This window comes from Photorhabdus antumapuensis (assembly GCF_020387775.1).
Taxonomy (GTDB): Bacteria; Pseudomonadota; Gammaproteobacteria; order Enterobacterales; family Enterobacteriaceae; genus Photorhabdus; species Photorhabdus antumapuensis.
Map to the genome: position 1 here is coordinate 1 of NZ_JAHZMK010000034.1, position 57,671 is coordinate 57,671.

Consider the following 57,671-nt stretch of genomic DNA (forward strand, 5'->3'; position numbering starts at 1 on the left):
ACAGTGTTCTAAGCGATTCAATGACTTCCGAAGGATTAGAGACCGCTCCGACAATGGCCATCGCACTATCATAGAGTTCTGCTGGAATACCGGAGACAAAACCCGCAGCCAGATAGCCATCTTGTGTGCGACTAATCAAACCCCATTTAGCAAAAATCTGCACTTTTTTAAGGTAACCGGACTCGGCGGCAAGCTCTTTTTCCATTAATTCCCGTTGATGATGGGCCAGATAGTTATAACGGAAAGTGTTTTCTGCACTGCTCGCTCCGCTGTAAGCACCGTCTGCTTTACCGGTAAACACCGCGCCGGCAAAGCCGCCAAAAACACGGGCAATTTGCGCCTGCCGCTCCGATGTTCTCTGCCACTCTTCGGCTTTAATGAGATTATCTCCCATCATGACACCCGCCAGTTCCGCAGCCAAAGCGCCCGCCATTGCGCCTTTAACATTTCCTCTGCCAATTTCAGCGCTGACTCCTGCTACAACTGCGTGGCTTAACATTTTTCCCGGTATTCCCAATACCTGACCGTTGTCACCAATCAACCCGGCCCCTTCGGCGTTAATCTGGCTGCCAATATTAGCCAACAGAGCCGTCGTCAAATTATCTTTAAAACTGCCGCCGTTAATGGCGGTATTCAGGCTGGAACTAATAATAGATTGACCCGCTACCCGTTGGACGACTTTATTCCAGTCACCATTGCTGATTTGGGGTAATTTCGCTTTTGTCGGATCTAATTGAGTCCCATCAGCCGCTTTATCCCATCCCATGTAGGAATCAAATCCGGCCAATGCGCCACCTATCGCCATTGAGGTAATGGTTGATTTAACAGCATCACTGCTACCCAACACTTTTAGTGCTTTGGATATGTCCCCCTGATTATCCACAATAGCAACCGCCGCCTGTGCCGCCAGTGATGACATACCCGCGGTTAACGCCCCACCGGCAACGCTATTACCCGCATAAGATGCAACAGATGCCGCCAAAGAGCTGCCTGCGGTTGCTGCCGCTGCCGCAATCGCAATTACCGCAGAAACCACCGGGTTTAAATGCTGGCTCTTGTGATCCCAACTGTCATAAGCATCTTTGACTAAATTCCATTCAACATCTTTATTTTCTCGAAGTCCTTTCAACCAGGCGGTTTCCGGCGTATTTCCCAATACGGCCAATACATTTTGCAATGACTGACCATTTTTAGCTTTAATATCAGCACTAACACCGTTGGCTGCTTCCACTGTCAGCTTTCCACCAGTGAAAATCTGCGGTAATACCCATTGGGTTTCGGTATAACCTTTATCCCTTTGCTTAATATAAAAGCCTTTGGAATAGGTAATAGTCTGTTCAAAAGCGGTATTTTTTACCGCTTTAAAATTGACTTTACCGTGAGTGCTGGTCAGTCTGGCGTTTTTATTAGTGGCAATTTGACTGGCTTCGTAAGTGCTGTCATCCCGACTTAACAGATTAATATCACCACCCGCGGTAAATTCAGTGACTTTATTAGTGACATCATGACGGGTACGTTTAGTGGTTTTCTTCCTGCCATACCAATTACGACTTGTCTCTGTGTTCTCATAATGGTTAGATTCTTCCATCGCCTGAGCGTACAGATAACCGCCTTTCGCTGCGATATCCATTGCCCCTTTGGCCGTCAGTTTAGTCGCCTGAAAAAGAATACTGCCGTTTGAGATAACGGTTAATATGCCGCCGCTCGTCAATTCAGTACCTTGCTGAGTCACTGCTTCGGTGAATTCCCTGCCTTTTTCCCGGTAAGAGTGATTTTGCACTGATTCAAAACGCATATTGCCGCCGGAAGAAATCGTTGTATTTCCGCCTGAGCTCAATGTGGAGTCCTGAGTAATCAGCGTTCCATTAGCAGCCAGGGTAAGTTGTTTTCCACCATTAATTACAGCAACAATATGGCGATCATCTTTATTATTATCGTTTTTGTTATCAATAGCGGAATAACCCTGCGCTAATAAGTTAATATTCCGACCTGCTGATAATAATGTGTTACCTTTAGCGTTAATTTGAGCTGCCTTGCCATTAATATCTGCACCACTGATAATATTGATATTATTTCCTGCGGTTAACCGGCTACTTAACTCACCAGAACGGGATGAAGGAAATAATTTCCTCAATGAAGGTGATAATTCACGGGGAGTGAGATCAATGTTTTTTGCAGAGGTCAAATTGATATCTTTTACCGCTGAGATATTAACTCCCTTAACAGATAAATTTCCTCCAGCATTAATCACAACCGAACTTTTAGCATCAAGCTTACCTAGCTTAGATAACATCTGATTAAAGAGAGTTTGTTCTTTATTCTCAGCGGTAACGTCTCCCATTCGTTTATGTGTCAATAACTCACTATTATTATCAATGGTAATATCATTATTCGCAGATAAAGAAATATTATGACTTTTAGTTAAGAAAATATTGCGAAGAAGGATACTCTTACCTGCATGTAAAAGTAAATCACCCGTAGCTTCCAGGCTACTTATTTTACGCGTATTATCAGGATTAAAATACTCTGGATTACTACTACTCTGAAACTGAATATTTCCATTTCGGCTGATAATAGTTACATCCTTACCTTTTAACTCACCTTGCAAGGCATTAATATTATTAGCCGCTGTCATAGATAAGCTATTTGATGAAACCAAAGCGGCATTATTAAGATTAATATCATTCTCGGAAATAATATTTAACCCATCAGTAGCCTTTAGTTTATCAGTGATATTAATTTTTCCTGCGTGGAGAAAAATATTTTTTGCTGATAATGTGTCAGGTCGGGCATTGACAGTTATTTCTGACAAATTTTTTACATCATGCGGCAATAATGTATTGATATTAATGTTACTTTTAAAATCTGCCACCAAGTTTCTTTCCGATCTAATTGAAGATGATATATAACTTTCCTCTCCCCAAGTATATAACTCTCCTTGCTTGGTATACTCTGCGTCTTCATAAACATAAAATAAATCCCAATCACCAGGTGGTGCATCATCATCTTTGAATTCACTGCCAACCAGAGGGTTTGATGTAGTATAATGCCAAAATGTATTTTTCTTACCTAATTGACGGCTGATAACATCAATATTTTCCCCAGTGAGAATAAGGTCCTGCTTTGCATATATAGATGAAACATCATTTCGCAAATTAGTTGCATTAATATAAGCATTACCACCAGAAATAATATTTCCTGCTGGTCTTATCGCCTTTATTGAAAATCTATCCTGTTTAATGTTGATAAAGTTATTTTTTAATAAATCAATAATGCCAAACCATTTATCACGATTAAAATCTTTCAGTTTTACAGCCAATGTAATGACTGAATCAACACCTTGTCTAATACCATAAAAACTGCCGACCCATTTATTAATTGCTACTGAGTCAGCCGGGATAGTTTTCCATTCAGTTATGGTTTGATCTCTGACATTATCCAGTTTATTAGTGCGAACAACTAAATCCCCTTTCACCGTCTTTATTGTCGCAGATTTATTCTCAATCAGATCACTCTTATTTCCCTGAGCATCTTTCTGTAACCACATATTGTTATTAGCTTGCAGAAGTGCTTTATCACCGGCATTACGCAAAGTATCACTAAATATCCGTGCATCCCGGCCCGCAGTGACACTCCCTTTATTATTCAATTGAGTACTTGCCAAAGTAATATCCCGTTCTGCCTGTACCTTGATATTAGGGGCAATATGAGTTTCTCTGGCACTGAGGTTAAAATCCGTTTTGGCTTTGGTATTTCCCAGTTCAATTTTGCCATTAACATTTAAGGTAATATTACTCTGGTCACTGGTTAACTCTTTCAGATTAACGCCGACACCCTCTTCTGTGGCAATCAAGCGGATTTTATTAGCATACATACCCCCTAATGCTTTAGTATCAACCGCTAATTGAGGCTTAGCGCCTTCTCCGGTGATTTTTTTCACTGTGCCATCGTTAAAATCAATCCGGTTAGCCCCCTGCGTCAGGGACAAATTTTGTGCCTGGATTTTGCCATTAAGCTCAGTCGCCCGGCTGATAATATCGACATAATCCGTCGCCTTGCCATCCAGCCCTTTACCGCCAATAGTAATCTGGCCTTTTTTAACCTCCAGTGCTTCCAATGCACCCTGTTTATCAAATTGAGGCTTACCGGTAGTCAATGTTGCACTGCCGGTATTAATAAAACCACAGCCATCGCAGGTAATGCCATTGGGGTTAGCAATCATCACATTAGCTTTATGGCCAACTATCTCTAGTTTTCCTTGAAGATTAGATCGCCCATTGCCAGTAACTTCATTAATAATCAGCTCAGCCGATTTTCCATTCAAGTTAGGGTTAGCATTAAGTTGCCCGGCTAATTGTGATTTAACTGCCTGAGTGGCGTTATTTAATACGGCGCCCTGAGTGGCAACATTGAATTCTTTATAGGTGTTGTGGGATATTCCTGCACCATTAGGCGTAGCAATATTTACGATCGGCACATTACCCTGGTTTTGTACCTGTGTTCGGTTATTATCTGGCGTGATCCCGGCCGCAATAGCAGGGTGAAGGGGATATACGGCAGTAAGATAAATTAAAAGATAACAAGCGCCCCTTGCCATAGGGCTGTTACGTCTTTCCATCATTCTGTCCTTTTTTCTTAATTTAAATATAAGGTTATTGGTATAACTCCCTGTATTACATCGCTAAAAAATCAGTGATGCAGACCAGTAAACCACCCAGTTATCTGGTTTCAGATGATCAGGATGAGTCAATGGTGTTCCTAAAGTCATAGTCTGATTAAACCTGCGATTGGTCAGTGAGACGCCAAGCGCAGTGCCAGTAACATTACCGCCATAGATTTTATCGCCATCGATTTGCCCAGTTTTTCCCTGTAACCAACCAGTATCCAGTGCCCCCGTTAAGGTAAGTTCGCCTACAGGAAGAGCTGCGACCTGCCAGTTCAGCTCATTACGCCAATACCCACCGCGATTGCCAGTCAGGTATTGCTCTTTAAATCCCCGAACAGAATATTGTCCACCCAATGAAAGGCGTTCGCTGGCATAAAGGTTGTGTGATGTGGTTTGACCGTAAATAGATGAGAGATAATAAACGGAGTCCGTGACCGGGATAAAATAGCTAGCACTCAGATTGAATTTGCGGAATTGGCTACGTGGAGCATCCGGGAAATGCGGGTCATCTTTTGTTGCACCTAACACGGGTAAGCCATAACTCAATGCAGGATTGAAAGTGATATAGCCACCCGCCAGTACCGAACTGTAATTAAGACCAAGATTGGCAACACTTAATATCGGGCTGCTGATGGATAATTTCTTTCCTGCGAACAAATTAGTCGTCTGACGATGTGTTATTCCTGCATTCAGAGTCAGTTTCTGCTCACCATCACGATATAATGTCCGGTTTACTGTTAGCCGGTGAGTCTGGCTATCCCCTTCATAGTGATAAGTTTGTAAGCCGATCGGAATGTTCTGAAAAGAATCGTTCCACGCATATTGATAGCTGAACAACCAGTCACCATAAGGAATTGTCACATTGGAAGAGAAGCTTCGACTATGATGGTTATTACGGAAATCGCTGTTGCGGCTGGCAGACAATGACCATTGGTCAGCAAGATGTAATAGGTTATCTACATTCACACTGGCGTTGATTTGCCCGGTACCAGTACTTTTTTGACCACTATTATCTACCCCTAAACTGGCACCAACCGGTAAACGAGTCGATATTCGTTTTAAGATAACCGCAGAATAACCAGGCTGTTTTCCCGGCTGAATATCAATGGTTATCTGTTGGGAAGGAAGCCGGTTCAGTTGTTCCATCCCTTGTTCAATATCCCGAAGATTCAGTATGTTACCAATCATCCCCGGAAAGACCATTTTCAATGAAAGTGATGTCTCACCATCAAGTGTGATTGATTCAACTTTTCCTTCACTCACGGTAATAACGAGCATACCAGTGGATAAATCCTGTGCTCTGAGTCCAGCACGAGAAGTGACATAACCTCGCTCGATATAGGCATTCGATACTTTACGCACCAGTTCATTAATATCTGGCAAGGTTAAGCAACGGGATAAATAAGGCTGTATTAGCATTTCCCGCGCTGACTGGGAAAGGCTCTCAGTGCCTTCAAATTGAATATGGTGAACGGTATGACAAACAGATCGAGCGCCATCAGTTTCAGACTCTAAATCTGGAGATAAAGTGATGTTGTTACGTAACGCCTCCCGTTGCTGCTGAGCCTGCTGCAATAACGCTTTTTGTTGTTGAGTGATAACCTCTTGATCCGCTGGGCTAATAAACGATGAAGCATAAGCTTGCCCTGATATAGCGAATAGAACGGATACAACTAGTTTCCTAAGACAAACAGATATTCTTTCCATTGATAATTTTTATTTCACAATACGTTTAATTGTTAAAAGAATGAATAATGTCTTAGTTTAACTGGAAACTCAGATGAAAATAAAAGCATATCTCACTTAAGTGTGAGTAAAATCTTACTTTTTAAATACTTAATGGAATAAGTAACTTTTTACATTTAATGAAATACATAATTTAGAATAACGCAAAAATGCAATTGTAATTATTTGTTTACACTTAGTGTAACTGTAGTTTGACATAAATAAATTAATCCTTTAGCCTGCCTTTCTATAACGATTTCAATCAGTTCAGAAACTAGGGGAAAGCGTGAAGAATCGTACTCTTGGCAGTATTTTTATCATAGCGGGCACGACAATTGGCGCAGGAATGCTGGCTATGCCGCTGGCAGCGGCCGGTGTTGGTTTTGGAACAACCTTTGTGATGTTAGTCGCTCTTTGGGTTTTGATGAGCTATACCGCTTTGTTGCTGGTGGAAGTTTATCAATACAGCCCGGCCGATACAGGTCTGGGAACAGTGGCAAAACGTTATCTGGGACGTGGTGGTCAATGGCTTACCGGTTTCAGTATGTTATTCCTGATGTATGCCCTGACCACCGCTTATATCAGCGGTGCCGGTGAGTTGCTGTCAGGCAGCCTCTCTTCATGGCTAGATAAGCCTATTCCTGTCTCATTTGGCGTACTGATTTTCACCCTTGTCGCTGGCTGTGTTGTCACTATCGGTACTCAATCTGTCGATATGATTAACCGCCTGCTATTTACGGCAAAAATCATCTTTCTGGTTATTATGCTGACCGTCATGATGCCCCACATCAAAAGCACTAACCTGATGTCAATGCCTTTGGAACAAGGTTTGGTATTATCGGCTATTCCCGTGGTATTCACCTCTTTTGGTTTTCACGGCAGTGTGCCAAGTATCGTGAATTATATGGGGGGCGATACCCGCAAGTTACGCAAAATATTTGTTATCGGCAGTGCAATCCCACTGATTGCCTATATCTTATGGCAATTAGCCACTCTGGGCGCCATCTCTTCTCATACTTTTGTCGGGATCTTAGCGGAGCAATCAGGACTGAATGGGCTGTTAAAAGCCGTGAGAGAAGTTGTCGCAACGCCTCGTGTAGAGCTTGCTGTCCGCCTGTTTGCTGATTTGGCACTGGCAACCTCGTTTCTTGGGGTCTCCTTAGGTTTGTTTGACTATATGGCAGATCTGTTCAAACGCCGTAACAACGCGACAGGCCGCCTGCAAACCGGCATCATTACTTTTATTCCACCACTACTTTGCGCTTTGTACTATCCAAACTTCGTCATGGCGCTAACTTTCGCCGCAGTAGCACTGTCCATTCTCGCACTGTTACTGCCTTCCATGCTGGCATGGCGTAGCCGTCAAATTGAGCAAAGAGCCTATCGGGTAAAAGGCGGAAAACCCACGTTGATTCTGATATTTCTTTGTGGGATTGCTGTGATTGCCATCCAGATTGGTATTGTCAGTGGTTTACTACCAAAAGTGGGTTAATTAAAAGTTGAAACGGTCCGCATCAGAAATGGTGCGGACGGCATGCAAAAAGTAAATTAGAAATTCAAACCGGCACCGATATAAAATCCATCAGCCAATTTGTTATCCCTTTGCCCCTCTTTTCCTCTCATATTCATGATCCGATAACCTGCATCCACCGTCAGCGGTTTAAATACGGTAAAACGTAAGCCACCAGCAGCCTCAACATAAGAATCAATACCCGAAGTTAATCTGGATGGCGCACCGTAAGCTTCACCGTACAGAGATAAAGAGGGCATAACAGCCCAACTCAACCCCACACCCGTGGCTAATGCCTTACCATCTTTCCCATCTTTAGGGGATAAATAGAGAACCTTACCGCCAATGCTGGCAGTCAATGGACCGATAGGCAGACTGAATGCCGTTCCCAAACTTCCCAATTGCCCATTATGATCACTGCGTGCCCAGTTGCCATTAAAAGATAACCCGGCACTGTTATCACCAATTGCCGCATAAGTATTGGTGAAATGGCGGCCAGCCTGGACATTCACAGAAATGGCATTCGCTGACTCAGCAACGAACAATAAACTGGTTGCTACCGCAGCAAGATAAAGCTTCATTATATTTCCTCTTTATTTACTTAATGTTAAACATCTTACTTAAATACAATTAAACCGATTGACAACAAAAAGAAAGGAATCATCTATACTTACTAAATATGTGTGAATTCTTCATTTCATTGACTTAATAATTAACCATATAAATAATTTTATATTAAATAGTAAAAAATAAAATAATAAATAAATTATAAAAAAGCATAAATTTTGCATTTCACCATTTGACCGGAACATTTTTCTTAATCAGCGATTCCGCTGTTTTTTTTCATGTAAAACAGGAGAAGTGTGATGAAAAAGAGAGGACTTACAACGAATGCTGGCGCCCCTGTCGTTGACAACAATAATGTCATGACTGCGGGTCAACGTGGTCCTATGTTGTTACAAGATGTTTGGTTCTTAGAAAAGCTAGCCCATTTTGATCGTGAAGTGATCCCAGAGCGTCGTATGCATGCCAAAGGTTCTGGCGCTCATGGAGTCTTTGTCGTTACTCATGATATTACCAAGTACACCAGCGCTAAGATTTTTTCTGAAATAGGCAAAAAAACCGAGATGTTTGCCCGTTTCTCAACCGTCGCCGGTGAGCGCGGCGCAGCAGATGCTGAACGTGATATTCGTGGTTTTGCGCTTAAGTTCTACACTGAAGAAGGTAACTGGGATTTAGTCGGTAACAACACCCCGATATTCTATCTCCGTGATCCATTGAAGTTCCCAGATCTTAACCATGTTGTTAAACGCGATCCCCACACTAATTTACGTAATCCTGCCTATAAATGGGATTTTTTCTCTCATCAACCTGAATCACTGCACCAATTAACCATTGATTTCAGTGACCGTGGTGTACCTAAATCTTTCCGTCATATGCACGGTTTTGGTAGCCATGCTTTCAGCTTTATCAACGCAGATAATGAACGTTTCTGGGTGAAATTCCATTTCCGTTGTCAGCAAGGCATTAAAAGCCTGATGGACGAAGAGGCAGAAGCGCTGGTGGGTAAAGATCGTGAAAGTTCTCAGCGTGACTTGTTTACAGCAATTGAACAAGGCGATTATCCACGCTGGAAATTAAAAGTTCAAATTATGCCAGAGAAAGAAGCTAATCTGTTACCGTACAACCCATTTGATTTGACCAAAGTATGGCCTCACGGCGACTATCCGATGATTGATGTCGGTTATTTCGAGCTAAACCGTAACCCTGATAACTATTTTGCAGACGTTGAACAGGCTGCTTTCAACCCCGCTAATGTCGTACCAGGTGTCAGTTTCTCCCCTGATAAGATGTTACAAGGCCGTCTGTTCTCTTATGGTGATGCTCAACGTTACCGTCTTGGTGTTAACCACCATCAAATTCCGGTCAATACACCTCGTTGTCCGTTCCATAATTACCACCGCGATGGGGCAATGCGTGTCGATGGTAACAGCGGAAACACAGTGACTTATGAACCAAACAATGCAGGATTGTTCCAGGAACAACCTGAATTCAAACACCCATCATTGTCTTTAGAAGGAGATGCCGATCACTGGAACCATCGTCAAGATGAAGATTATTTCAGTCAGCCTCGCGCACTGTATAACTTAATCAGCAGTAAAGAGCATCAGCGTATGTTTGACCGTATCGCTAGTGAACTGTCACAAGCACATGAAGATACTCAACGCCGTCAGGTTGAGCTATTTAGAAAAGTTCACCCAGAATATGGTGCTGGTGTTGAAAACGCGCTGAAAAAAATCAAAGGCTAATGTCTAACAACACCGTCTTTTAACCCTCTCTGCCCATTATTACACAATAAATAATGGGCAGTACGAAATTCAACCTATTGATAGCAAATCAAAATAGCTCAAGAACAACCGGGTAAATCCAACACCCATTTTTTGATCTGCTGACGGGAAATTTTAATGCCGCTATTTTTAAGCTTTTGAGGTAACAGATAGTAAGCGACTGGGCGCTGAAAAGCAGCCAGTTTACCAATCAACCATTCAGGTAATATATCAATGACCTCAGATGAATTACTATCTATGACCGCGACAGGACGATAACCAAATTCAGGGTCGGGTACGGGAACAATAAAGTTTTGTGCGACCTGTGGATAGGTGTTAATCACCCGTTCAATATCTTCCGGCTGAATCCCTTCTCCACCGCTGAAAAATTGATTATCCATCCGGCCAAGTATCTGCAACTCACCATTTTGTATCACTCCTCGATCACGAGTATGAAACCAGCCATCACGATCAGCTAATGGTTGTAATTTTCCATCCAGCCAATATCCATTGGCAAGGCTGCCAGAACGAATCTGAATTTCCTCATTGATCAGCCGAATTTCTTTGCCCGGTAGGGGATTGCCGACACCGGGAAGATCGTCTGCCCGTTTAATGCATACTGTTGAAGCCAGTTCGGTCAAACCATAACTACACCAACAGCAAATGCCTTGCTGCTCCGCCCTTTGAGTTAATTCAATAGGGATCATTGCTCCACCCAAAAGCACTTGTTTCAAATTCAGTGTCTGATTTTGTGACTGTTCCAGTAACCGCCAAAGCTGAGTTGGAACCAATGACGCATGGGTACAATCTGCCAAAGCGTGATCTAACAGATGGGTATTTCTGAGTACCAAACAAGCCCCTTTAATTAGCCAGCGCCAAATAATCCCCTGACCCGATACATGAAACAACGGCAATGAGAGCAGCCAGCTATCTTGCTGCTGAAAATTGATTATTGAAAGGACATCTTGCGCACTGGCAAGATGAGCATGAATTGAGTGAACAGCCGCTTTAGGCAATCCGGAAGAGCCGGAGGTCAGTATCATACTGGCCGGGCGCATCGCATCCCATACTACTGAATTATCATCAGCATTTAGCGGTTCACTTTTCCAATCGAGAGATTTGGCATCCATCACAGGCAAGTTGTCACCACAAAAATCAGCCACAAAATCGATATTCAAATGTGGCAGTAATTTAGCCAAGAGCATTTCAGGCAGTTGAGGATTCAATGGCAATACCCGCGCACCACACTGTAGGGCTGCAAGATAGCAAAACAACATCTCTTCACTGTTCTTCCCTCGCAGCATTACACCACTGCCTTCAACTACCCCCTGTTGGCGAAAATTGGCTGCTATCGTATCCAAAGAGATAACTAACTGATGCCAGGTTAGGGCGCGATCATGCAACTTGACAGCAATATTTTCAGGACTAAGCAATGCCCAGTAGCGCCACGGCCACTGGGTAAATGAATTTAACTGCACCATGCGATTTCTAACTCGTCCAATCCTGTTACTGGCACCGTGCTACCCGGCCAACGGCGCACTAACTGAGACTGAATCAATTCCAGCGTATCCAACCCAGGAATAGTCGCTGGCGTCAGCCAATGAGCAATGCGGGCAAGTTGAGTCAGACCGAAGCTGGTTTCAATACTGGAGCTGATCACAGCCTCCAATCCAGCATTGTGCGCGGCTGAAATCAACTGACAGCAACGGGCAAGGCTTCCTATCAGAGTGGGCTTGATCACAATAGCAGCCACCCCTGCTTGTGCCTCTATGTTAAACCCCTCATCACGGACGCTTTCATCCCATGCAATGGCAATCCCTGTATCACGGGCAAAAGCGAGCGATTGTTCCGGGGTTTGACAAGGTTCTTCCAAAAAGGCAATTCGGTTGCGGTAATCTGGATTGACATACTTAGCGAAGCTGTCCGCTTTAGCTCGGCTCCAACTACGGTTAGCATCCAGCCGCAAAGATAAATCCGGTACCGCTTCCAGTAAAACATTCACTACCATGCCATCACGTACAGCTTCATACAGCCCGATTTTCACTTTGGCAACTTTTTGTCCACTCATGTCACTGAGACGAACAATCAGTTCATCAGGATCACCATTACACAATGGCGCTTTCCGGTAATCAGCGTCTTCCGGTAATTTACCCTGTAATTCAGCTAATGCGCAGCTAAGCCCGAATGCGACAGAAGGTAATTCACTTTCATCAGGTTCAGCACCAAGGTGCCACTGTTTAAGCCATGCCACCGCGGCTTCACCTGCCTGTTCAACGGTTTCTTTGCTGAATTCCGGCAATGGTGCAATTTCACCCCATCCCTGTTGACCATTTTCCTGTAAGTGAACCAAAAACCCATTACGAGTTTTAAGCCGCTGATACCGCAGGATAACACCTGCCTCCATTGGCAATCTGAACCGGTATAAAATTGCAGTACGCATTATGGGTTACGTTTGAATTTACTGAAATCAGGGTGGCGTTTCTCAACGAATGCATTACGTCCCTCCTGACCTTCTTCTGTCATATAGAAAAGCATGGTGGCGTTACCTGCCAGCTCCTGCAATCCAGACTGACCATCACAATCAGCATTTAGCGCGGCTTTCAGGCAGCGCAGAGCCATTGGGCTATTTTTCAGCATTTCACGACACCAGCGAACGGTCTCTTTTTCCAGATCCGCATAAGGCACAACAGTGTTAACCAGCCCCATCTCCAACGCTTGTTTAGCATCATACTGACGACACAGGAACCAGATTTCACGGGCTTTTTTCTGACCAACAATCCGTGCCATGTAAGATGCCCCCCAACCGCCGTCAAAAGAGCCCACTTTAGGCCCGGTCTGACCAAAAATAGCGTTATCAGCAGCAATGGTCAGGTCACACACCAAATGAAGTACATGACCACCACCAATCGCATATCCAGCAACCATGGCAACGACGGGTTTTGGACAAGTGCGAATCTGGCGCTGGAAATCCAATACATTCAGGTGATGCATGTCGTTGGCATCTTTATAACCACCATAATCACCCCGGATTTTCTGATCACCACCAGCACAAAAAGCTTTTTCACCCATACCCGTCAGGATAATCACCCCGATAGTGTCATCATAACGGGCATCATCCAACGCCTGCATCATCTCTTTAACCGTCAATGGCCGGAATGCGTTACGTACTTGTGGGCGATTGATGGTGATTTTAGCCATACCATCGGTGGATCTGTGATAAAGAATATCTTCAAATCCTTCGGAGCAGTCCTGCCATACAATTGGGGCATAAAGTTCTTCTTCACTCGGATAAATCATATTCGTATTCCTATACATTAAAGAGTGATAAAAAATGGTTTACTGCCGTAGCAAACGTCGCCGTGTTCGCTCGGTGAGCATTATGCCCAGCATGTGGAATAGTTTGCAGCGGCAAAGCGCAACGTTTTGCTAATTGTCCGAATTTTTTGTCATTTTCGCCGCATAGATAAGCAAAAGGCAACGTCAGTTGTTGCAATACAGGCACCAACCAAGGTTGATGTCCAAGTGAGGTATTTTCCAGCATATCAGCCACACTATCACCATTATTATGGCGGCGTATTTTGATCAGTTGTTGACGCTGTTCAGGTAATAGATCAGAAAAAATGGGCTGCTGATACCAATCAGATAAAACCTGTTCCATCGACTGAGAACGAAAACGTCTGGCCCAATTTCTATCGTGATCAAGACGATCATTCCGCTCCTGTTGGGAAAATAATCCAGGATTTCCGCCTTCAACCAGCAATCCGCATAATCCCTGGATATCACCATAACAGGCATGATACATAGCAATGCGTCCACCCAGGGAGTAACCAATCAACCAATATTGATCAATTTGCTGTTCTCTTAACGTTTCAGATAAAAGACGGCTCATCTCTGTAAAATCGTTTATCCGCACCCTTGAGGAATCACCGTGACCGGGTAGATCAACGACCAATGAAGGATGTTGAGCACACAGATTCACTAATGGCAACCATTCATCACCATAGCCCAATAATCCATGCAACCAAACCAACCACGGGCGGTCATTGTGACCGTTGAACTTACGACAAGCGAGACTCACAACATCGCCACCTGTTTTAACAGTTGTTGCAAACAATCAGCCCCTTCTCTATCCGGCACTTTTAGCTCAATCAGCGTGGTTTCATTTTGTTGCCATGCCTGCTCAATACCTTGTTGCAACGCCATCCAATTTTGTGGGCTGACATATTTCAAGCCAAACATTGCCGCAGCATGATCAAAATTAACGTATTGAGGCATACAGTAAAAACGCTGCCTTGCTTCTTCCGGGGTTGGTAGCAAAGAGAAAATCTGCCCACCGTTATTATTTACCACAATTAATACTATTGGAGCGGAAGGATGACGCAACAGAGCCAAGCTATTGAGATCATAAAGCGCCGATAAATCACCGATAACCGCCAAAGTGGGCTTTGCCGTTGCCCGTTGCACACCTGCCGCAGTGGAAATTAACCCATCAATGCCGCTAGCACCCCGGTTACTGTAAACCGGATATCCCGCCGGTAATTGCCCCAGTGCATCTATCAAACGAATAATCAAGCTGTTACCGACAAACAACTGCCCGCGTTCAGGCAGTAATTCACTCAATCGATAGGCCACAGTTGCTTCACCGAATTTCCCGGCTAATTTAGTTCTGACGCAGTTAACTGCTTTTTCTGACCAGACTATGAGCTCTTCTGCCCACGGTGTATGCGATTGTGCCCACGGCATACGCGACTGTGCGGGATGAGCCAGTAACCAGTCAGCAATATCACAGGTCAATTTTTTGCCACGATGATTAGCAGGATCAAGCCGGCCGGGTATCGGATCAATAATCCAAAACTCCTCCGGCTGGCATTTCGCCTGCCACTGTAACAAGCGTTTCCCTATCAGGCTGGAACCAAACTGCACTACCAATTGCGCTGGCGCTAAAATCTCCTGCACATGAGGATTATCCAACCATAAATCGGCACAAGGCAATGGCTGCCCAGTTTGTGAAAGCACATTGCCAATCAGCGGCCAGCCCAATGCCTTTGCCCATTTAGCAACATTAACCCCCTCTTCGGCACTCATTCGACCAGCCAATACAACGCCTTTTTTCTGTTGCCAACAGTCCCAATCTTGTACTTCTGCCACAACATTAGCTACTGGCTGGCTCAACCAAGGTGTTTTACTTTTCCACCAATCGCCTAATTGCTGCTGCCACTCATCATAAGCAGGCTCTTCATTACCATATAATGGTTCGGCAAATGGGCAATTAATATGCAAGGCCCCATGCCGCAAATTCGCCATACTATGATCTATGACAGAAACCAGCCAGCTTGCCGGTATATCTACGGTCGGTCTTGGCAAAGAAATTGTTTGGCATGGATGAGAAGCAAAAATACCATTTTGACGGATAGCTTGATTCGCACCACAATCCATCAATTCTGGCGGCCGATCAGCCGTAAGGAAAACCACTCGTTCACCCGTTAAACTGGCTTCAATTAATGAAGGATAGAGATTTGCCACTGCGGTTCCAGAAGTCACGATAACGGCAACCGGTTCTCTGCTTGCTTTGGATAATCCCAGTGCCAGATGCCCTAATCCACGTTCATCAAAATGGGTATGACAAATCAGTTTGTCATTTGCTGCGGCAGCTATTGTCAAAGGCGTGGAGCGTGAACCGGGCGCAATGCAAACATGACGTAATCCGTGGCGAGTAAGTGCTTCCAATAAAAGTTCCGCCCAGCGGCGGTTAAATGCGCTGTTTGACATATTTTACTCAAAGAATTTCTATAAAAGCTGGCTATTAGCCTAACGGCACAAATAATTATTTCTTTATCCTAGTTCAATGAATTACCACTTAATCGGAGATTGTTTTCATTAATTATAACTCTTCACCTTTCAGTAAAGTACGCAGCCCAGCAGCTTTATTTTCTATCTCTATCCACTCTTGCTGTGGATCAGAACCCATCACAATCCCCGCTCCGGCATACAGTGAAAGTAAATTGTTGTTAATTTGTGCGCAACGTAGCGAAACCGCAAACTCACTCTGTTCACAGGAAAGGTATCCTGCGGAACCTGCATACCAATCACGATTGAATAGCTCGCTATCACGAATAAAATCACGCGCCGCTTCACGAGGTAATCCAGCAACAGCGGCCGTTGGTTGTAAACGATGCAAGCAATCACTATCACTGGCACTCATTAGTTTTCCCTGAATTCGGCGGCGTAAATGCTGAACCTTTCGCAAACGGATCACATCTGGCGGAGCCACATCGACAGAAACTACAGCGCCTTGAAGACGCTGGCAAATATCATCAACAACGAGCAAGTTTTCATGCTGATTTTTTTTATCACCTAGCAACCATTGCCCCAATTTTTCAGCTTGCTGAACATCATCTGAATTGGTAACCGTCCCCGCCAGCGCTTCTGTATAAAGCTGAGTCTGCTTACGGTGGTAAAGCCGTTCTGGCGAAGACGCCAAAAATGCCTCATGCTGATTAAAAGCCAACATAAAATGATAACAACGGTGATTTATCTGGCGACTCGCTGCCATAAACTGTGCAGCCGCTAAAGATTCACTCAATTCTAGTTGCGTCTTACGCGCCATCACGACTTTCTCCATCTTACGATGGGTGATAGTGTCCAAAGCCTGCTCAATCAAATCACACCACCGGGCGCGTTCCGGCATATTCTCCGCGTTCACTACCACCGCCTGTAACGCAGAGAATTCCTGGTGCGGAACTAACTGTCGCAGAAATTCCTGTGCATTTCTCATATCCTGTCGGCCAGCTATATTCAAATACAACCAGCTTTCGTCACGGTAGCGACGTAATTCGATGCGGGGCAAAAACAGATAACCGGTTTCCCCTGCTTCGGATTGCGTAATACGGGCTGGTTGAATCCGATCCCAGGCATTCAGCCCCCAGATCCGCATCTGTGGAAACTGACTGTTTCTCTGCAAAAAATTTTCGGCTAAAGCGATATCACTGAAAAGATGAATTTGCCCACAAGCAGCGACTTCTTCATGGCCCTCTCTGTGATGCCAATAGAACTGCGGATAATGAGACTGCGCTGCCAGCCATTCCAGCCAGTAAGTGCTGCAACCTGCTGGCAAAGGAAATGAAATCTGTTGGATACCAACTTCGCTAACTTGTTCATTATTCAGTGTTTTGCATATATCAGCGACAACATTAGCAATTTGATTCACCACTTCTGCCCCAAAAGACATGATAAAAAGTAAGATTATACGGGGCATTAATAATAATTAAAGCCCTGATTATTTATGTAGTTATGCTTGTTCGATTCCGTTAGCGGCATGCTCTCCATTACTGAAACAGGCTAAATCAGAAGCTTTATCCTTCAGATAACGAATACTAAGTTTATTAACATGATCAATTTTCACGATGCAATTTATAAAAAAATAACTCTTTTAATTACTACGAAAAATTTACTAAATAAATACCGTTATTATAAACAACGGAATATACCCTTCATCTTTCAAGCTGCTGCTTTGTTGGCTGCTTTCACTCACCCCAGTCACATAGTTATCTATGCTCCTGGGGATTCGTTCACTTGCCGCCTCACTGCAACTCGAAATCTATTAGGTATAAATATTTATTCTTCTAAAAAAATCGCTCTATAAAACACAAATATTACTTTCACAATAGCTAAATATAATTATAAAAACATCCTTCTTATTTGTTAATTTTAACCATCATATGAACAATTAATACTTTAATTAAAATAGAGATCTAAAAATAACAAAAAATTTATTCAATGACATAAGGAAAATAGGATGCTATTACATCTATTTTTTAAACATACCATAAATGACAAAACAAAAAACATCTAATTTATTCTTTATAAAAAAAACATATTACCTATCTTTTAAATTAATAATATAGAAATCATATAATCGCCACATCACCAATCCAACATAACTAATTGTTTTAAAATACATTTAATAAAAATAACATTGAAAATATTTTATATTTACCATCTTAACATCAATTAAAAAATGAAATTTAAAACCATATAAACAAGAAAAACAAAAAATTGCTTTTACATTTAATTACTAAAATAATAAAAATTCATACTATTTAATTTCATATATTAGATATAAAAAAATCATAAATAATTTCGCTTAAGATCGATATAAATATAGACAATTATTTAATAAAACTCATGAATTAAACTATTTTTACAACAATTAATCATGCAAATACATGTATTTTTAATTCAGATTATTCAATAAAAAACACAACGTTAATTTAACAACATGAGTATTATGACGTTCGGTTGTGCCTTGATGTATTTAATAATTTTTCAATAAAGCAAGAACCAATAATGGAGAAATATATGTTATTAGCTCAACTTCCAGCGGAAAAGACACTGAACGAAACAGATATTCCCTCGGCTACCTTGCAATTACTGACTGGTAAACAAGAAGGTGTTGCACGCCCCGGAGGAATATTTACCAAAGAAGATCTGATTAATATCAAACTGTATGTTAAAAAAGGGCTATCACTCCCTTTTAATCTTGAGGAAGTGAAGAGCTACTTGGGTTACCAAAAGATCGATATCGCCGGATTAGAACCCGAAGATATTCACACGTTGTTTGAAGAAATTCGCACTCACTCGTTTAGCTGGAGCGATGTGGAAAACGATATTCTGCAACAGAGCATAGACCTGGAAGTTATTGGCACACAAATCACCGAAACGGGTGAAAACATCATTAGCATCATTAATGAAATGCCAATTATCACACGCATAAAAAGGAGATTAGGAGAAATATCGGATCGACAACTCGCCGAGATCACCTACACCCACGAAGACAGAGAAGTATCATCTGTTCTAGAGGAAATCCTTGACACCATGAAAAGTGATATTAGAAAACAGCGTGAGAAAACTGAAAAGGTCAAAACCAAAGTATCCGATTTCAAGCTAAAGCTGATTGGCGGCAGATTGTCAAACGGCAGCATTGCTCTAGGTTTACAACCACAAGTCGAAAATAAGCGAAAGCTGATGAAAGACAATAAGATGTCGGTCAGCATCGGAGATCTGGACGATAAAATCATTGAGAAAAAAGAAGAAATTATCCAACTCAAGAAAGACTACGATAAATTCGTAGGCTTAGCTTTCTCTGGTATCGCAGGGGGACTGATCGGCCTCGCTATTACTGGCGGCATTTTTGGTTCCAAGGCAGAGGAAGTGCGAAAACGGAAAAACATGCTGATCGAAGAAGTGCGCAGCCTGGAAGAGAGCATCAGAGGTAAACGCGCATTACAAAAATCTATTACTGGATTAGCCCTTGATTTTAGCGACATTGATACCCGTTTGCTGGATGCAGAAGTGGCTCTGAATCATTTGGATTACATGTGGCAATCCATGCTGACCCAGATCAATGCTTCTAAAGATAAATTCACTCAAATTAACGACGCACTGAACCTGACCTCTTTTATAACTAAATTCCAGCAAGTCATAAACCCTTGGAAAGAGGTGGAAGGTTCCGCTAAACAATTAGTCAAGGTTTTCGATGAAGCGTTGAAAGAATACAAACATCGCTATAACTAATCGTTCCCCGTATTACATAGGACTATAAAAAAAAGGAGTCTTAAAATGACTGAAGTCATTACTTTCCCGCAGAAAACTATCACTTATCCAGAAATTAGTGTAAAAACTTTGAGTCAAGCGGTGAAAAACATCTGGCGTTTAACGCACCAGCAAAAATCAGGCATTGAAATCATCCAAGAAAAAACTCTGCGGATAAGCTTATACAGTCGTGATATCGACGAAGCCGCTCGCGCCGCTGTACCTCTACTACAAACTGTCCTAAGGCAACTCCCACCTCAAGACTATTTCCAGACCATCATCGAAATTGATACTGCTCTGGAAAATCCAGAATTGGATGACGAGACACGAGATACCCTGTTGGAAGCACGTTCAGAACAGATCAGCAGTCTGGATAAAGATGTCAAAAATGTCATTTCCAACTTACACAACGAAGCTAACATAATGGCCAGCAAAATTGCCAATGTTCGTAATGTTGTTATTTTAGAACGTCTGGAAGAGCGCCTGAAAGAAGAACAGGAAAGAAAAGAAGAATTGCAGGCTGATATCACGCAGAAAGAGCAAAATAAGGCCAAGCTAATCCCAGATCGCGATAAGCTCATCGAAAGCCAAAATATCATCCGTCAATATAATCTTGCCGATATGTTTAAGGACTATATTCCCAATACCAGTGAACTGGACAAACTGAATCTGGATAGCCCTAAAAAAGAACTGATCAAACAGGCGATCAAACAAGGAGTTGAAATCGCTAAAAAGATTCTGAGCAATATCTCCACTGGGCTCAAGTATATTGAACTAGCTGATGCCAGAATCAAATTGGATAAACAAATCGCACAATTAACCGAGGATTGCGACGATTTAAAAACCCAGCTAAAAGACGTGGTACAACGGATTGCCGGGATAAATGATGTGCATCAAATCGACAAAGAACGAACTACCCTATTACTCCAGGCAACTAAACTGGAACAAGTATGGAGCATCTTTGCCGACCAACTACAGGAAACAATAGAGGATCGAACCAATCAGAAAAACCTGACTAAACTCATACACGATCAGTTAGATTACCTCGATAATCTGGAGTCGCAGTACAGTGGGCTTCTACTGAAATAAATATAACTTGCCCCTTGACCTTTATCAGGCAATACAAGTTATTAAGTACGCTAAGTGAATAGAAGTCGTATGAAGTAAAACTCAGGGGGAAAAGAGTATTATCAATGAGTTGCAATAACCCGGTAAGAATAATCTTACCGGGTTTTTATATTCCAAATAATTCGTAACAACCGACTGGCTATTTAGAGAATAATTTTCGCTTGCTGTATCACATCAATCAAAGGTTGAGGCCAGATACCTAGCGCTAATACCAATAATGCGGAAATCAGAACAACCATCCCGCCGGCAGTCGATGCCCAGTTCCTTGGTGTGTCACGATTAAGCGCTTTCGGCGCAGGCAAGTACAAACTGACCATGACCCGTAGATAGTAATACAGGCCAATAGCACTACCCACAACCACAGCACCCGTCAACCACCACAGCTCCGCTTGCACACCTAAGACAATGACGTAGAACTTACCAATAAAGCCAAACGTCATTGGAATCCCCGCCAGTGACAACATCATCACTGTCATCACCGCAGACAGGATAGGTTTATGCCAAAACAGGCCACGGTATGAGTAGAGGGAATCTGCATCCGGCCCTTTATATGGGCTGGACATGAGGCTAACAACGCCAAATGCACCGATACTGCTAAACAGATAACCTGCCAGATAGATACCGACCGTTTCTTCTGAAAGCTGGTGATTCTGTACCGCCACCAGCGCCACCAGCAGATAACCCAAGTGAGCAATAGAAGAGTAACCAAGCAGACGTTTGATATTTGTCTGGGTCAGCGCCATCAAGTTACCAAACAGCATAGAAGCAATCGCAATAACGGTTAATACCGTACGCAATGCTTCACTGTCCGCCATCGGCGCTTCAACGAATAGACGTATCACTACTGCGAAAATCGCTATCTTACTGGCTGTTGCCAAGAAGGTAGAGACCGGCGCGGGCGCTCCCTGATAAACATCCGGTGTCCAGAGATGGAAAGGGACCAATGATAATTTGAAGCCAAGGCCAACAACCAGCATACCCAAGCCTGACAGTATCAAAGGTTGATAGATATAGCTGTCAGACAAACGATGCCCCAATGCGGCAAAAGAGAGATCGCCTGATTCCGCATATAACAACGCTATACCAAACAGCATGAAAGAAGAGGCTGCCGCAGACAGCAGCATATACTTGATAGCCGCTTCCAGAGAGCGTTTCTGACGATATGCATAACCAATCAAACCAAACAGCGGCAAAGTTAATAACTCAATACCGATAAACAATGATGCCAAGTGGTTTGCACAAGCCAGAAGAATCCCGCCCACTGTCGCAATCAGCACCAGTAAATAAAACTCTTCTTTGTTATCTGGATAATTTTCTAGCCAGGAATAGGCGAACGTCGTAGTTGCCAGGCTTGCAACCAGCACGAGACCGATATAGAGCATAGCATAGCGATCCACATGAACCAGTGGAGTGACATCCATCGCTTCTTGCTGTCCGACAAAATAGAGAGACAGCAGAGCCAGATTCAAACCTATCACGGTCAGAGTGGTATTAATAAAATGATCGCGTCGCCACGCAATGGACAGCATCACAACTACTACCGTCAATCCGACGATCAACAGCGGTAACAGCGCGATCAGTTGTTGAGGAGTTATTGTCATGGCGAATTACGGCCTTGTAGTTGAAATTGAAGCTGAATACCAGGTCTGGATGTTATCCATCGCTGCCGCTGAAGTATCAAGGATAGGTTGTGGGTAGAAACCCATCACCACCAGTAATATCAACAGCACCATTACAATGGATACTTCTCGCATATCCATTCGTCTTAGTGGTTCATCTGATTTTGACTCACCATAGTAAGCACGCTGCATCATATACAGGGCATAGACAGACGCGAAGACCAGACCAAACACAGAAATCGTTATAATTAACGGAAATTCACTAAAACTACCAAACAGGATCATAAATTCACCGACGAAGTTACCGGTCCCCGGCATCCCCAGTGTCGCCACAGCAAAAGAGAGCGATAACGCAGGCAGGAACTGCACACGTTTCCACAAACCACCCATAAGATTCATATCACGGGTATGTAAGCGCTCATAAAGCTGCCCACAGAGAATAAACAGACCTGCGGCTGACAGACCATGAGCAATCATCTGAATAATTGCCCCTTGGTAAGCAAGCTGGCTGCCAGAATAGATCGCGATTAACACAAACCCCATATGAGAGATACTGGTATAAGCAATCAAGCGTTTGATATCTGTCTGGCTAAATGCCATCCATGCGCCATAGAAGATCCCAAGCACACCGAACCACATCGCAATCGGTGTGAACTCATGAGAAGCTTCCGGGAACAGTGGCAAAGCGAAACGCAACAGACCATAACCCGCCGTTTTCAGCAAAATACCTGCCAAGTCAACAGAACCCGCTGTTGGTGCCTGACTGTGCGCATCAGGTAACCACCCATGCAAGGGCACAACCGGCATTTTCACAGCAAACGCAATGAAGAAACCGAGCATCAGCAAGTATTGAACGGTATGTGACATTGGTGTATTCAGCAGTTTTTCATAGCTGAATGTCCACTCACCTGTCCCGTTATAGTGAACCAGTACCAGCGCCAGAATCGCAATCAGCATCACCAAGCCACTGGCCTGGGTGTAAATGAAAAACTTGGTCGCTGCGGTGATACGGGTTTTACCGCCTGAGCCTCGGTGCCCCCACAATGCAATCAGGAAGTACATCGGCACCAACATCATTTCCCAGAAGAAGAAGAATAGGAACATGTCGATAGCGAGGAACACCCCCATCACACCACCCAGGATCCACAGCAGGTTCAAGTGGAAGAAGCCCTGATACGGTTGATTTTCCGTCCATGAGCAGAGAATAGCCATCAGCCCCAGTAGCGCAGTCAACACCACCATCAGCAGCGATAAGCCATCCAAAGCCAGGTGAATACTGATACCAAAACGCGGGATCCACGGCATAAGAAATTCTAATTGCCATTGAGGGATCCCTTGCGGATTCGCCAAGGTGAAGCCCCCCTGCAACCACAGTTGCAGAGAGAGCACCAAAGTCAACCCCATCGAAATTAACGCGATCCAACGTGGTACACGGGTACCGAAGCGTTCAGCCTGCCAACTCAACAGACCACCGATGAAAGGCATAAGAATTAGCCAAGGTAATAGCCAAGGTAATAGCATGGCGCAATGTATCCCTTAAATTAAACCAGTAGCAGCAGAGCTAAAACCAGCACTGCACCCAACCCCATAGAGGCAACATACCAACGGACCTGTCCATTTTCACTCAGGCTAAGACCTTTGTTACTCCAGCGTGATAACACCGCAGGAATATTCATCAGTGAATTTAGCGGATCGTGTCGCAATAAATGTGTAATGTTCTTGAACGGCTTAACAAATATCCAGTCATAGAGAACATCAAAGCCCCAGGCATTAAACCACCACACGGAGAAGAAACGGCCCGGAGCACTTTGTGCCACACCATTCACTAACTGACGTTTACCCAAATACAGTGCCATTGCTAGCAAAATACCCGCTACCGCGATCACACCAGAAACCACTTCCAGGGTCATTTTTCCTGTGTGATCCGTTGAATGACTTCCCGGCAACACACCCGCCAATGGTGGCACAATTAGTGCGCCCACAAAGGTGGAAAGCACCAGCAATACCAGTAACGGCAGGTGATGGGTAATACCTTTAACAGGATGGGCTTTTGTTTTCGCCTCACCGTGGAATACGATGAAAATCATGCGGAAGGTATACAAGGAAGTCATAAATGCACCCGCCAGACCCGCCAGCATTAGGTTGATATGACCATGTGACATTGCTCCCCACAGAATTTCATCTTTACTGTAGAAACCGGCAGTGACGATTGGCAACGCTGATAACGCCGCGCCACCCACCAAAAAGCAGACATAAACCAATGGAATGGATTTACGCAATCCTCCCATTTTGAAAATATTCTGCTCGTGATGACAGGCCAGAATGACGGAACCCGATGCCAAGAACAACAGCGCCTTAAAGAAAGCGTGCGTCATCAGGTGGAAGATTGCCGCATCCCACGCCTGAACCCCCAATGCCAGGAACATGTAGCCAATCTGGCTCATGGTTGAGTAAGCCAATACACGCTTAATATCGGTTTGCACTAACGCAGCAAAACCAGCCAATACCAGCGTGACAGCACCGACAGTGCCAACCAGTTGCAGGATTTCTGGCGCCATCAAGAATAGACCGTGACTGCGGGCAACTAAGTAAACCCCAGCGGTTACCATCGTTGCAGCATGAATCAGCGCAGAAACCGGCGTTGGACCAGCCATCGCATCGGCCAACCAAGTTTGTAACGGCAATTGGGCTGATTTACCTACGGCTCCCCCCAACAACATCAGGGTTGCCCAAGTCATCACCGAAGAACCGGCTTCCAGATGCTGTGGAGCTAAAATCGCCAACTCGCGGAAGTTCAACGTTCCCAGATTGTCATACAGAATGAACATGCCGATAGCCAGGAAAACATCACCCACACGGGTAACAACAAAGGCTTTCATTGCCGCGGCACCATTCGCCGGATTGGTATAGTAAAAACCAATCAGCAAATAACTGCACAGCCCTACCCCTTCCCAACCGAGATACATCAGCATCATATTATCTGCCAAAACCAGTATCACCATGCTGGCAATAAACAGGTTGGTATAAGCGAAGAAGCGGGAATAACCCTCTTCACCACGCATATACCACGAGGCATACATATGGATCAGGAAACCGACACCGGTCACCACACTCAACATGGTAAGCGACAAACCATCAAGAACCAGAGTAAACGGGATACTGAAATTCCCAACTTCCATCCAGTTCCACAGGTTCTGACTGTAAACCAGATCACCCGTACCATTCTGACTGTTGAAATCGATAGCTACCCATAAGGTAACCAACGCAGCCAAACCAATAGAACTAATCCCAATGGTGGCTGATGTATTTTCAGACCAGCGGCCACGGGAAAATGCCAACAGCAAAAATCCCAGCAGTGGCAGCAGAATTGTTAAATAGAGTAAGTTCATCCGCGCATCTCACTGACTGTATCAATATTCAGATTCTGGCGACGACGATAGAGCTGCAATAACAGCGCCAAGCCAATACTCGCCTCTGCTGCCGCCAAGCTAATAGCCAAAATAAACATCACTTGACCATCCGGCTGGCCCCAATAGCTGCCTACCACAACAAAAGCCAGAGCTGCGGCATTAATCATCACTTCGAGCCCAATTAACATAAACAACAGATTACGGCGGATGATGAGCCCGGTCAGGCCCAACACAAATAGAATTGCCGCCAAAATCAGTCCATGTTGAAGAGGTATCATGGTTGTTCCTCCGCATTTCGGTTGCTGAGCACTTCACCTTGTTTATGCTCACGGCCTATGTGATACGCCACCACCATACCGGCAAGTAATAGCAAAGAAGCCAGTTCAACAGCCAATACATACGGACCAAATAAACTGATCCCCACTTCTTTAGCACTGATAACTTCACCCGTGATATTGTCAGCAATATCGCCATGAGAAACATTGATAATGCTATACACCAGTACAACAAGCAGCACGGCTGACAGTATCCCCGGACCAACCCAGGTCCTTGGTTTCAACCAGACACGCTCTTGTTCAACAACGGATTTGCCAAGGTTTAGCATCATCACCACGAAAACGAACAGCACCATAATGGCCCCAGCGTAAACGATGATCTCTAGCGCACCAGCAAAATAAGCACCAAGCGAAAAAAACACCGCTGAAAGTGCCAACAGAGAAACAATCAGATACAAAAGCGCGTGTATCGGATTGGTATGGGTAATCACCCTGATAGTTGCCAATATCGCAACCAGCCCGGCGGTATAAAACGTAAATTCCATGAATATCGCTCCTTACGGCAACAGGCTTTTAACGTCGATAGGTTTTGCTTCGTCGTCGGCTTCACCTTTTGATTTGCCGTCAATCGCCATACCTGTCTTACGGTAAAAGTTATAATCAGGATATTTACCTGGCCCTGAAATCGTCAGTTCCTCTTTTTCATACACCAGATCCTGGCGCTTAAACTCCCCCATTTCGAAATCCGGTGTTAACTGGATTGCGGTGGTCGGGCAAGCTTCTTCGCACAAGCCGCAGAAAATGCAGCGTGAGAAGTTAATGCGGAAAAACTCTGGATACCAGCGGCCATCTTTATGCTCGGCCTTTTGCAATGAAATACAACCAACCGGGCAAACTGCCGCACACAGGTTACAGGCAACACAACGCTCTTCACCGTCCGGATCGCGCGTCAACACAATACGGCCACGGTAACGGGGTGGCAGATAAACCGGTTCCTCTGGATACATTTGGGTTTCGCGCTTATGAAAGGCATGCAAGCCAATCATCCAAATACTGCGTACCTGGGTGGCAAAACCAACCACTAACTCTTTCAATGTCATGGTTCATTCCCCCCTTATTGAGCGTTGTACAAAATCACTGCCGCAGTCGCCAGCAGGTTAAGTAAGGTCAGCGGCAGACAGATTTTCCAGCCAAACACCATCACCTGGTCATAACGCGGACGTGGTAAAGAGGCACGTATCAGGATGAACATCACCATGAAGAATGCCGTTTTCAACGCAAACCAGACAAACGGCGGCAGGAACGGACCATGCCAACCACCAAAGAACATTGTCACAATCAGGGCAGAAACCGTGACAATACCGATATATTCACCAACGAAGAATAGACCGAATTTCATACCGGAATATTCAATATGATAGCCATCAGCCAGCTCCTGTTCTGCTTCCGGCTGGTCAAATGGATGACGGTGACACACCGCCACACCCGCGATAGCAAAAGTCAAGAAGCCAAAGAACTGAGGAATGACATTCCACATATGCTCTTGTGCATTGACGATATCCACCATATTGAAGGAATCTGCCTGCGCAACAACGCCCATAAAAGAGAGTCCAATAAACACTTCGTAACTTAGTGTCTGCGCAGAAGCACGCATCGCCCCCAGTAACGAGTATTTGTTGTTACTTGACCATCCAGCAAACAGCACCGCATAGACAGCCAAACCCGCCATCATCATGAAGAACAAAATACCGATGTCCAGATCAGCGGCCATCCAAGTCGGCGTGATCGGCACAATGGCGAATGCCAGCAGCAGAGAAACGAAACCAATCACTGGCGCTAAGGTAAAGATCATTCTGTCCGCAAAACGGGGGACCCAGTCCTCTTTGAAGAACATTTTGATCATGTCAGCGACGATCTGTAACGATCCGCCCCAACCTACGCGGTTTGGTCCATAACGGTTTTGAAACAGCCCTAGCAAACGACGTTCACCAAAGCTCATCAAGGCCCCACAAACAACCACCACTACTAAGATCACTACTGCCTTCAGAACAGCGATCAGCACATCAATAATTTCGGGGGTTAACCAACTCATTGTGCAACCTCCCGCAGATTATCCACGGAAACACCTGCCAATACCGGAGGAATACCCGGCATTCCCATTGGCAAACCAATCTGCCCTTGAGCAAGATTTTCACTCAGACGAACTGCCAGACGCAGTTGCTGACCAAAACAATCAAACTCCAAAACAGAACCCGTTTTCACCCCCAATTGATCCGCATCTTTGCTATTGAGCATCACATAAGGCTCCGGCATGCGTTCCTGAATCACATCGGAACGCTGAGTTAACTCTTCACTACCAAACAAGTGATGGTAAGGAGCCACTATCCATTGGTTATTTTGTGCAGTAAATGCTGTCGGAATTTGATCAAAATAGTTCAAACCACCGTCAGTTGTTTCAATCAGACGCACACCAGGATCGCCAAAGCGCAGATGACCACCGACCTCCGCCTGGAATTTGTTCCAAGCCTGTGGTGAGTTCCAGCCCGGTGCCCATGCAAATGGCACCTGCTGGCGATAGGCATTAGGGCTATTGTTACCTTCCATTGAGAAAGCAAATGGCGAATCAACATCCTGCGGCTGACGTTGCTCATGTACGCTGAGATTCGCCAACATAGCAGTACGACCGCTGTAACGGTGCGGTGAACGTGCCAGTTTCTGACCACGGATGCGGAATGTAGAATCAGGCGCTGCATCAACAATACCTTTGAGCTGTGGCATTGCTTCAACACAGGCATCAATTACATGGTCAAGTTGCGTCCAATCCAAATGGCGTTCAGAATAAGTTGTATGCAAGGAGTGCAACCAACGCCAGCTCTCCAGCATCACCACCGATTTGTCGTAGAAAGAGGGTTCGAAAACTTGGAAGTAACGCTGTGCCCGACCCTCCTGATTCACCAGCGTACCGTCACTTTCCGCAAAGCTCGAAGCTGGCAAAATCAAATGGGCTTTATCCATGATGGCAGTGCGCTGATGGTCAATCACAACCAGGTTTTTCAGATTGTTCAGTGCATCGTCCACCTTATCTGCTGCGGCATGCCGATAGAGATCATTTTCCATCACGATAACCGTATCAGATTTACCACTGCTTATCCGTTGCAGCGCAACATCCAGTGGCTGAGCTTCCATCATTCCCAATCCAATACTATTTGCATAGATTGCAACAAACGACAAACCGACATCTGAGCCTCGATCTTTCAGCGCCCAGGCAACATTGGCTGCCGCCTGAATAATCGCATCACTACCCACGTTACTGCCGCTGATAATCAGCGGTTTCTTCGCGCCAATCAGTGCCTGCGCAACCATTTCCACTTTGGCTTTCAGTTCATCAGGTAAATTTTCGACTGCCGGTGCCGTGTTATCCAATGCATGAGCGACTGCGAAACCAAAACGGGCCTGATCATCAACCGGCGCACGATAATTCCACGCGGCGATATCATCCAGACGAGTATCATCCACGTTGGTCACAAACAGAGGATATTTTGCACGCTGACCAATATTCATCACAGCGGCAATCTGCCAGTCAGCAACTTTCTGAGCAGCCGCCATTTCGCGGGCTTTGCCTTTCACAGCCTGACGAACAGACAGTGCCATCCGGGCACCAGTTTGCGTTAAATCTTCGCCTAAAATCAGTACCGCATCATAGCTTTCAATTTCACGCAGCGACGGTGTATAAACACCACCCTGTTGCAGAATTTCCAGCATCATATCAAGGCGTTGTTGTTCAGCCGCAGCAATCCCACTATAGAAGTTTTCCGCGCCCACCAGTTCACGCAGGGCAAAGTTACTTTCCAGACTGGCGCGGGGAGAACCGATACCAATGGCATTTTTGGCCTGACGCAAAATATCCGCCCCACCCTGCATGGCCTGTTCAGCGTTAAGCGATATCCAATGATCACCACGCAATTGCCGTGGCTGACGAGGGCGATCTTGACGGTTGACATAACCGTAACCGAAACGACCACGGTCACACATAAAGTAGTGGTTTACCGTCCCATTATAACGGTTCTCGATACGGCGTAATTCACCATAACGCTCCCCGGGGCTGGTGTTACAGCCAATACTGCACTGCTGGCAGATGCTTGGCGCAAACTGCATGTCCCATTTACGGTTATAACGTTCAGAATGGGTTTTGTCCGTGAATACCCCAGTCGGGCAGATTTCGACCAGATTACCGGAGAATTCACTTTCCAAAGTGCCGCTTTCAGTGCGACCGAAATAGATATTATCGTGAGCGCCATAGACACCAAAATCCGTGCCGTCAGCATAGTCGTTGTAGTAGCGCACACAACGATAACAGGCAATGCAGCGGTTCATTTCATGAGAAATAAATGGCCCCAATTCCTGATTGTTATGAGTACGTTTAGTAAAACGATATTTACGGAATGTATGACCCGTCATCACAGTCATATCCTGCAAGTGGCAGTTGCCCCCTTCTTCACACACCGGGCAATCATGCGGGTGGTTAGTCATTAACCACTCAACCACACTCTCACGGAACTGTTTAGCCTCTTCATCATCAATAGAGATAAAGGTGCCATCCATTGCCGGAGTCATACAGGACATAATCAGACGACCGCGCGTATCATCCGCATTTTGGTATTGCTTTACCGCACATTGGCGGCAAGCGCCAACGCTTCCCAGCGCTGGATGCCAGCAAAAATAAGGAATATCCAGCCCCAAAGAGAGGCAAGCTTGTAACAGGTTATCAGCCCCGTCTACATCATATTTTTTGCCGTCTACATGTATCGTAGCCATAGTCAGCATGCTTCCAAGTGACCTGCTTTTCAGCAAGTGTTAATCAAAAATTCTGCTAATTTCGTGAAGAACCCATTACCAACGCTGCTTTAGCAGGTTTGGTTGGATACCCGCAATCAGGTGGGAATTCCCATAGTTTTTGGTCACAACTCCAGCTTCGAATTCATCACGGAAATATTTGATGGCACTCTGTAAGGGTTCCACAGCCCCGGGTGCATGAGCACAGAATGTATTACCCGGCCCAAGGAAGCGACAGAGCTGTTCCAGCGTTTCGATATCCCCTGGCTGCCCTTCCCCACGTTCTAATGCCCGCAGAATTTTCACGCTCCACGGCAGTCCGTCACGGCATGGTGTACACCAGCCGCAGGATTCACGGGAAAAGAACTCTTCAAGGTTACGGGTCAGAGAAACCATGTTGATTTCGTGGTCAACAGCCATTGCCAATGCAGTGCCCAGACGGCTGCCCGCTTTAGCGATATTTTCGAAATCCATTGGCAGATCCAGATGGTCAGCGGTCAGGAAATCTGTTCCTGCGCCACCCGGTTGCCACGCTTTGAATTTCAGACCATCACGCATGCCACCAGCATAATCTTCAAGAATTTCACGGGCAGTCACACCGAATGGCAGTTCCCACAACCCCGGATTTTTCACCCGACCGGAGAATCCCATCAGTTTGGTACCGGCATCTTTACTCTTGCCAGCACTCAGGCCGATATACCACTCTTTACCGAATTCAAGAATTGAGGGAACGTTGCATAAGGTTTCAACGTTATTGACACAAGTGGGTTTGCCCCATGCACCGGAAGTGGCTGGAAATGGCGGTTTTGAACGAGGATTAGCTCGGCGACCTTCCAGTGAGTTAATCAGCGCGGTCTCTTCACCACAGATATAACGCCCTGCGCCGGTATGAACAAACAACTCGAAATCAAAGCCGCTGCCCATAATGTTTTTACCCAACAAACCCGCTGCCTTAGCTTCTTCGATGGCTTTACGTAGATGCACCGCCGCTTCCACATATTCACCACGCAGGAAGATATAGCCACGATAAGCTTTCAGGGCAAACGCACTGATCAACATCCCTTCCACTAGCAAGTGAGGAAGTTGTTCCATCAGCAAGCGATCTTTGTAAGTACCCGGCTCCATTTCATCTGCGTTACATAGCAGATAACGGATATTCATGCTTTCGTCTTTTGGCATCAGACTCCATTTCAGACCGGTGGAGAAACCGGCACCTCCACGGCCTTTCAACCCAGCGTCTTTTACCAGAGAAACCACTTCAACTGGAGTCATGCTTTTCAGCGCTTTTTCAGCACCGCGATAACCACTTTTGCTGCGGTACTCATCCAACCATACCGGCTGTTTGTCATCACGCAAGCGCCAGGTAAGAGGATGGGTTTCCTCAGTACGGATAATTTCTTTTATTCCTGAATGTGCTGTCATGGATACTGCTCCAGTAACTTCTCAATCTCTTCAGGTTTGACAGAACTGTGAGTATCGTCATCGATCATCATGGTCGGACCTTTATCACAGTTACCCAGACAACAGGTTGGCAGCAGCGTAAAACGCCCGTCTTGCGTCGTCTGGCCCGGACAAATCTTCAAATGCCTTTCAATAGCGGCCTGGACATCCTGATAACCGGTAATATGACAAACCACGCTGTCACAATAACGAATAATATGGCGGCCCACAGGTTGACGATAAATCTGGCTGTAAAATGTTGCCACACCTTCCACATCACTGGCGGGAATACCAAGCACATCAGCAATCGCGTAAATGGCGCCATCCGGCACCCAACCACGATGCTTCTGTACAATTTTTAATGCTTCGATAGAAACGGCACGCGGATCTTCGTAGTGGTGTTTTTCCTGCTCAATCTCATCGTGCTCTTCGGTGCTCAGTACAAAATCTGCTTTTGCCTGAGACTCTGTCACGTTAACCACATCAAGACGCGCCTGTTGAGCATTCGCGTTAATTTCACTTTGCATAGTTAGCGATCCACATCAGACATAACAAAATCAATACTGCCCAGATACACGATCAGGTCAGAAACCAAACTACCGCGGATCACCGAAGGAATTTGCTGCAAATGAGGAAAACTCGGTGTACGGACACGGGTACGATAACTCATGGTACTGCCGTCACTGGTCAGATAGTAACTGTTGATACCCTTGGTTGCCTCAATCATCTGGAAAGACTCATTTGCTGGCATTACCGGCCCCCATGACACTTGCAGAAAGTGGTTAATCATGGTTTCAATATGCTGCAAAGTGCGTTCTTTCGGTGGTGGCGTCGTCAGTGGGTGATCGGCTTTGAATGGGCCTTCCGGCATATTTTTCAGGCACTGTTTCAGGATCCGCATACTTTGGCGGACTTCTTCAACTTTCAGCATCACACGGTCATAACAGTCGCCGTTATTACCAATCGGCACGTCGAAATCGAAATTTTCATAGCCGGAGTATGGACGCCATTTACGCACATCAAACGCAATACCCGTTGCCCGCAAACCCGCTCCAGTAGTGCCCCATTCAAGGGCTTGTTTGGAATTATAAGCGGCAACCCCTATAGAACGGCCTTTCAAGATGCTGTTTTTCAGCGCTGCTTTCACGTAGGAATCAAGGCGTTTAGGCATCCAATCGAGGAAATCACGTAATAATCTATCCCAACCACGCGGCAGATCATGCGCCACACCGCCAATACGGAACCATGCCGGGTGCATACGGAAACCAGTAATCGCTTCCACCAGATCATAAATTTTCTGGCGGTCGGTAAAGGCGAAGAACACCGGTGTCATCCCACCGACATCCTGAATAAAGGTCGAGATATACAACAGGTGGCTATTAATCCGGAACAATTCCGACAACATGACACGAATGGTTTTCACCCGGTCGGGTACTTCAATTCCCGCCAGTTTCTCCACCGCCAGCACATAAGGCATTTCGTTAACACAGCCACCTAAGTATTCAATACGGTCTGTATAGGGAATATAACTGTGCCAAGACTGGCGCTCACCCATTTTTTCCGCACCGCGATGGTGATAGCCAACATCCGGTACACAATCGACAATCTCTTCGCCATCCAGTTGAAGAATGATACGGAATGCACCATGAGAAGAGGGATGGTTAGGACCAAGGTTGAGGAACATAAAGTCCTCGTTATCGGTACCCCGTTTCATTCCCCACTCTTCCGGCTTGAAAGTCAACGCTTCCATTTCCAGATCTTCTTTCTGCCGGGTTAGCTCGAAAGGATCAAATTCTGTCGCACGAGCCGGATAGTCCTTACGCAGCGGATGCCCTTCCCAAGTCGGTGGCAACATAATGCGGCGCAGGTTTGGATGTCCGTTAAAGACAATCCCGAACATCTCCCATGTTTCGCGCTCATACCAGTTGGCATTTGGGAACAGAGGAGTTGCCGTCGGGAGATGCAAATCTTTCTCACTAAGCGCAACCTTCAACATAATATCGCGGTTACGCTCAATAGAAAGTAAATGATAAAACACAGAAAAATCCGCGTCAGGCAGCCCCTGGCGGTGAGTACGCTGGCGTTCATCCATGCCATGCAAATCAAATAGCATGACATAAGGCTTAGGCAGTTTTTTCAGAAAAGTGATTACTTCCAGTAATTGTTCACGCTTCACCCAGACCACCGGTATACCGGTGCGGGTTGGCTGAACAGTAAAGGCATCCGGGCCAAAATGGTTACGCAGCTCACTCACAACCGGATCATCAAGATGGTCATGAGTTTTCCACGCAGGCCGGGCGCTTTCTTGCGCTATCTGATCTATCATCATTCTTCACCACAACGCTTTGATCAGTGTTTGTTTTGATCAGGTATTGTTATCGCAACACATTGCTCTGGTTACGCTGTACGGCTAAAAGCCCTAAACTTCGTCTGGTGTACGCAGATTTTTCACTGCGATACGTTCCCCGTGCTTACGTTCTCTTTCTGACTGCATATTGGCACGGTAAACCCCTTGATCGCCCACGACCCAAGACAATGGACGACGCTCTTTGCCGATCGACTCCTGCAACAACATCAGAGCCTGCATATAGGCTTCAGGGCGGGGAGGACAACCAGGGATATAAACATCAACGGGGATAAACTTATCCACCCCCTGAACCACAGAGTAGATATCGTACATACCACCAGAGTTGGCGCAGGCTCCCATTGAGATAACCCATTTGGGCTCAAGCATCTGGTCATAAAGGCGCTGAATAACCGGAGCCATTTTGGTAAAACAGGTTCCAGCGACCACCATAAAATCCGCCTGACGGGGTGACGCACGCAAAACTTCAGCACCAAAACGGGCGACGTCATGAACGGCAGTAAATGATGTCGCCATTTCCACATAACAGCAGGAAAGACCGAAGTTATAAGGCCACAGGGAGTTCTTACGTCCCCAGTTCACCAAATCATGCAGAGCGTGTTCCAGTTTGCCCATGTAAACACTACGGTGGACATGTTGCTCCAGTGGGTCTGCGACAATTTCCTGTTTTTGCAGGGGATAACGGTCATTCTCACCGTTCGGATCTATGCGGGTGAGCGTATAATCCATTTTTAAATGCCTCGCTATTACTGCGGATGACTATTGTTAATGTTAATCACAACACTTGGTTTACTTACCTGGCGGCTTGAGCGAGATGGCGTCCAATTCAGCGCCCCAATACGCACCAGATAAAACAAGCCTGCGAGTAACACCAAAATGAAAATGCTTGCTTCGATAAAGCCTAACCAGCCACTCTCTTTGATAGAGACTGACCATGCATATAAAAACAGGGCTTCAACATCGAAGATGACAAAGAACATAGCGACCAGATAGAACTTGGCCGACATACGGAGACGAGCACTACCGACAGAATCAATACCGGATTCATAAGGGACATGTTTTGCCCGGGCTTTCGCTCTTCCGCCCAAGAAAAATGCCCCCAACAGCATCAAAGCACACAGACCGAAAGCACCTAAAAGAAATACCGCGAATGCCCAATGATGGGCAAAGAGTTCAGTGGATGTTGACATACTCATTGCTTACTCATCAAAAGTGGTGTCAAAAATGTCTGCTCTTTTGTCTGGCAGTGTTGCACCACATCGATTCAAGGGAAGGGGTAACAACCAAATCTGAAACACTGCTAATCAATGATTGATGGAGTGAATCTTCTTGGTTTTTACTCCTCTCAACAATATTTTGTCTGTTATGACAAAATTAATCTAACATTTATTTACAAACAACAAACTTAGTCTTAACGGATCGTGCTACCACACTGCTAAAACGTGTCAGTCAACTGGCATGCGAACAGTGGCGGAAACTAGTTTAACCGATAACTCGCTTTTACTACATCATTATCTCAGGAAAAACCTGCCTTTCCACTGCTACATAGGGAGTATTTCTTTGATCAAGTACACAATTTGACAGAAAAAATTTTACTGCTGATGATAATTCATTCAAATCTGAAGAAATTATATTTTTATCCATTAGCGACGAGAAAAGTTCCCGTTCACTACAGAAATTCTTATTTCATCAATTCAGCAAATTATTACTTTGTTAACAATATAACAATTTGTTAACCAAATCAGGGGGGTGTTAAGAAAAATGCCACCGTATATTTAATGATTACGATAACAACAGAATAAGGTGAATTTAGTTGATGATTACTTATAAATATATTCGGGGAGCTAATACCTCCTTCCATCCATAATGGAGGTATTAGCAAAGAGAAGTGTTTCAGATATTACTCATCAATAATATCGTCATTATCAGGAAGTTCTTCAGAAACACCCGTTATCGTGTATGGCGTTTTCTTATTCTCTATTGCACTAAAAACCGTTAGAACAGATTCATTCTGTTCATTACTATGCCTATACAGAGAGAACTGGGTTTCAGGTAAACGAGGAAGCCCTTCACTCTCCCCTAAAATACGCAGATCAGCATTTTGCATCTCCAGAGGACGGGCAGTAATACCGACTTCTGCATTCACTGCCGTGCGAACTGCCGATAGAGAAGCCGCTTCATAAGCAATCCGCCACGATACTCCCACTTCATCCAGCGTATCCAACGCCAACTGACGGAATGGGTTAGTTTCATCCATCACAACCAGTGGCACAGGTTCATTTGATTGTAGCTGGAAATCAGGAGCACAATGCCATAATACCGGTGTTGAGCGCAGAACAGTCCTTGGATGATGACTGATTTTTGCGGTTGTGAGCGCCAAATCGATCTCATGGTTATCCAGCATACTTTCAATAAATTGAGTACGCTTTATACGGACGTCTATTGCCATCCGTGGATAAACAGAAGCGATGCGATTTAACAAAAATGGGAGCAGTGTATCCACTGTATCATCGGATGCACCGATTCTTAGTTCACCTTCTGCATCGCTATAAGTTAATGATGCGCTGGCATCATCGTTAGCGCGCAGAATTTGTCTTGCATAACCAAGAAGTTGAAGACCATGCTCTGTAAGAAGCTTATTACGGCCGTGACGGGCAAACAACTCTCTGCCCACCAACTGCTCCAAACGTTGCATTTGCTGACTTACAGCCGATTGCGTTCTGCATACTGCTGCTGCCGCTGCTGCAAAAGTATTTAAATCAGCAACAGCAACAAAAGTTCTTAGCAGATCGAGATCGAGATTCATTATCGGACGATTTGCATTTATCATTGTTTATTCATCACTTTTTTTTGATTTTAATTACTAACTAACCTGGTGTTTTTACGTAAGCACTATCAAATTAAATTAACATCGCTTAGACAGTACTCTACTCTATTAAATAGGGCAAAGATTTACTGCTGTTTTTTTACCTATTGAACCCATTGCGGGTTTTATTTTTCTCCTCTTCTTAGCAAAAGTTACTCGGATTCCTAAATAAATTGAGGACAATCCCTATTTACAACACCCTATATGTGATTTCTAGTTTGGTTATTTTGTTTTCTGACTCACGTCAAAGAATAACATAAGTTATATCAGAAAAACTAAATATAAAGTAAAAATCTACAATATCACTAATGTTTAATAATCCTATTCAGATAAATTTACAACTAGTTTCCAGAAATGATCAAAAATATTGTTCGATCTTTCTAAAATATATAGTTCTGAATTGCCAATTCAAGCCAAATCTTATACATAAGAATAAATTATACAAACACAACAATTTTTATTGGCAAATTGAGCTATGCTCACTTTCTCCCCACAATGGCACAACCAGACCGCTATCACGTTAAAAATTCGCCATTTTCACACTAAAAAACAACAACAATTCAGATTATAAATTTGATCTTATAGGTAAATTAAGAATTTAAATCTAACATAATTTACATAAAAAGATACTCAAATAACCGCTCCCCGACTAAAACAACCGTTTTAACTAAATATATCAATGCATCTTCAAAACATTCAGAGGGAGGAGTACATTAAATGCTACACGCTATATGCCAGGCGACTTTTTTTACCAAGATAAGGTAAGACTCTCTATGCTAACAGTTAAAAAATCCAGCAAATTGGATAATGTTTGTTATGACATCCGTGGCCCTGTACTCAAGGAAGCTAAACGCCTCGAAGAAGAAGGTAATAAAGTCCTCAAATTAAATATTGGCAATCCAGCTCCTTTTGGTTTTGAAGCACCAGATGAAATCTTGGTAGATGTTATCCGTAACTTACCAACCGCACAGGGTTATTCAGATTCTAAAGGTCTGTATTCTGCCCGCAAAGCTATCATGCAACATTATCAAGCCCGGAATATGATGGACGTGACTGTTGAAGATATTTATATCGGCAATGGTGTTTCTGAATTAATCGTTCAGGCAATGCAAGCATTACTGAATACGGGTGATGAAATGCTGGTTCCTGCGCCTGATTATCCTCTCTGGACTGCGGCGGTTTCACTTTCCAGTGGCAAAGCCGTACATTATATGTGTGATGAAGGAGCAGATTGGTTTCCTGACTTAAATGATATCCGTAACAAAATTACGCCTCGAACACGTGGAATAGTGATTATTAACCCTAATAATCCAACGGGTGCTGTATATAGTAAGGAACTGTTGTTGGAAGTTGTTGAAATAGCCCGGCAACACAATTTGATTATTTTTGCTGATGAGATTTACGACAAAATCTTATATGACGATGCAGAACATCATTCAATTGCCGCCCTCGCGCCTGATCTGTTAACGGTAACATTTAATGGATTATCCAAAACATATCGGGTTGCAGGTTTTCGTCAAGGCTGGATGGTATTAAACGGCCCGAAGAAACACGCCAAGAGCTATATTGAAGGTTTGGAGATGCTGGCATCAATGCGTTTATGTGCCAATGTGCCAATGCAACACGCTATTCAAACTGCTTTAGGCGGTTACCAAAGTATCAGTGAATTCATTTTACCTGGTGGCCGTTTGTATGAGCAGCGTAACCGAGCATGGGAATTAATTAATCAAATCCCCGGCGTTTCCTGCGTGAAACCTAAAGGCGCTTTATATATGTTTCCAAAAATTGATGCGAAACGTTTTAATGTTCACGATGACCAGAAGATGGTGCTTGACCTGTTATTACAAGAGAAGGTCTTGTTAGTACAGGGAACCGCATTTAACTGGCCGGAACCTGACCATCTCCGCATCGTAACCCTACCAAGGCTTGATGAACTGGAGATGGCAATTCAGAAATTCGCCCGATTTATTGGCAAATATCATCAGTAAAAATAAGAGCCGTTCATGGAAAAATATTACTGATAACGGATATTATTCATACCATCCGTTCTATTGGAATAGAAGAAAACCTCTTTCTTCTATTCCAATAAATCTAGCCTACCCGCTTGTTCTTCACTGGTGAAAACCTCACCTGTCAGATAGAAATCCTTGATAACCACTTCCATAACTTTCTTTATTGATACCCAATGATCACTCTCTGCAAAATAAGGTCAATAAATTTTCATTTTTTACCGGTAACACAGACTAATTTTTTTATTTTTATGGAAGATTTTTGCAGTGATTATATAAGGCATTAGCAAGATATAAAAGAATTAAACATTGCATTTATTAAACTTAATAAAAGAGAACACCTGAATAAATAACAAACCATTGTAAATTATATGAAATTTTTGTATATAAATTGTATGCAAAATGGAGTAAAAACATAAATTTCTTTTAAAAAATATATCTATTACGATTATAACATTGCCAGTTAATAGTAAATGTAAATTAATCACATTAACCTTGCTATACAGTCTGGATACCGATTTTAATGTGTACCAGATAAATAGCCAATTTCCCTATGAAAATAAGGGATAAAAATAAGAAACAATTTTAAGGTTTACTTTACCCCTCTCCACCGCTCACAATAAAAACAATGTTTACTGTAAGAGATGATTATGAGCCACTTTTTTGCCCACCTTTCCCGTTTGAAACTGATTAACCGTTGGCCTCTGATGCGCAATGTACGTACAGAAAATGTATCTGAACATAGCTTACAGGTGGCCTTTGTCGCACACGCCTTAGCCATTATCAAAAACCGCAAATTTGGTGGCGATGTGAATGCTGAACGCATTGCGTTGCTGGCTATGTATCACGATGCCAGCGAAGTTATTACCGGAGATTTACCCACTCCGGTCAAATATCACAATCCACATATCGCACGGGAATACAAAAAGATAGAAAAAATCGCGCAGAAAAAATTACTGGAAATGCTGCCAACAGAGCTGCAAGAGGATTTCCGTCCAATCCTAGATGACAGCCAGCATACAACAGAGGAAACTTTTATCATTAAACAGGCCGATTCCCTGTGTGCTTACCTCAAATGTCTGGAAGAGTTATCGGCAGGCAACCATGAATTCAATCTGGCGAAAACCCGACTTGAAAAAACCCTGGCTGATCGTCACAGCCAGGAGATGGATTACTTTATGAAAGTTTTTGTACCGGGATTCAGCCTGTCATTGGACGAAATTAGCCTTGATATTCCACATTAGAATGGAAATAACCAAGGGACAACCAGCACACTTATCACCATCACCAATATGGTAAACGGCACGCCCAAACGGACAAAATCGGAGAACTTATAACCACCGGGGCCAAGAACCAGCGTATTCACTGGGGACGAAACCGGGGTCATAAATGCGGCGGAAGCGGCCACACCAATAATCATGGCAAATGGCATGGGAGATACTGCCATTTCACGCGCCGCAGCAATGGCTATCGGTGCCATTAATACCGCCGTTGCCGTGTTGGAAATAAACAAACCGATTACGGCACAAAGTATAAACAGACATACCAGCATCACCCTCGGCCCCATATCACCGGCAATATCCATCAAGCCACGGACAATCAGATCAATCCCGCCGGTTTTCTGTAATGCCAGTGCAAACGGCATCATCCCGACAATCAGGATAATACTGGGCCAATGAATAGAGCGGTACGCACTTTCCATATCAATACAACGGAATTTTCCCATCAACAGGCAAGCTATCAACGCGGCAATCACATTGGGTACTTCATCGGTAAGCATCATGGCTACCATCAGCGCCAGACTAAAAAGCGCATGTGGCGCTTGAGACGTTGCCGGGGCCATCTCTTCGATCTCAATCGGCAGATTAAGGACAATAAAATCGCGCATTTTGGTTTGCAGGACACGTATCAGTTTCCAGTCACCAATAACCAGCAAAATATCACCAAGTTGCAGTGGCGCATCGACCAATTTACCCGACAGCGATTCACCATCACGTCGAATACCAACAACATTCAAACCATAGCAGGTACGAAAACCGATTTCTCTCAGTGATTTACCTAATAAATCCGACTCCGGGATCAGAGAAACTTCAGCCATACCTACGTTACGAGATCGTTCAGAGAAATACTCCCCGCGCAGCACCATCGGCTCTAATAATTGCTCACTGCAAAACTCACGCAGATCCACCTCACTGTCTGACATATCAATCAGCAATACATCCCGTTCTCTCAATTCGGTATTGCCCATCGCGCTGACCATAACGCGCCGGAAACGCCGCCAACGCTCAATACCAACGACATTAGCCCCATAGCGAGCACGCAAATTTGACTCATCAAGAGAAAGACCTATCAGCGGGGAACCTTGGCGGATCGCTAGACGACGCGCGCGGCCTGATAATTTATAGTCACGGATAAGATCACGAAAAGTGCGTCTATTCCATTTGTCATGACCTTTATCCGATTGATTATTTCCCAACCAATGGCGAGCGATCAGCATATAACCAATACCGGCAAACAGAATCAAAACACCAATAGGGGTAATAGAGAAAAATTTGAAACCGGGCAACCCTTCCCGTATCAACTCACTGTTAACCACCATATTGGGTGGCGTCGCGACCAATGTCATCATGCCACTGATAAGCCCGGCAAAACTCAAGGGCATCATCAACCGCCCCGGCGAAATTTTCATTCTTGCCGCCACACTGAGCACCACCGGAATGAAAATCGCGACCACCCCCGTAGAGCTCATAAAAGCGCCAAGCCCCGCAACAGTCATCATCAGTAACGCCAACATTTTGGTTTCGCTGTTTCCGGCAGCCCTTACCAGCCAGTCCCCCATTTGATAAGCAACGCCAGTTCTTACCAATCCTTCACCAATAACAAACAGGGCAGCTATCAGTAACACATTGGGATCACTAAAGCCGCTGGTCGCTTCACCGAGCGTCAACGTTCCACTCATGACAAACGCGATAATCACCAATAATGCAACAATATCCATCCGCAGTTTATTGGTAGTAAAAAGAACAATAGCTATCAGCAGCAGGGTCAATACCCACAAGAGTTCGCTATTCAAAATGGCCTCTATCAACAAAAAAGAAGATATTAGTGTCGAAAACTTGGCTAGTAGACCATTTTATTGAGGGAAAATCTCCAGTTGCGATCAACAATGTGTCTACTTTTCATCATGAATCTTAAATATCATCAAGAAACGACCGATCGAGTTGTTTAAATGCGCGTTTCAGCAGTTCTGCGAGAGATTGATAAGTTGGCGTTTGCTGCACTGGTGCCATTGCGATACCGGCGGCGGCAAATTTATCACGGATTTCATGAAACCATTTCAGCAATGCCGCTGGTAACGGTGTTGATGCCCGCTTCCCCAGCCACCATAACCCTTGCATAGGTAAACTACACGCAAACAGTGCAGTCGCCACCGCTGGGCCAAGCTGACCACCCAGTGCGATTTGCCACGTCAGAGTAAAAATAGCCAACGGCGGCATAAACCGGATACCAAAGCGGGTTGCCTTAATAATCCGATTTTCAGGAAACATGGGCGCCAACTGTTTCTCAATCGGCCAAGTTTTCATGTATTGCTGTCCCAGTTGCATCTTTCTCATCCATCCATTACTGGCGGGAGGTATTGCGCTCATCATGACCTCAATCAATTAAAAACACATTTTTTAAAAAAACATTGTAAATGATAAAATATTTTTTGTAGGATTAAGTATATTTTGTCTTTGCTGCTAGCTATCGGTATCCTACATTCACTTTTATGTTATACAGAGCAGTAAAGCGGCATATTTTACTTTTTTTACTGCATTTAGGCTCATTTTGTTAACAAATCACTCTATCTCTTAACATCATAGCTAGCAAAAAAGGTTTTTTGAAAATTTAAACCTTATCATCATGCTCTTCGCACTCAGCATGATGTTAATCATTTAATGTCATCACTATATGCTCTACGCTGATGAGTAATTGACGCTTTATTAATCACATGTCTTATCTGTAAGACTCAATGACAAACACGATATAGGTACTTCCATGTCAAGTAAGCTGGTACTGGTCCTCAATTGCGGTAGCTCTTCTCTGAAATTTGCTATCATCGATCCTGCTAACGGTGAAGAATATCTTTCTGGTCTAGCTGAATGTTTTAACCTGCCTGAAGCCCGCATTAAGTGGAAAATGGATGGCGCAAAACATGAAGCCGCTTTAGGTGCTGGTGCAGCCCACAGTGAAGCATTGAACTTTATTGTTAATACGATTCTGGCCGAAAAACCAGAACTTTCTGCTCAAATCGCCGCCATCGGTCACCGCATTGTGCACGGCGGTGAAAAGTTTACCGCATCCGTCACCATCAATGATGAAGTTATTCAGGGCATTAAAGATGCGGTTCCATTCGCACCATTGCATAACCCTGCTCACTTGATTGGCATTGAAGAAGCGAAAAAAGGTTTCCCACACCTGACTGACAAAAACGTTGCTGTATTTGATACCGCTTTCCATCAGACCATGCCGGAAGAGGCTTACCTCTATGCCCTGCCATACAACCTGTATAAAGAGCACGGCATTCGTCGTTATGGCGCTCATGGAACCAGCCACTTCTTCGTTTCCCGTGAAGCGGCAAAAACGCTCAACAAACCGGTTGAAGAACTGAATGTTATCGTCTGCCACCTGGGTAATGGTGGCTCTATCTCGGCTATCGTTAATGGCCAGTGTGTTGACACCTCTATGGGATTGACGCCACTGGAAGGTCTGGTCATGGGTACCCGCAGTGGTGATATCGATCCGGCAATCATTTTCCATCTGCATGATTCACTGGGCATGAGCGTTGAACAAATCAACAAACTGTTGACCAAAGAATCTGGCCTGCTGGGTCTGACAGAAGTCACCAGCGATTGCCGTTATATCGAAGATAACTACGAAACCAAAGCCGATGCTAAACGTGCTATGGATGTCTACTGCCACCGTCTGGCTAAATACATTGGTTCGTACACTGCACTGATGGAAGGCCGTCTGGATGCCATTATCTTTACCGGTGGTATCGGTGAAAACTCCTCACTGGTGCGTAAACTGGTGCTGAAAAAACTGGCTTTGTTAGGTTTTGAATATGATCATGACCGCAACCTGGCGGCCCGCTTCGGTAAATCCGGTACTATCACGACTGACAACAGCCGTCCTGCTCTGGTGATCCCGACGAATGAAGAATTGGTGATCGCTCAAGACGCTGCGCGCCTGACCGCGTAATACTTTGCACACCGCTAGCCACTGCTGGCGGTGCTATTTTGACCAACGAGCAACCGTAAAGAGGTCTCCGTGTCCCGCACAATTATGTTGATCCCTACCAGCACCAGCGTCGGCCTGACCAGTGTTAGTTTGGGTGTTATCCGCTCAATGGAGCAGAAAGGCGTCAGCCTGAGTGTTTTCAAACCCATCGCCCAATCCCGTTGCTGTGGCGCACAAGATCAAACCACGGCAATCATCCGTTCTCATTCCAGCATTAAAACCGCTGAACCACTGGATATGGCCTATGTGGAATCTTTACTGACCACGAATCAGAAAGATGTCCTGATGGAAAAGATCGTGGCCCTTTACCACGAAAACACCAAAGACGCAGAAGTTATCCTGATTGAAGGTCTGGTTCCAACCCGTAAACATCCGTTCTCCCAATCGCTGAACTATGAAATCGCCAAGACCCTGAACGCTGAAATTGTGTTCGTACTGGCGCTGGGTAACGATTCCCAGGAGCAATTGAAAGAACGCGTTGAACTAGCTCGTGCTGAATTTGGTGGCAGCAAAAACCAGAATATTACCGGTGTTATTATTAACAAACTGAATGCGCCGGTTGATGATCAAGGCCGTACCCGTCCTGATCTGTCAGAGATCTTTGATGAATCCTCAAAAGCCATCGTCGCTAACATCGATCCAAACAAACTGGCTAAAAATAGCCCATTGCCAATCCTTGGCTGCATTCCGTGGAATTTTGATCTGATTGCGACGCGTGCAATCGATATGGCAAAACACCTGAACGCCCGTATTATCAACGAAGGCGCAATCAAAACCCGCCGTGTAAAATCCGTGACCTTCTGCGCACGCAGCATTCCACATATGCTGGAGCACTTCCGTCCCGGTTCCCTGCTGGTCACTTCTGCTGATCGCCCAGATGTTCTGGTTTCAGCTTGTCTGGCGGCTATGAATGGCGTTGAAATCGGTGCAATCCTGCTAACCGGCGGCTATGCCATTGATGAACCTATTAAGCAACTGTGTGAACGTGCTTTCGGCACTGGCCTGCCCGTCTTTATGGTTGATACCAACACCTGGCAAACTTCCCTGAGCCTGCAAAGTTTCAGCCTGGAAGTACCGGCAGATGACCATGAACGTATCGAAAAACTGCAAAACTACGTCGCACAACACATCAACAAAGAGTGGATTGACTCGCTGACAGCGAACTCTGAACGTCCACACCGCCTGTCGCCACCAGCATTCCGTTATCAACTCACTGAGCTGGCACGCAAAGCAGGTAAGCGGATTGTTCTGCCTGAAGGTGATGAGCCTCGTACCGTGAAAGCGGCGTCTATCTGTGCTGACCGGGGTATCGCGCGCTGTGTGCTACTGGGCGATCCAGAAGAGATCCGTCGTGTTGCGGCGGCTCAGGGAATAGAACTGGGTACTGGTATTGAAATTGTTGATCCGGTTGCTGTACGTGAGCGCTATGTCCCACGTCTGGTTGAACTGCGTAAAAACAAGGGCATGACCGAGGTCGTTGCACGCGAACAACTGGAAGACAACGTTGTTCTGGGTACGTTGATGCTGGAACAGAGCGAAGTTGATGGTTTAGTTTCCGGTGCGGTACACACCACGGCAAACACTATCCGTCCACCATTGCAATTAATCAAAACCGCACCGGGTAGCTCGCTGGTATCATCCGTATTCTTTATGCTATTGCCAGAACAAGTTCTGGTTTACGGAGACTGTGCAATCAACCCAGATCCGACTGCTGAACAACTGTCTGAAATCGCCATTCAATCTGCGGATTCGGCTAAAGCGTTTGGTATCGAGCCTCGCGTTGCTATGATCTCCTACTCTACCGGTAACTCCGGTGCGGGCAGTGATGTTGAAAAAGTACGTGAAGCAACCCATCTGGCGCAAGCAAAACGTCCAGACCTGATCATTGATGGTCCATTGCAATATGACGCCGCTATCATGGCAGATGTGGCGAAATCCAAAGCACCAAACTCACCGGTTGCCGGTCAAGCTACCGTGTTCATCTTCCCTGATCTGAACACCGGTAACACCACCTACAAAGCCGTACAACGTTCTGCGGATCTAGTTTCTATCGGCCCGATGCTGCAAGGTATGCGTAAACCGGTGAACGATTTGTCCCGTGGCGCTTTAGTAGACGATATTGTTTATACCGTCGCACTGACTGCCATTCAATCAGCACAGGGAGAAGCGTAACCGTTTCTTGCACGCGCTAATCACATTAATAAGGTCTGACCTTCTTACAGGGTTCAGACCTTTGAATTTATTCTTCTGTGTTATATACCCGTTATCTTTCAAGTTGCCTCTTTGTTGGCTGCACTCACCCCGGCCACATAGTTATCTATGCTCCCGGGGATTAGCTCCCTTACTGTCGCGATCCATCTTGATATCCATAGAGTATAAACCTTACGCCAATCTTACTTGATGAAATTGGGCATAATTCAATCCGCTTGGTGATTTGTTTTAATTCAGTACAATTTAGAGAGGATTAAAGATCATAATCCGTAGCGGGTTATTTTCAGTACTAATAAGTTTAATCGCTAACACACAGCATACCAATATCAGCATCGGCTTGATTAAACGAGAGCCTATTTTAAAAGTTGTATAATTGTTTTATCATCAATGACATTTATAGCACCAACTGGCAAGTGCTCTGCGCTTTATTCACCCAAGAGACAAAAACTTTCGATATAGGTATAAAATGCTGCACAAGGAGATTCTGTATCCCAATCTAGAAAAACAAATTCGGGAAATCTATAAAACCCACACCATTCCAACTTATACTCCCGGCGACTGGAATTTAAAACGTTGGCAAAGGAAAGAATGGCCATCTGCTCTGCACTTCAATTTTGGCGATGGACGATATAACTCCCCAGATAATTCTTTTCGAGTATGTTATATGGCCGACCGGGCAGTTACAGCCCTGGCAGAAAGCTATGGGAGGCTATGGCATAAGGAAGGGTTACGATTTATTGATGAATCCGAGATCCGTACTGCGAGAATGTGCAACATTCGTTCATTGAAAAAATTAGTTTTTATCGATATTGCTAAACTTATTGGGATGTTACATATCCCGTTAAGTGTCATGGTTGATGAAGATTACTCAGTGACAAAAAGAGCTATGGCTTGCCTCTATGAACTCTTAAATAATGAAATGGATGGTATTTGCTACATATCTCGCCACTGGCCTACAGACTTCTGTTATGCAGTGTGGGAGAAGCAGGAAGATCGGTTTGTGGACGCAGAGATGCAAAGCTTGGTTGATTACAGGGATTCAGAATATATGCCGAGTACATGGAATGAACCCGACATATCAGCAGATGAATTACTGGAAGAAGTACTTAACTTCAAAATTATCCGACTTGAATAATACAAAGTTGCCCCTCCAAACAGGGCTTTTTTTTATTTCAGCTTGCGATTTGATGACCCACTTGTGACGCAGCTCTCAACATCAAAGCCAGTTCGTTTTCGGAAGCATCGCTTTTCATCATAATATCAAGAGGTGTTCTATTACAGGATAATGGCGTCGTTAAAAAAGACATTTTCGACACTGGGTTAATGCCTACACCCATCACTTTCATTACATCTTCAAAGTAAGGCAAGACTCCGCCGGTAGTGAACTGGAATGTAGGAAAAACGTAATCACTGTTTTTTCTGAAAGCAAGCAACTTTCCGCTTTTCACTCTTATGTTAACAGCCTGACGGCTTATGCCGAGTATCTCTGCAACGTCTCCAGTTTTGATAGTTCCGCCCATTTTATCAAGTTCCTGATAGAACAGAGCTAAGTTTTCAGCGCGGCGTTTAAGCTTACGAAGCTCTCGTGCTGGAGTTCGGACTTTGTGTTCAAGTTGAGTCGTATATAATAGCTCAAGTAGTTCGCTATCACTTAGCACCAGAGCATTTGTGGCCTGCGTTTTCTCTTTAAACTCAGGCAGTAATGATGTGAGCAATTTATCAAATCGCCGTTGCAAAAGGGATTGGTACTCATTAAGAGTCTCAGCATTTTTGCTGCGGTTTGTCAGTATCGTGTTCATAGCACCTCCTTACTTGCTTGACAATTATTATATTCTCACATTATGGAATCGTCAAACTTATACCTGAAGGTAGATGGGTAAAAAATCAGAAATTTAATCGTGCCGCATATTGCGGCACTTTATATTTATCTGCACAAATTTAAGGTTGATAATTACATGGTAACAGAACAGAGGTTAAATCCTATTTTTTTGGATTTTTCGGTAACAATGCATAAGAAACTTGAGCTTGTATTTGATGTCCTGATAACCATTTGTTAAATTCATCACCTACCTTATATTTACTATCCTTGCACTTCGTTCCTTTTTTACCAAGCCCATACGAAGATGTTCCAGCTTCCAGTTTATATTCACACATATGTTTAGTTGTGAATTCATTATATAACCAACCAGCTCCTTCTGTAGTGAATTCTATCAGAATTCTTGGCTTTTTATTTGGAAATTCTTTTGAATAAGTATATTTAGGTGCAATTCCACAATAGTCATTTTCTCCTTTTTTAACACAAGGAATTTCATTATATCCTTTTTGGTCTAATGATATATATTCATTTTTACCCATCCCTCTATACCAATATTTTGCTGTCCTTATCTCATCATCCTGATTATGAGTAGAAGTATTATTTAACTCAACGTCATTTCTTTTTTCAAAATCGTTCACATTCGCTCTAAGTTTGCAATTTTCATACATAGACATGACTTTGGTCTTTGCCAATCCATTTACCGTTATTGCGTTTTTTACCTGATTTCTAATGTTCTCCGGATCTTGCATACAAGCCATACTGAAACTACTAATCGCTAATAAAAACGGCGAAATAAAGAAAACCTTTCTATTCAAATTCATGTTTCTCTCCTTATTTAATTTATGGTTTTATCACTCAATGGAACAAAAATTAATTTCGTTATTATTAAGTTAAAATATAATTTACGACATAAATAGTAATTTAAATAACAATTCAGGCATAAATAAGAAATTAATAACAATAGAGCATTACAATATAAATCATTTAATTCAATTAGTTATTATTACCTTCCTTAAATAAGGATAGACTATTAAATCAAAAAATACAAATTACAGAATCATTAAATTGGAAAAAATTTTATTTAAATATATCAGAATAAATATAGAAAAAATTTCAACAACATATAAAACAAATAATTTATCAGCATTCAAATGTTATATATAAAAATAATAACCACTAGTAGATTAACATAATTCCGCCACACATAATCATCTTCAACCCATTGTTATACATAGAATTATTAGTGATATAAGATGTAGCGCTATTTTGTAATCTTATTTAGAACAGTTTACCTAAAAATTATAATCACACCATAAACAAGATGTCAGATCAAATACCAACCAAATTAAGATTAATTTACACACATTATTTAAAAAACGACCAGATTTATAAAAAACAAAAAACTATAAAAATATTGTTTTAAATTTACATTTATATATAATGCGACGCCATTTTCTTATACATGTAATTTATTATGTCCCTTTATTCTCTGGGCAGAATTTCTGTTCATTCTGCTGGTTTATTAATCCTTGCGCTGTTAGCCATTTCAGGGAAGTCAACGGCATCATCGTTAATCAGTCCTGTTGATCAAAATGCCATTACCCAGCAACAAAAAGACTTATTACAACAAGCGCAACAACAGCGTGATGACATCCGTAATAGCATTACGTTATCACCACTCACAACACCGATATCTGACGATGAAGGATCGTTCTGCCATCCTATTTACAAAATTCAGTTTGAAGGCACAGAAAATCTCTCGGTATCAGTGCAACAGGTATTATCCAAACCTTACTTATCCCGTTGCCTGACTGCCGGTAAAATTAATGAATTAGTCCGCAAGGTATCAAATACCTATATAGAAAAAGGTTATGTAACTTCTCTTGCCGGATTAAAAGAACAGGATTTATCCACCGGCATTCTGACCATTACAGTTACGGAAGGAAAAGTAGGCACAATCCAGCTTGACGGTGAGACGCTCCTTGCCCTGAAAATGGTTTTTCCGGATATGCCTGGAAAGCCCCTTAATCTGCGGGATATTGAACAAGGCATGGAGCAGTTAAACCGACTACCTTCCCAGCAGATAACCATTGATATCCAACCGGCTAAACAGCCCGGTTATTCCGACGTTATTTTAAAACGAACGACTTCCCAATTGCCTGTCCATGCCAGCCTGGGAATAGATAACAGTGGGCAGAAAAATACCGGGCAAGAACAAATTAACACCACTTTAGGACTGGATAATCCACTGCGCCTTGCAGACCTTTGGTCAATATCAGCCAACCGCAACAGTGATTTTCACCATAATCATCTGAGCTGGAGTGTAACATCAGGAGTGACAATCCCTTATGGCTACTGGTCATTTGATTATCAGTATGTTAGGAACAGCTCATTTCAAATGATATCCGCAGATACATTCAATGCCCGCCATGAAAGCAAAGGACAAACTAACCAATTAAAAATAAACCGGACATTATACCGTGATGGTCAGCAAAAACTGGCTCTGAATATGGGATTAGTCCGTCGCCAAACTTCCAATGTTACGGCTGGAGTCAAGTTATCCGTTAGCAGCCCAACATTAAACACTGCCAGTTTGGGAGCTAACTACAGTACTGTTCTGGCAGGAGGTTATCTTACGTTCAACCCAACGTTCAACCATGGGTTAACTGGCTGGGGAGCAACTAAAGATAATTCCGGCGACCGCAATGCCCCCAAGAGTCAGTTTCGTAAATTTAGCCTGAGCAGTAGTTATTTTATTCCTGTCACGGAAGATATTTATTGCCTGTCCTCCCTGTATGGACAATTTACTCCGGATAATCTTTATGCCGGTGAACGCCTTTCATTAGGCGGACAATATTCCGTCCGAGGATTTAAGGAACAAAATCTCATCGGGAATAATGGTGGATATTGGCGCAATGAACTCAACTGGAAATTAACCAGACTCCCTTTATTGGGTGAACTTTCTTTAAATAGTGCACTGGATACAGGCTGGCTGGAAAACAATAAAAAAAGACAAATCGAAGGAGGTAATGTCACGGGAACATCACTAGGTATTTCATTCAATCACAGTAGGATGAATCAGACGATCACAATAGGAAAACCACTAATTTATCCCAATCATCTCAGACCAGACCACTGGGTCGTTTATTGGTCTGCATCACTCAATTTTTAATAAAACCATACCAACAAATTTGGACTTAATTTAATCAAAGGACGCAATATGGATAAATTTAACAGCCCTGTGGCAAAGGGAACCTGTTATTTTTTGATTTACCTGACAGGTATATATCCTCTTAATTCGGCAGTGGCAGGTGATATTACCCCTGACAATACACAGACACAAATACATAACAATGGCAATGTTCCGATAGTGAATATTGCTGCACCTAATAATGCTGGGATATCTCACAATACGTATAAAGAGTTTAATACCGGGACTCAAGGCGCAGTATTAAATAACGCCACACAAGCAGTTAACTCTCAACTTGCCGGCCAAATCAGTGCTAACGCCAATCTGCATGGAAAAGCAGCCCAACTTATTATCAACGAAGTCACTGGAAGCAGCCGTTCCGAACTACTGGGACAGCTGGAGGTTGCCGGCCAGAAAGCCAACGTCATGATAGCCAACCCCAATGGTATTACCTGTAATGGATGTGGATTTATTAATACCTCAGGAGCAGTATTGACTACAGGTAAACCGCAATTTGATAAACAAGGTGCACTTGAAGCCCTGAAAGTGACAAAAGGCCAAATCACCATTGGTGGCAAAGGGTTAAATGGCCAGTCAACAGATTATGTCGATATTATCAGCCGGGCTACTGAACTGAATGGAAAAATTCAAGCCAATAACCTCTCACTCACACAAGGAGCCAACCAAATTTCCTTCAAAGACGGCACGGCAAAGACCATTGCCGGTGAAGGTGCAGCGCCACAACTGGCTATTGATACCAAAGCGTTGGGTGGTATGTATGCCAATAAAATCCGCCTGATTGCAACGGAAAATGGTGTTGGGATTAATCTGAAAGATATCACCAGCACCCAACGCGATATCACATTAAGTGCTAATGGCAAAATTGAACTTGGCAATATTAAGGCTAAGACAGACTTAAATGTGGGTGCTAAAAAAATTAATATCGAACCGAATACTCCGGTTCAGGCAGCAAGGAATATTGTTCTGACTGGTGATAAGATCACCAATAAAGGTAGTGTGACTGCTGGGCAAGATATGCGGGTGTATGGTGGTACTATCAGCAATATCGGTGCTCAGGCCCTCCTGCAAGCTAATAATAATATGTGGGTCCAGAAAGATGTCGATGGGAACAAAAATGAGTTAGTTGAAAATAAGTCCGGGACAATAAAAACAAATAATGGTGACTTAATCATCAGAACTAAACATTTAGCTAATGAACGGGAAAATCTAAAAATAACAAAACAAACTCAGCGAGTGAATGCTGATAATAAACTAGAAGGTTCAATTAATTTTGAAAAACCTATTTACGTAGATGTACCACATAGAGACAAAAAATTAGAATACATTAATTTCACATCAGAAACCAATAGTAATCCAGCAATTATTTCATCCGGTAACAACGCTTATTTATATGGGGATAAATTACTTAATAAAAGCAGCAATATCTTAGCTAAGAATAATTTAATTCTTACAGGGACATATTTAGAAAACAGTGGGGTTTCTTTAGGAATATTAGAAAAATACAAGGAATACTTTGGTTCCCCAGAAAACATTAAGAATATTTTAAGCAGAGATATTTCAATATGGAAGAATAGTGGATTTTTAGAGTCAAAATTAAGCGCCGGAAATAATTTGGTTTCTGATTTTAAAGAGACGATTCTGATAAAAGATAAATTACCCGATGAAGCCAACAATATTGATCAAATAATCTCTGACAATAATCAGATATCTTTAAATGCAAAGAATATCTTGCTGCATGCCAAAGATATTGATATCTCAACCGGGATAAAAGCAGACAATGATATTAATATTATTGCTGACAACACCGTTAAAACATCTTTAGCCACCTTAAACTCTGGAGAAAATATTGCCATAACGGCATTTAATGACATTAACTTATTACAAAGCAATTTAAAAAGCAAAAACATTGCTTTAATGAGTCATCATGGTGAGTTAAGTGTAAAAGACTCTTTAAGGGCTTTTTATTTAGACAATACCCGTTGGCTAAATAAATTAGATGCTTCTAGCGACTTAAGCCTTTTGGCCGGTAAAAATATTTATATCAAAGATACGTTATTTGCATCCAAAAGTAAAAATATTTCATTTAATGCCAGTAAAGATATTACGATTGAACATACCGATGATTTATTGAATCACCATAACGTAATGCAACCGCTTTCAGTTGACCGAGAAGCAGAACTATTCAGTAGCTTATCTCCCACAGTAACATTAAATTCATCCGGTTCAATTTTAATGAATAGTGGTGGAAGTCTATCTTTAAACAGAGTAAATTTAGAAGCTGATAAGGATATTGAACTATATGCTGGTTACGATTTTAATCATTATATAAAAGCAATTAATCCTAAGAATTTCAGAGTTTCAACTATCACCAGATTGCCAAATCTCCAAACTCATATTAAATCTGGCAATAATTTACTCATCAATACATGGCATGATATCACCTTAGAAGGCTCAGACATTTTAACGAAAGGTTCAACCAATTTATTAGCCGGAAACTCAATAAATTTATTATCGATACCTTATCATTTTTTTAATGAAACTATGATAGATATAATGAACTATCTCTTTCTTTTTAAAAATCCGGCTATAAATATGAATTATATTATTACAACGATTAAGGCTGGCAAAGATATAAATTTAACAACTGGTGGAAAGCTTTTAGCAGAAGCTACAAAATTATCGGCTAATGGTAATATTATCGCATTTTCTGACGATAATATGAACTTTGAGTCAGTGACTATTTCTGAACGCAGCTATTCTCAAGATACCGGTCGCGTTGAAAAAAAAACCAATAAAGTATCTGAATTAACTGCTGGTGGTATTTTAAAACTATTTACCAATGGAAGTATTTTATTTGAAGCAACTAAATTAACTGCGAAAGGGTTAGGGGCTGTTTGGAAAGATCCTATCCTGATATCAAATCACAGCGGCCCTGTAATTAGTGCAGAAACCAAAGTAAGAGAAGCCCAAGAAAAACTTGAAATAATTCAAAAAGAAAAAGCTCCCTTAGAAAAAGAAGTAAATGATTTAAAGCTGGCTATTGCAGAAATAGAAGCTAAATTTAACGCTTTTCATGAAAAGACAAAAAGTAATAGGAGGCCTGCTGGTGAAAAAGGTATATTATTCATAAGAGATCTTGCTACTAAAGAAAAACGAGAAAAATTAGCTCCTAAGCTAGATAAACTAAATGAAATAGAATCTAGAATTAATCAGGTTAAAAATACTTTGGCTACAGCTAATAATCAATTAGTTAAAGCTATACAAGAAGCCAAAAATAAAGGTGATACTGAAATAAAATTACAAACTGATATAGATGCCCATAATAAAGCAGAAGCAATGCGTATAGGGACTATCGATGTTGCGGCTAAAGGTGGATATTTATATGCCAAAGCACAAATGAATTCAGAAAAACATAAAATAACCCGAAAAAGTTCAAGCGGAGGTTTCTTTGGTGGTACTAAAACAACCACGACAGTTAGTCATAAAACTGGCCATGATGTAAGCGAATTTATTGCGGCTGGAAATATTACTATGCTAAGTCATGATGACAGTACTTATGAAGCGAGTAAAATAGAAGCAGGTAAAAACATTAGACTTATTAGTACTCATGGTTCAGTTAATTTTAAATCCATGCCAAATACTTCATTTGAGCAAACGACTAGTCATTCGAAAGGTTTTTTCATTAAACAATCTAATAGTGGACACAATAACACCACTTGGACATTACCAGCGATATCTGCCGGGAGCTTATTTACTGTAGATGCTAATTCAGGAATTAACGCTGATATTAAGACACAAAAAAGCCAATCTCTGCAAACTGCATTGAAGATGCTTGGAGAAAATCCAGAAACTGCTTGGTTAAAAGATTTAAACAATCGACATGATGTAAAATGGAATGAAGTTCAAGATGCTTATGAGAATTGGAACTACAGTAACCAACAATTAAGCCCGGTAGCTTCTGCTGTTATAGCAATAGCCGTAGCAGCAGTGACTGCGGGATCGGGTTTAGTTGTCGCTGCTGGCGCATCTGCGGCTTCTACCGCTACGGGAGTTGGTGCAGCGACAGCCGCAACAGCAACGACTACAGGCGCTGTTGTTTCCGGCGCAACCATTGCCGGTATATCGTCTTTAGCTTCTAAGGCAGCGGTTACTCTGGTTAATAACCAAGGAAACTTATCTAAAACCTTTAGAGATTTAGGTAATAGCGACACGGTAAAATCCACCGTTACTTCAATGGCGATTGGTGGGGCACTGACCGGGTTCGATCAAGCGATGGGTTGGAGTGCCACTAAAGATGGCGCTAACGCAGCGGCTTCATCAACCCATTCAAATATCCCTTTATTAAGTAAAGGCGCAGATTGGAGCAAAGTCGCCCAACGTGTTGCTGGACAATCAATTATCAGTTCCAGTTTAAATACCACAATTAATGGTGGCAGCTTTAAAGATAATTTCGCTACAGCATTGCTTGCCAATATTGGCAGCCAGATTAACGCCGAAGGTGCCGGGTTGATTGGTGATAACGGTCAGGTATTAGGTTTACCCGGAAAAGCCATCAGCCATGCGGCAGTTTCTGCCCTTGCTGCGGAAATTGGCGGCGGTGATGCCAAAGGGGCGGCTGCCGGGGCATTAGCGGCAGAACTGGCCGCGATAACATTGGATAAAACATTCAGCGATCCAATGAAAATTCAGGCGGGCGGCAAAATCATCGGCAGCATTGCAGGCGCCATTGCGACCAATAGCGCCAAAGGCGCTAACAGTGGGGCCAATGCCGGGGAAATTGTTATTCTCTTTAACCACCTGAACTCCATGAATGCCTACAATCTGGCCAGAGAGCTCCAGGAAGCTAATAAGCAGGGAACGCCTACCGAAGCAATCTGGAACAAATACAATAAACTGAGCGCAGCACAACGGGCAGAAATGTTATCTGACTGTGCCGGGAACGGTGGGTTATGTACATTGACCTATCAGGCTGAAATGGACAGTGGGATAAAAACAGCGGATGCTCTTAGTGGCTTAAGATGGATGTTTGACTTATCGGCTGAGGATGCCCATCGTATCAGCCAGTTTGTGACGACAGAAAATCAGAACGATTTAGGGCTGTTGTATAACTCGCTGCCTGCCTGGGAAAAAGGTGCATTAATAGCCAAAGAAGCGGTAGAATCTGCCGGTATTGGTAGCGCTATTGGCGGTAAAGTTTCGGTTGCTTCGATTATAGGGAAGAATAAAGGTCAGCAATCTTCACATGGCTATACGCTAAACAAAAATGGTCAAATGATAGGTGCAAATGGAGTTCAAGTGCCGAGTAAAACAATTTGGAAAGGAGTAGGTAAAGAACGTATTGATGTGGAAAATCCAAATCCTGGTCAACGAGCAGGACAATTACACTATC

The 57,671-nt window shown here is 43.5% G+C and carries 38 protein-coding genes (1 of these 38 running past the window's edge); 11 read left to right on the plus strand and 27 right to left on the minus strand.

The window, feature by feature from the left end; translation table 11 throughout:
- Positions 1 to 4,618, minus strand: a 4,618-nt coding sequence (locus KZ793_RS14515; protein ID WP_225815988.1) for a DUF637 domain-containing protein, incomplete at its 3' end; no start/stop codon positions are given.
- A 63-nt stretch (positions 4,619 to 4,681) separates the two neighbouring features.
- Positions 4,682 to 6,373 carry a ShlB/FhaC/HecB family hemolysin secretion/activation protein gene (locus KZ793_RS14520; RefSeq protein ID WP_225815989.1) on the minus strand — a complete coding sequence of 564 codons (1,692 nt, stop codon included), beginning with the start codon at positions 6,371 to 6,373 and terminating at the stop codon, positions 4,682 to 4,684.
- Positions 6,374 to 6,677: 304 nt separating this feature from the next.
- Between KZ793_RS14520 and tyrP the strand changes: the two genes are divergently transcribed.
- The gene (gene tyrP, locus KZ793_RS14525) at positions 6,678 to 7,883 is read left to right on the plus strand and encodes a tyrosine transporter TyrP (RefSeq protein WP_397443612.1); all 1,206 of its coding nucleotides are present in this window, start codon (positions 6,678 to 6,680) and stop codon (positions 7,881 to 7,883) included.
- 56 nt (positions 7,884 to 7,939) lie between these two features.
- Here the strand turns inward: tyrP and KZ793_RS14530 are convergent, their stop codons facing one another.
- Positions 7,940 to 8,482 (minus strand): YfaZ family outer membrane protein, encoded by a 543-nt coding sequence (locus KZ793_RS14530; RefSeq protein WP_225815990.1) that lies wholly within the window; start codon positions 8,480 to 8,482, stop codon positions 7,940 to 7,942.
- Positions 8,483 to 8,767: 285 nt separating this feature from the next.
- Between KZ793_RS14530 and KZ793_RS14535 the strand changes: the two genes are divergently transcribed.
- A complete protein-coding gene (locus KZ793_RS14535; RefSeq protein WP_225815991.1) occupies positions 8,768 to 10,210 on the plus strand; it encodes a catalase in 1,443 nt (480 codons plus the stop codon).
- Positions 10,211 to 10,308: 98 nt separating this feature from the next.
- On the opposite strand, the gene menE is transcribed toward KZ793_RS14535, so the two are convergent.
- The 6 genes from menE to menF all read right to left on the minus strand — a co-directional run bounded on the left by menE (position 10,309) and on the right by menF (position 17,435).
- Positions 10,309 to 11,709 (minus strand): o-succinylbenzoate--CoA ligase, encoded by a 1,401-nt coding sequence (menE, locus tag KZ793_RS14540; RefSeq protein WP_225815992.1) that lies wholly within the window; start codon positions 11,707 to 11,709, stop codon positions 10,309 to 10,311.
- Positions 11,697 to 12,668, minus strand: coding sequence for an o-succinylbenzoate synthase (gene menC, locus KZ793_RS14545; protein WP_225815993.1), 972 nt, complete (start codon positions 12,666 to 12,668; stop codon positions 11,697 to 11,699). The genes menE and menC overlap by 13 nt, the downstream gene beginning before the upstream one ends.
- The gene (gene menB, locus KZ793_RS14550) at positions 12,668 to 13,525 is read right to left on the minus strand and encodes a 1,4-dihydroxy-2-naphthoyl-CoA synthase (RefSeq protein WP_225815994.1); all 858 of its coding nucleotides are present in this window, start codon (positions 13,523 to 13,525) and stop codon (positions 12,668 to 12,670) included. Before menB ends, menC begins: the two co-directional genes overlap by 1 nt.
- A 10-nt stretch (positions 13,526 to 13,535) precedes the next feature.
- Positions 13,536 to 14,306: a 2-succinyl-6-hydroxy-2,4-cyclohexadiene-1-carboxylate synthase gene (gene menH, locus KZ793_RS14555; RefSeq protein ID WP_225815995.1), complete on the minus strand. Its 771-nt coding sequence runs from the start codon at positions 14,304 to 14,306 to the stop codon at positions 13,536 to 13,538.
- Positions 14,303 to 15,997 (minus strand): 2-succinyl-5-enolpyruvyl-6-hydroxy-3-cyclohexene-1-carboxylic-acid synthase, encoded by a 1,695-nt coding sequence (menD, locus tag KZ793_RS14560; RefSeq protein WP_225815996.1) that lies wholly within the window; start codon positions 15,995 to 15,997, stop codon positions 14,303 to 14,305. The genes menH and menD overlap by 4 nt, the downstream gene beginning before the upstream one ends.
- Positions 15,998 to 16,109: 112 nt before the next feature.
- On the minus strand, positions 16,110 to 17,435 hold the full coding sequence (menF, locus tag KZ793_RS14565; RefSeq protein WP_397443615.1) for an isochorismate synthase MenF: 1,326 nt from the start codon (positions 17,433 to 17,435) through the stop codon (positions 16,110 to 16,112).
- A gap of 1,139 nt (positions 17,436 to 18,574) precedes the next feature.
- On the opposite strand from menF, the gene KZ793_RS14570 reads away from it, so the two are divergent.
- On the plus strand, positions 18,575 to 19,801 hold the full coding sequence (locus tag KZ793_RS14570) for an alpha-xenorhabdolysin family binary toxin subunit A (protein ID WP_225815998.1): 1,227 nt from the start codon (positions 18,575 to 18,577) through the stop codon (positions 19,799 to 19,801).
- Positions 19,802 to 19,846: 45 nt separating this feature from the next.
- Positions 19,847 to 20,908, plus strand: coding sequence for an alpha-xenorhabdolysin family binary toxin subunit B (locus tag KZ793_RS14575; protein WP_225815999.1), 1,062 nt, complete (start codon positions 19,847 to 19,849; stop codon positions 20,906 to 20,908).
- A 182-nt stretch (positions 20,909 to 21,090) separates the two neighbouring features.
- On the opposite strand, the gene nuoN is transcribed toward KZ793_RS14575, so the two are convergent.
- From nuoN to hexA, 14 genes are all read right to left on the minus strand, one after another.
- Positions 21,091 to 22,548, minus strand: coding sequence for an NADH-quinone oxidoreductase subunit NuoN (gene nuoN, locus KZ793_RS14580; protein WP_118987409.1), 1,458 nt, complete (start codon positions 22,546 to 22,548; stop codon positions 21,091 to 21,093).
- A 6-nt stretch (positions 22,549 to 22,554) separates the two neighbouring features.
- Positions 22,555 to 24,087, minus strand: a complete 1,533-nt coding sequence (nuoM, locus tag KZ793_RS14585) for an NADH-quinone oxidoreductase subunit M (RefSeq protein ID WP_225816000.1) — start codon at positions 24,085 to 24,087, stop codon at positions 22,555 to 22,557.
- Between the two features lie 20 nt (positions 24,088 to 24,107).
- Complete coding sequence (nuoL, locus tag KZ793_RS14590; RefSeq protein WP_225816001.1) at positions 24,108 to 25,955, minus strand: NADH-quinone oxidoreductase subunit L; 1,848 nt, start codon at positions 25,953 to 25,955, stop codon at positions 24,108 to 24,110.
- A complete protein-coding gene (gene nuoK, locus KZ793_RS14595; protein ID WP_011147297.1) occupies positions 25,952 to 26,254 on the minus strand; it encodes an NADH-quinone oxidoreductase subunit NuoK in 303 nt (100 codons plus the stop codon). Before nuoK ends, nuoL begins: the two co-directional genes overlap by 4 nt.
- Positions 26,251 to 26,796 (minus strand): NADH-quinone oxidoreductase subunit J, encoded by a 546-nt coding sequence (gene nuoJ / locus KZ793_RS14600; protein ID WP_225816002.1) that lies wholly within the window; start codon positions 26,794 to 26,796, stop codon positions 26,251 to 26,253. The genes nuoK and nuoJ overlap by 4 nt, the downstream gene beginning before the upstream one ends.
- A gap of 12 nt (positions 26,797 to 26,808) precedes the next feature.
- On the minus strand, positions 26,809 to 27,351 hold the full coding sequence (nuoI, locus tag KZ793_RS14605) for an NADH-quinone oxidoreductase subunit NuoI (RefSeq protein WP_225816003.1): 543 nt from the start codon (positions 27,349 to 27,351) through the stop codon (positions 26,809 to 26,811).
- A gap of 14 nt (positions 27,352 to 27,365) precedes the next feature.
- Positions 27,366 to 28,343 (minus strand): NADH-quinone oxidoreductase subunit NuoH, encoded by a 978-nt coding sequence (gene nuoH, locus KZ793_RS14610; RefSeq protein WP_225816004.1) that lies wholly within the window; start codon positions 28,341 to 28,343, stop codon positions 27,366 to 27,368.
- The gene (nuoG, locus tag KZ793_RS14615) at positions 28,340 to 31,066 is read right to left on the minus strand and encodes an NADH-quinone oxidoreductase subunit NuoG (RefSeq protein WP_225816005.1); all 2,727 of its coding nucleotides are present in this window, start codon (positions 31,064 to 31,066) and stop codon (positions 28,340 to 28,342) included. Before nuoG ends, nuoH begins: the two co-directional genes overlap by 4 nt.
- Positions 31,067 to 31,141: 75 nt before the next feature.
- Positions 31,142 to 32,506, minus strand: a complete 1,365-nt coding sequence (gene nuoF / locus KZ793_RS14620; protein ID WP_225816006.1) for an NADH-quinone oxidoreductase subunit NuoF — start codon at positions 32,504 to 32,506, stop codon at positions 31,142 to 31,144.
- Entirely contained in the window at positions 32,503 to 33,051 is a 549-nt protein-coding gene (nuoE, locus tag KZ793_RS14625; protein WP_225816007.1) for an NADH-quinone oxidoreductase subunit NuoE, read from the minus strand. The genes nuoF and nuoE overlap by 4 nt, the downstream gene beginning before the upstream one ends.
- Positions 33,052 to 33,053: 2 nt before the next feature.
- The gene (nuoC, locus tag KZ793_RS14630) at positions 33,054 to 34,853 is read right to left on the minus strand and encodes an NADH-quinone oxidoreductase subunit C/D (protein WP_225816008.1); all 1,800 of its coding nucleotides are present in this window, start codon (positions 34,851 to 34,853) and stop codon (positions 33,054 to 33,056) included.
- Positions 34,854 to 34,943: 90 nt separating this feature from the next.
- Complete coding sequence (locus tag KZ793_RS14635; protein WP_021325722.1) at positions 34,944 to 35,618, minus strand: NuoB/complex I 20 kDa subunit family protein; 675 nt, start codon at positions 35,616 to 35,618, stop codon at positions 34,944 to 34,946.
- A gap of 17 nt (positions 35,619 to 35,635) precedes the next feature.
- Entirely contained in the window at positions 35,636 to 36,085 is a 450-nt protein-coding gene (locus tag KZ793_RS14640; protein WP_011147306.1) for an NADH-quinone oxidoreductase subunit A, read from the minus strand.
- A 704-nt stretch (positions 36,086 to 36,789) separates the two neighbouring features.
- A complete protein-coding gene (hexA, locus tag KZ793_RS14645) occupies positions 36,790 to 37,719 on the minus strand; it encodes a transcriptional regulator HexA (RefSeq protein ID WP_118987418.1) in 930 nt (309 codons plus the stop codon).
- An 809-nt stretch (positions 37,720 to 38,528) separates the two neighbouring features.
- On the opposite strand from hexA, the gene KZ793_RS14650 reads away from it, so the two are divergent.
- The gene (locus KZ793_RS14650; protein WP_118987419.1) at positions 38,529 to 39,743 is read left to right on the plus strand and encodes a pyridoxal phosphate-dependent aminotransferase; all 1,215 of its coding nucleotides are present in this window, start codon (positions 38,529 to 38,531) and stop codon (positions 39,741 to 39,743) included.
- 671 nt (positions 39,744 to 40,414) lie between these two features.
- Positions 40,415 to 41,008, plus strand: coding sequence for a 5'-deoxynucleotidase (gene yfbR, locus KZ793_RS14655; RefSeq protein WP_225816009.1), 594 nt, complete (start codon positions 40,415 to 40,417; stop codon positions 41,006 to 41,008).
- Here the strand turns inward: yfbR and KZ793_RS14660 are convergent.
- Positions 41,005 to 42,837, minus strand: a complete 1,833-nt coding sequence (locus KZ793_RS14660) for an SLC13 family permease (protein ID WP_225816010.1) — start codon at positions 42,835 to 42,837, stop codon at positions 41,005 to 41,007. The genes yfbR and KZ793_RS14660 overlap by 4 nt on opposite strands.
- Positions 42,838 to 42,955: 118 nt before the next feature.
- Positions 42,956 to 43,411, minus strand: a complete 456-nt coding sequence (gene yfbV, locus KZ793_RS14665; RefSeq protein WP_118987422.1) for a terminus macrodomain insulation protein YfbV — start codon at positions 43,409 to 43,411, stop codon at positions 42,956 to 42,958.
- Between the two features lie 391 nt (positions 43,412 to 43,802).
- On the opposite strand from yfbV, the gene ackA reads away from it, so the two are divergent.
- The 3 genes from ackA to KZ793_RS14680 all read left to right on the plus strand — a co-directional run bounded on the left by ackA (position 43,803) and on the right by KZ793_RS14680 (position 48,390).
- Positions 43,803 to 45,005 (plus strand): acetate kinase, encoded by a 1,203-nt coding sequence (gene ackA, locus KZ793_RS14670; RefSeq protein ID WP_225816011.1) that lies wholly within the window; start codon positions 43,803 to 43,805, stop codon positions 45,003 to 45,005.
- Positions 45,006 to 45,089: 84 nt separating this feature from the next.
- Positions 45,090 to 47,216, plus strand: a complete 2,127-nt coding sequence (gene pta / locus KZ793_RS14675) for a phosphate acetyltransferase (protein WP_225816043.1) — start codon at positions 45,090 to 45,092, stop codon at positions 47,214 to 47,216.
- A 505-nt stretch (positions 47,217 to 47,721) separates the two neighbouring features.
- Positions 47,722 to 48,390: an RES family NAD+ phosphorylase gene (locus KZ793_RS14680; protein ID WP_132354655.1), complete on the plus strand. Its 669-nt coding sequence runs from the start codon at positions 47,722 to 47,724 to the stop codon at positions 48,388 to 48,390.
- Between the two features lie 37 nt (positions 48,391 to 48,427).
- On the opposite strand, the gene KZ793_RS14685 is transcribed toward KZ793_RS14680, so the two are convergent.
- Together KZ793_RS14685 and KZ793_RS14690 are read right to left on the minus strand one after the other, a co-directional pair.
- A complete protein-coding gene (locus KZ793_RS14685) occupies positions 48,428 to 49,054 on the minus strand; it encodes a helix-turn-helix domain-containing protein (protein WP_225816012.1) in 627 nt (208 codons plus the stop codon).
- A gap of 181 nt (positions 49,055 to 49,235) precedes the next feature.
- Positions 49,236 to 49,892 carry a hypothetical protein gene (locus tag KZ793_RS14690; RefSeq protein WP_225816013.1) on the minus strand — a complete coding sequence of 219 codons (657 nt, stop codon included), beginning with the start codon at positions 49,890 to 49,892 and terminating at the stop codon, positions 49,236 to 49,238.
- 653 nt (positions 49,893 to 50,545) lie between these two features.
- Here KZ793_RS14690 and KZ793_RS14695 point away from each other — a divergent pair.
- Positions 50,546 to 52,243, plus strand: coding sequence for a ShlB/FhaC/HecB family hemolysin secretion/activation protein (locus KZ793_RS14695; RefSeq protein WP_225816014.1), 1,698 nt, complete (start codon positions 50,546 to 50,548; stop codon positions 52,241 to 52,243).
- Between the two features lie 48 nt (positions 52,244 to 52,291).
- Positions 52,292 to 57,671, plus strand: the 5' portion of a protein-coding gene (locus KZ793_RS14700) for a two-partner secretion domain-containing protein (protein WP_225816015.1). It continues 146 nt past the right edge of the window; only the first 5,380 of its 5,526 coding nucleotides appear in the window; its start codon is at positions 52,292 to 52,294; the stop codon falls past the right edge of the window.

Excerpts from the sequence above, each read along its gene's own strand:
- KZ793_RS14520 (WP_225815989.1), bottom strand. The coding sequence starts at position 6,373 with ATGGAAAGAATATCTGTTTGTCTTAGGAAACTAGTTGTATCCGTTCTA.
- KZ793_RS14530 (WP_225815990.1), bottom strand. The coding sequence starts at position 8,482 with ATGAAGCTTTATCTTGCTGCGGTAGCAACCAGTTTATTGTTCGTTGCT.
- KZ793_RS14535 (WP_225815991.1), top strand. The coding sequence starts at position 8,768 with ATGAAAAAGAGAGGACTTACAACGAATGCTGGCGCCCCTGTCGTTGAC.
- menE (WP_225815992.1), bottom strand. The coding sequence starts at position 11,709 with ATGGTGCAGTTAAATTCATTTACCCAGTGGCCGTGGCGCTACTGGGCA.
- menC (WP_225815993.1), bottom strand. The coding sequence starts at position 12,668 with ATGCGTACTGCAATTTTATACCGGTTCAGATTGCCAATGGAGGCAGGT.
- menB (WP_225815994.1), bottom strand. The coding sequence starts at position 13,525 with ATGATTTATCCGAGTGAAGAAGAACTTTATGCCCCAATTGTATGGCAG.
- menD (WP_225815996.1), bottom strand. The coding sequence starts at position 15,997 with ATGTCAAACAGCGCATTTAACCGCCGCTGGGCGGAACTTTTATTGGAA.
- KZ793_RS14570 (WP_225815998.1), top strand. The coding sequence starts at position 18,575 with ATGGAGAAATATATGTTATTAGCTCAACTTCCAGCGGAAAAGACACTG.
- KZ793_RS14575 (WP_225815999.1), top strand. The coding sequence starts at position 19,847 with ATGACTGAAGTCATTACTTTCCCGCAGAAAACTATCACTTATCCAGAA.
- nuoN (WP_118987409.1), bottom strand. The coding sequence starts at position 22,548 with ATGACAATAACTCCTCAACAACTGATCGCGCTGTTACCGCTGTTGATC.
- nuoM (WP_225816000.1), bottom strand. The coding sequence starts at position 24,087 with ATGCTATTACCTTGGCTATTACCTTGGCTAATTCTTATGCCTTTCATC.
- nuoL (WP_225816001.1), bottom strand. The coding sequence starts at position 25,955 with ATGAACTTACTCTATTTAACAATTCTGCTGCCACTGCTGGGATTTTTG.
- nuoK (WP_011147297.1), bottom strand. The coding sequence starts at position 26,254 with ATGATACCTCTTCAACATGGACTGATTTTGGCGGCAATTCTATTTGTG.
- nuoJ (WP_225816002.1), bottom strand. The coding sequence starts at position 26,796 with ATGGAATTTACGTTTTATACCGCCGGGCTGGTTGCGATATTGGCAACT.
- nuoI (WP_225816003.1), bottom strand. The coding sequence starts at position 27,351 with ATGACATTGAAAGAGTTAGTGGTTGGTTTTGCCACCCAGGTACGCAGT.
- nuoH (WP_225816004.1), bottom strand. The coding sequence starts at position 28,343 with ATGAGTTGGTTAACCCCCGAAATTATTGATGTGCTGATCGCTGTTCTG.
- nuoG (WP_225816005.1), bottom strand. The coding sequence starts at position 31,066 with ATGGCTACGATACATGTAGACGGCAAAAAATATGATGTAGACGGGGCT.
- nuoF (WP_225816006.1), bottom strand. The coding sequence starts at position 32,506 with ATGACAGCACATTCAGGAATAAAAGAAATTATCCGTACTGAGGAAACC.
- nuoE (WP_225816007.1), bottom strand. The coding sequence starts at position 33,051 with ATGCAAAGTGAAATTAACGCGAATGCTCAACAGGCGCGTCTTGATGTG.
- nuoC (WP_225816008.1), bottom strand. The coding sequence starts at position 34,853 with ATGATGATAGATCAGATAGCGCAAGAAAGCGCCCGGCCTGCGTGGAAA.
- KZ793_RS14635 (WP_021325722.1), bottom strand. The coding sequence starts at position 35,618 with ATGGATTATACGCTCACCCGCATAGATCCGAACGGTGAGAATGACCGT.
- KZ793_RS14640 (WP_011147306.1), bottom strand. The coding sequence starts at position 36,085 with ATGAGTATGTCAACATCCACTGAACTCTTTGCCCATCATTGGGCATTC.
- hexA (WP_118987418.1), bottom strand. The coding sequence starts at position 37,719 with ATGATAAATGCAAATCGTCCGATAATGAATCTCGATCTCGATCTGCTA.
- KZ793_RS14650 (WP_118987419.1), top strand. The coding sequence starts at position 38,529 with ATGCTAACAGTTAAAAAATCCAGCAAATTGGATAATGTTTGTTATGAC.
- yfbR (WP_225816009.1), top strand. The coding sequence starts at position 40,415 with ATGAGCCACTTTTTTGCCCACCTTTCCCGTTTGAAACTGATTAACCGT.
- yfbV (WP_118987422.1), bottom strand. The coding sequence starts at position 43,411 with ATGAGCGCAATACCTCCCGCCAGTAATGGATGGATGAGAAAGATGCAA.
- ackA (WP_225816011.1), top strand. The coding sequence starts at position 43,803 with ATGTCAAGTAAGCTGGTACTGGTCCTCAATTGCGGTAGCTCTTCTCTG.
- pta (WP_225816043.1), top strand. The coding sequence starts at position 45,090 with ATGTTGATCCCTACCAGCACCAGCGTCGGCCTGACCAGTGTTAGTTTG.
- KZ793_RS14680 (WP_132354655.1), top strand. The coding sequence starts at position 47,722 with ATGCTGCACAAGGAGATTCTGTATCCCAATCTAGAAAAACAAATTCGG.
- KZ793_RS14685 (WP_225816012.1), bottom strand. The coding sequence starts at position 49,054 with ATGAACACGATACTGACAAACCGCAGCAAAAATGCTGAGACTCTTAAT.
- KZ793_RS14690 (WP_225816013.1), bottom strand. The coding sequence starts at position 49,892 with ATGAATTTGAATAGAAAGGTTTTCTTTATTTCGCCGTTTTTATTAGCG.
- KZ793_RS14695 (WP_225816014.1), top strand. The coding sequence starts at position 50,546 with ATGTCCCTTTATTCTCTGGGCAGAATTTCTGTTCATTCTGCTGGTTTA.